Annotated in this window: 55 protein-coding genes (1 of these 55 running past the window's edge); 35 read left to right on the top strand and 20 right to left on the bottom strand. The window is 46.9% G+C overall.

Annotated features, from left to right (window positions below):
* From ADIS_RS20470 to ADIS_RS20440, 7 genes are all read left to right on the top strand, one after another.
* A protein-coding gene (locus tag ADIS_RS20470; protein WP_010856635.1) for a sensor histidine kinase crosses the window boundary here: on the top strand, positions 1-852 show its 3' end. 2,778 nt of this gene lie to the left of the window's left edge; the window shows 852 of its 3,630 coding nt (coding positions 2,779-3,630); its start codon lies beyond the left edge, outside the window; its stop codon occupies positions 850-852.
* A 55-nt stretch (positions 853-907) separates the two neighbouring features.
* Positions 908-4,384 (top strand): hypothetical protein, encoded by a 3,477-nt coding sequence (locus tag ADIS_RS20465; protein WP_155907651.1) that lies wholly within the window; start codon positions 908-910, stop codon positions 4,382-4,384.
* A gap of 76 nt (positions 4,385-4,460) precedes the next feature.
* The gene (locus ADIS_RS20460; protein WP_010856633.1) at positions 4,461-5,165 is read left to right on the top strand and encodes an SDR family oxidoreductase; all 705 of its coding nucleotides are present in this window, start codon (positions 4,461-4,463) and stop codon (positions 5,163-5,165) included.
* Positions 5,166-5,167: 2 nt separating this feature from the next.
* On the top strand, positions 5,168-7,159 hold the full coding sequence (ispG, locus tag ADIS_RS20455) for a (E)-4-hydroxy-3-methylbut-2-enyl-diphosphate synthase (protein ID WP_010856632.1): 1,992 nt from the start codon (positions 5,168-5,170) through the stop codon (positions 7,157-7,159).
* A 23-nt stretch (positions 7,160-7,182) separates the two neighbouring features.
* Positions 7,183-7,374 carry a DUF6728 family protein gene (locus tag ADIS_RS20450; RefSeq protein ID WP_010856631.1) on the top strand — a complete coding sequence of 64 codons (192 nt, stop codon included), beginning with the start codon at positions 7,183-7,185 and terminating at the stop codon, positions 7,372-7,374.
* 12 nt (positions 7,375-7,386) lie between these two features.
* Entirely contained in the window at positions 7,387-7,737 is a 351-nt protein-coding gene (locus tag ADIS_RS20445; protein ID WP_010856630.1) for an MmcQ/YjbR family DNA-binding protein, read from the top strand.
* Entirely contained in the window at positions 7,734-8,699 is a 966-nt protein-coding gene (locus ADIS_RS20440) for an ABC transporter ATP-binding protein (protein WP_010856629.1), read from the top strand. Before ADIS_RS20445 ends, ADIS_RS20440 begins: the two co-directional genes overlap by 4 nt.
* Positions 8,700-8,704: 5 nt before the next feature.
* Here the strand turns inward: ADIS_RS20440 and ADIS_RS20435 are convergent, their stop codons facing one another.
* Positions 8,705-9,208, bottom strand: a complete 504-nt coding sequence (locus tag ADIS_RS20435) for an FKBP-type peptidyl-prolyl cis-trans isomerase (protein ID WP_035807173.1) — start codon at positions 9,206-9,208, stop codon at positions 8,705-8,707.
* A 444-nt stretch (positions 9,209-9,652) separates the two neighbouring features.
* Here ADIS_RS20435 and ADIS_RS20430 point away from each other — a divergent pair, with 444 nt between their 5' ends.
* The gene (locus ADIS_RS20430; protein ID WP_155907649.1) at positions 9,653-11,056 is read left to right on the top strand and encodes a PKD domain-containing protein; all 1,404 of its coding nucleotides are present in this window, start codon (positions 9,653-9,655) and stop codon (positions 11,054-11,056) included.
* Between the two features lie 3 nt (positions 11,057-11,059).
* On the opposite strand, the gene ADIS_RS20425 is transcribed toward ADIS_RS20430, so the two are convergent.
* From ADIS_RS20425 to ADIS_RS20410, 4 genes are all read right to left on the bottom strand, one after another.
* Positions 11,060-11,368, bottom strand: coding sequence for a hypothetical protein (locus tag ADIS_RS20425; RefSeq protein WP_010856625.1), 309 nt, complete (start codon positions 11,366-11,368; stop codon positions 11,060-11,062).
* Positions 11,369-11,415: 47 nt separating this feature from the next.
* Entirely contained in the window at positions 11,416-14,190 is a 2,775-nt protein-coding gene (gene leuS / locus ADIS_RS20420) for a leucine--tRNA ligase (RefSeq protein ID WP_010856624.1), read from the bottom strand.
* A gap of 125 nt (positions 14,191-14,315) precedes the next feature.
* Positions 14,316-15,269, bottom strand: a complete 954-nt coding sequence (locus ADIS_RS20415) for a DUF6089 family protein (RefSeq protein ID WP_010856623.1) — start codon at positions 15,267-15,269, stop codon at positions 14,316-14,318.
* A 42-nt stretch (positions 15,270-15,311) separates the two neighbouring features.
* Positions 15,312-16,220, bottom strand: coding sequence for a mechanosensitive ion channel family protein (locus tag ADIS_RS20410; RefSeq protein WP_010856622.1), 909 nt, complete (start codon positions 16,218-16,220; stop codon positions 15,312-15,314).
* A gap of 211 nt (positions 16,221-16,431) precedes the next feature.
* Between ADIS_RS20410 and ADIS_RS20405 the strand changes: the two genes are divergently transcribed.
* From ADIS_RS20405 to ADIS_RS20385, 5 genes are all read left to right on the top strand, one after another.
* Positions 16,432-17,907, top strand: a complete 1,476-nt coding sequence (locus ADIS_RS20405; RefSeq protein ID WP_010856621.1) for a potassium/proton antiporter — start codon at positions 16,432-16,434, stop codon at positions 17,905-17,907.
* Between the two features lie 136 nt (positions 17,908-18,043).
* On the top strand, positions 18,044-19,585 hold the full coding sequence (locus tag ADIS_RS20400; protein WP_010856620.1) for a carbon-nitrogen hydrolase family protein: 1,542 nt from the start codon (positions 18,044-18,046) through the stop codon (positions 19,583-19,585).
* Position 19,586: 1 nt separating this feature from the next.
* Entirely contained in the window at positions 19,587-20,135 is a 549-nt protein-coding gene (locus ADIS_RS20395; RefSeq protein WP_010856619.1) for a KdsC family phosphatase, read from the top strand.
* A 90-nt stretch (positions 20,136-20,225) separates the two neighbouring features.
* Entirely contained in the window at positions 20,226-21,071 is an 846-nt protein-coding gene (kdsA, locus tag ADIS_RS20390; RefSeq protein ID WP_035807158.1) for a 3-deoxy-8-phosphooctulonate synthase, read from the top strand.
* A gap of 11 nt (positions 21,072-21,082) precedes the next feature.
* Complete coding sequence (locus ADIS_RS20385; RefSeq protein ID WP_155907646.1) at positions 21,083-22,777, top strand: L,D-transpeptidase family protein; 1,695 nt, start codon at positions 21,083-21,085, stop codon at positions 22,775-22,777.
* Between the two features lie 51 nt (positions 22,778-22,828).
* Here ADIS_RS20385 and ADIS_RS20380 read toward each other — a convergent pair whose 3' ends face one another.
* Positions 22,829-23,533, bottom strand: coding sequence for a murein L,D-transpeptidase catalytic domain family protein (locus tag ADIS_RS20380; RefSeq protein ID WP_010856616.1), 705 nt, complete (start codon positions 23,531-23,533; stop codon positions 22,829-22,831).
* Between the two features lie 252 nt (positions 23,534-23,785).
* On the opposite strand from ADIS_RS20380, the gene ADIS_RS20375 reads away from it, so the two are divergent.
* The 10 genes from ADIS_RS20375 to hemL all read left to right on the top strand — a co-directional run bounded on the left by ADIS_RS20375 (position 23,786) and on the right by hemL (position 33,009).
* Positions 23,786-24,196: a 6-pyruvoyl trahydropterin synthase family protein gene (locus ADIS_RS20375; protein ID WP_010856615.1), complete on the top strand. Its 411-nt coding sequence runs from the start codon at positions 23,786-23,788 to the stop codon at positions 24,194-24,196.
* Positions 24,156-24,857: a GTP cyclohydrolase I FolE gene (gene folE, locus ADIS_RS20370; protein WP_035807157.1), complete on the top strand. Its 702-nt coding sequence runs from the start codon at positions 24,156-24,158 to the stop codon at positions 24,855-24,857. The genes ADIS_RS20375 and folE overlap by 41 nt, the downstream gene beginning before the upstream one ends.
* A gap of 152 nt (positions 24,858-25,009) precedes the next feature.
* On the top strand, positions 25,010-25,690 hold the full coding sequence (locus ADIS_RS20365) for an SDR family NAD(P)-dependent oxidoreductase (protein WP_010856613.1): 681 nt from the start codon (positions 25,010-25,012) through the stop codon (positions 25,688-25,690).
* Positions 25,691-25,773: 83 nt separating this feature from the next.
* On the top strand, positions 25,774-26,037 hold the full coding sequence (locus tag ADIS_RS20360; protein ID WP_010856612.1) for a hypothetical protein: 264 nt from the start codon (positions 25,774-25,776) through the stop codon (positions 26,035-26,037).
* Between the two features lie 67 nt (positions 26,038-26,104).
* Positions 26,105-26,548, top strand: coding sequence for a hypothetical protein (locus ADIS_RS20355; protein ID WP_035807156.1), 444 nt, complete (start codon positions 26,105-26,107; stop codon positions 26,546-26,548).
* Positions 26,549-26,666: 118 nt separating this feature from the next.
* Complete coding sequence (locus ADIS_RS20350; RefSeq protein WP_010856610.1) at positions 26,667-27,293, top strand: flavin reductase family protein; 627 nt, start codon at positions 26,667-26,669, stop codon at positions 27,291-27,293.
* 1 nt (position 27,294) lies between these two features.
* Complete coding sequence (locus ADIS_RS20345) at positions 27,295-28,296, top strand: ligase-associated DNA damage response exonuclease (protein ID WP_010856609.1); 1,002 nt, start codon at positions 27,295-27,297, stop codon at positions 28,294-28,296.
* A gap of 108 nt (positions 28,297-28,404) precedes the next feature.
* Positions 28,405-29,934 (top strand): glutamine-hydrolyzing GMP synthase, encoded by a 1,530-nt coding sequence (gene guaA / locus ADIS_RS20340; protein ID WP_010856608.1) that lies wholly within the window; start codon positions 28,405-28,407, stop codon positions 29,932-29,934.
* Between the two features lie 127 nt (positions 29,935-30,061).
* Complete coding sequence (locus tag ADIS_RS20335) at positions 30,062-31,714, top strand: ABC transporter substrate-binding protein (protein WP_010856607.1); 1,653 nt, start codon at positions 30,062-30,064, stop codon at positions 31,712-31,714.
* 8 nt (positions 31,715-31,722) lie between these two features.
* Positions 31,723-33,009 (top strand): glutamate-1-semialdehyde 2,1-aminomutase, encoded by a 1,287-nt coding sequence (gene hemL, locus ADIS_RS20330; protein ID WP_010856606.1) that lies wholly within the window; start codon positions 31,723-31,725, stop codon positions 33,007-33,009.
* A 31-nt stretch (positions 33,010-33,040) separates the two neighbouring features.
* On the opposite strand, the gene ADIS_RS20325 is transcribed toward hemL, so the two are convergent.
* Positions 33,041-33,532 (bottom strand): DUF4168 domain-containing protein, encoded by a 492-nt coding sequence (locus ADIS_RS20325; protein ID WP_035807155.1) that lies wholly within the window; start codon positions 33,530-33,532, stop codon positions 33,041-33,043.
* A gap of 102 nt (positions 33,533-33,634) precedes the next feature.
* On the opposite strand from ADIS_RS20325, the gene ADIS_RS20320 reads away from it, so the two are divergent.
* Positions 33,635-33,994: a Spx/MgsR family RNA polymerase-binding regulatory protein gene (locus ADIS_RS20320; RefSeq protein WP_010856604.1), complete on the top strand. Its 360-nt coding sequence runs from the start codon at positions 33,635-33,637 to the stop codon at positions 33,992-33,994.
* Positions 33,995-34,026: 32 nt separating this feature from the next.
* Here ADIS_RS20320 and ADIS_RS20315 read toward each other — a convergent pair whose 3' ends face one another.
* From ADIS_RS20315 to ADIS_RS20305, 3 genes are read right to left on the bottom strand one after another with little or no spacing between them, the layout of a single operon-like run.
* Positions 34,027-34,974 carry a sugar phosphate isomerase/epimerase family protein gene (locus ADIS_RS20315; protein ID WP_035807154.1) on the bottom strand — a complete coding sequence of 316 codons (948 nt, stop codon included), beginning with the start codon at positions 34,972-34,974 and terminating at the stop codon, positions 34,027-34,029.
* A gap of 12 nt (positions 34,975-34,986) precedes the next feature.
* Complete coding sequence (locus ADIS_RS20310; RefSeq protein WP_035807171.1) at positions 34,987-35,463, bottom strand: copper resistance protein NlpE N-terminal domain-containing protein; 477 nt, start codon at positions 35,461-35,463, stop codon at positions 34,987-34,989.
* Between the two features lie 4 nt (positions 35,464-35,467).
* Entirely contained in the window at positions 35,468-36,418 is a 951-nt protein-coding gene (locus tag ADIS_RS20305; RefSeq protein ID WP_010856600.1) for an NAD-dependent epimerase/dehydratase family protein, read from the bottom strand.
* Positions 36,419-36,554: 136 nt separating this feature from the next.
* On the opposite strand from ADIS_RS20305, the gene kbl reads away from it, so the two are divergent.
* Positions 36,555-37,751 (top strand): glycine C-acetyltransferase, encoded by a 1,197-nt coding sequence (gene kbl, locus ADIS_RS20300; protein ID WP_010856599.1) that lies wholly within the window; start codon positions 36,555-36,557, stop codon positions 37,749-37,751.
* 23 nt (positions 37,752-37,774) lie between these two features.
* Here the strand turns inward: kbl and cdaA are convergent, their stop codons facing one another.
* Both cdaA and folP read right to left on the bottom strand, forming a co-directional pair.
* Entirely contained in the window at positions 37,775-38,641 is an 867-nt protein-coding gene (cdaA, locus tag ADIS_RS20295) for a diadenylate cyclase CdaA (RefSeq protein ID WP_010856598.1), read from the bottom strand.
* Positions 38,638-39,522 carry a dihydropteroate synthase gene (gene folP / locus ADIS_RS20290; protein ID WP_010856597.1) on the bottom strand — a complete coding sequence of 295 codons (885 nt, stop codon included), beginning with the start codon at positions 39,520-39,522 and terminating at the stop codon, positions 38,638-38,640. The genes cdaA and folP overlap by 4 nt, the downstream gene beginning before the upstream one ends.
* A gap of 15 nt (positions 39,523-39,537) precedes the next feature.
* Between folP and ADIS_RS20285 the strand changes: the two genes are divergently transcribed.
* Genes ADIS_RS20285 through ADIS_RS20275 form a run of 3 tightly spaced genes read left to right on the top strand, consistent with a single transcriptional unit; the run spans position 39,538 to position 41,712 of the window.
* A complete protein-coding gene (locus ADIS_RS20285) occupies positions 39,538-40,086 on the top strand; it encodes a DUF1599 domain-containing protein (RefSeq protein ID WP_010856596.1) in 549 nt (182 codons plus the stop codon).
* Positions 40,079-41,179, top strand: coding sequence for a BT_3928 family protein (locus tag ADIS_RS20280; RefSeq protein ID WP_010856595.1), 1,101 nt, complete (start codon positions 40,079-40,081; stop codon positions 41,177-41,179). Before ADIS_RS20285 ends, ADIS_RS20280 begins: the two co-directional genes overlap by 8 nt.
* The gene (locus ADIS_RS20275) at positions 41,176-41,712 is read left to right on the top strand and encodes a shikimate kinase (protein ID WP_010856594.1); all 537 of its coding nucleotides are present in this window, start codon (positions 41,176-41,178) and stop codon (positions 41,710-41,712) included. Before ADIS_RS20280 ends, ADIS_RS20275 begins: the two co-directional genes overlap by 4 nt.
* On the opposite strand, the gene ADIS_RS20270 is transcribed toward ADIS_RS20275, so the two are convergent.
* Together ADIS_RS20270 and ADIS_RS20265 are read right to left on the bottom strand one after the other, a co-directional pair.
* On the bottom strand, positions 41,695-43,167 hold the full coding sequence (locus ADIS_RS20270) for an OmpP1/FadL family transporter (RefSeq protein WP_010856593.1): 1,473 nt from the start codon (positions 43,165-43,167) through the stop codon (positions 41,695-41,697). The genes ADIS_RS20275 and ADIS_RS20270 overlap by 18 nt on opposite strands.
* Positions 43,168-43,481: 314 nt before the next feature.
* Positions 43,482-44,885: a hypothetical protein gene (locus ADIS_RS20265; protein ID WP_010856592.1), complete on the bottom strand. Its 1,404-nt coding sequence runs from the start codon at positions 44,883-44,885 to the stop codon at positions 43,482-43,484.
* Between the two features lie 130 nt (positions 44,886-45,015).
* Between ADIS_RS20265 and proS the strand changes: the two genes are divergently transcribed.
* The 3 genes from proS (at position 45,016) to floA (ending at position 48,117) form a co-directional block, all read left to right on the top strand.
* Positions 45,016-46,497 (top strand): proline--tRNA ligase, encoded by a 1,482-nt coding sequence (gene proS / locus ADIS_RS20260; RefSeq protein WP_010856591.1) that lies wholly within the window; start codon positions 45,016-45,018, stop codon positions 46,495-46,497.
* A gap of 144 nt (positions 46,498-46,641) precedes the next feature.
* Positions 46,642-47,103 (top strand): NfeD family protein, encoded by a 462-nt coding sequence (locus ADIS_RS20255; protein ID WP_035807152.1) that lies wholly within the window; start codon positions 46,642-46,644, stop codon positions 47,101-47,103.
* Between the two features lie 3 nt (positions 47,104-47,106).
* Positions 47,107-48,117: a flotillin-like protein FloA gene (gene floA, locus ADIS_RS20250; protein WP_010856589.1), complete on the top strand. Its 1,011-nt coding sequence runs from the start codon at positions 47,107-47,109 to the stop codon at positions 48,115-48,117.
* 176 nt (positions 48,118-48,293) lie between these two features.
* On the opposite strand, the gene ADIS_RS20245 is transcribed toward floA, so the two are convergent.
* A complete protein-coding gene (locus tag ADIS_RS20245; RefSeq protein WP_010856588.1) occupies positions 48,294-48,905 on the bottom strand; it encodes a DUF2911 domain-containing protein in 612 nt (203 codons plus the stop codon).
* Positions 48,906-49,081: 176 nt separating this feature from the next.
* On the opposite strand from ADIS_RS20245, the gene ADIS_RS20240 reads away from it, so the two are divergent.
* Complete coding sequence (locus ADIS_RS20240; RefSeq protein ID WP_010856587.1) at positions 49,082-49,231, top strand: hypothetical protein; 150 nt, start codon at positions 49,082-49,084, stop codon at positions 49,229-49,231.
* A gap of 13 nt (positions 49,232-49,244) precedes the next feature.
* Here the strand turns inward: ADIS_RS20240 and chrA are convergent, their stop codons facing one another.
* Together chrA and ADIS_RS20230 are read right to left on the bottom strand one after the other, a co-directional pair.
* Positions 49,245-50,450, bottom strand: coding sequence for a chromate efflux transporter (gene chrA, locus ADIS_RS20235; RefSeq protein ID WP_010856586.1), 1,206 nt, complete (start codon positions 50,448-50,450; stop codon positions 49,245-49,247).
* 39 nt (positions 50,451-50,489) lie between these two features.
* Positions 50,490-51,470 (bottom strand): isopenicillin N synthase family dioxygenase, encoded by a 981-nt coding sequence (locus ADIS_RS20230; protein ID WP_010856585.1) that lies wholly within the window; start codon positions 51,468-51,470, stop codon positions 50,490-50,492.
* 81 nt (positions 51,471-51,551) lie between these two features.
* Between ADIS_RS20230 and ADIS_RS20225 the strand changes: the two genes are divergently transcribed.
* The gene (locus ADIS_RS20225; RefSeq protein ID WP_010856584.1) at positions 51,552-52,301 is read left to right on the top strand and encodes a phosphopeptide-binding protein; all 750 of its coding nucleotides are present in this window, start codon (positions 51,552-51,554) and stop codon (positions 52,299-52,301) included.
* 7 nt (positions 52,302-52,308) lie between these two features.
* Here the strand turns inward: ADIS_RS20225 and recO are convergent, their stop codons facing one another.
* The 3 genes from recO to ADIS_RS20210 are packed head-to-tail and all read right to left on the bottom strand — an operon-like array spanning position 52,309 to position 55,710.
* Complete coding sequence (gene recO / locus ADIS_RS20220; RefSeq protein ID WP_010856583.1) at positions 52,309-52,992, bottom strand: DNA repair protein RecO; 684 nt, start codon at positions 52,990-52,992, stop codon at positions 52,309-52,311.
* The gene (locus ADIS_RS20215; RefSeq protein WP_035807150.1) at positions 52,992-55,169 is read right to left on the bottom strand and encodes a PorZ beta-propeller-like domain-containing protein; all 2,178 of its coding nucleotides are present in this window, start codon (positions 55,167-55,169) and stop codon (positions 52,992-52,994) included. Before ADIS_RS20215 ends, recO begins: the two co-directional genes overlap by 1 nt.
* Positions 55,126-55,710: a thymidine kinase gene (locus tag ADIS_RS20210; RefSeq protein WP_010856581.1), complete on the bottom strand. Its 585-nt coding sequence runs from the start codon at positions 55,708-55,710 to the stop codon at positions 55,126-55,128. Before ADIS_RS20210 ends, ADIS_RS20215 begins: the two co-directional genes overlap by 44 nt.
* A gap of 150 nt (positions 55,711-55,860) precedes the next feature.
* Here ADIS_RS20210 and ADIS_RS20205 point away from each other — a divergent pair, with 150 nt between their 5' ends.
* Positions 55,861-56,922: a hypothetical protein gene (locus ADIS_RS20205; RefSeq protein WP_035807169.1), complete on the top strand. Its 1,062-nt coding sequence runs from the start codon at positions 55,861-55,863 to the stop codon at positions 56,920-56,922.
* Positions 56,923-56,926: 4 nt separating this feature from the next.
* The gene (locus ADIS_RS20200; protein WP_010856579.1) at positions 56,927-57,622 is read left to right on the top strand and encodes a 2'-5' RNA ligase family protein; all 696 of its coding nucleotides are present in this window, start codon (positions 56,927-56,929) and stop codon (positions 57,620-57,622) included.
* Positions 57,623-57,671 lie beyond the last annotated feature (49 nt).

The following is a 57,671-nucleotide window of genomic DNA, read 5'->3' as shown; positions in this document are numbered from 1 at the left end:
AAACATCTGACTTATCCGTTCAAGCTGTTGACCCAAAAGCTGAAGGCTACCAACTTGGAAGGCAATGAATACATGAGATGGCCTTCCCAAGATGAGATCGGATTATTGGTGGATGAATACAATAACATGTTGTCCAAACTGGAAGCAAGTAAGAAGGTCCTAGCTTCCAACGAAAAGGAGTCTGCGTGGAGGGAGATGGCCAAGCAAGTCGCCCATGAGATCAAAAATCCTCTTACACCTATGAAGCTGACCCTGCAGCATCTCCTTAGGCTTCAGGCAGAGGGGCGGATCGATGATCCAGACAAGTTGAAGCGCCCTTTAGGTACGCTTATCCATCAGGTGGATGTACTGAGCGATATAGCTACCTCATTTTCTACGTTTGCGAAAATGCCTCTGCCGGAAAATGAGGTGATTGATTTTCGTTTGGTTGTCAGTGAGGCGATCGAGTTGTTTTCCAACCGGGAGGATATTTCTTTTTCCTTTAGTGACGAGGTTCCGGTTGATCGACCCTTATTCATTATGGGAGATCCCAAATTATTTGGCAGGGTGATTTCCAACCTAATTATCAATGGAATACAGGCAGTGGAAAAACCCATAACGCCTGAAATCAAGGTAGTGCTTAGCTATAGAGATGAGCGGGTGCTTCTGGAGATCAGGGATAACGGAAAGGGTATTCCAGACGACCTGCGGGATAAGATTTTCATACCCAATTTCAGCACCAAATCAGAAGGCTCTGGACTGGGACTGGCGATTGCGAAGCGGGGGGTGGAGACTGCCGGGGGGAATATCTGGTTTGAAACCAGCGTGGACAAAGGTTCGTCTTTTTTTCTGTCCTTTCCGGTACTGGCTTAATGTCAGGTTAATCCGGTAGATTTTGTTACATTAGCCCTCGGTAATTCTCTTGATCATGCGGTGGGGTTGGCTCATTTTTTTTATTGGTGTGCACCTTTTGGGAATCAGAGTTGACGTTTTCGGTCAGGATGCGTCCTGCAGGTGGCTATATTCGGTCAGTTCGGGCCAACAGCTGTCATTGGATTCGCTCTCTGTTTTTGAACAATCCATCTCTGTCACTGATGCAGCAGGCTCCAAGTATGAATTCAGCTATGACCTAAGTACCGGCAACATAGCTGTCCTTCTGGAGGAAGGAGTTGTCATGGATTCCCTGTTGCTTTGTTATCAGACCTTTCCCTTTGCCCTAAACCATACCTTTCGAAATAGAAGTTTAGCTGAGGAGTACGACTCCATGGCCTATTTCAGGGACAATCGAGTGAAAGCATCACCGGCATTTGATTTTAGAGAGGAGGTGTTTTCCTCCGATAAGCTTACCCAGTCAGGGAGCCTGATGCGAGGGATTTCTTTTGGCAACGCACAAAATGTGTTTGTAAACAGCTCACTTAACCTGCAAATGGACGGGGAGCTAGCAGAGAATCTCAATATCAGGGCAAGTATCACCGACCAGAACGTACCTTTTCAGCCAGAGGGAAATAGCCAGCAGATCCAAGATTTTGACAACGTGTTAATTGAACTATACAATGACAGGTTCAACCTGTCAGGTGGTGATGTCGTTCTGCAACAGCGAAAATCGCAGTTCTTACGGTACTACAAGAACGTGCAAGGGTTGCAGTTTACTACCGATTATCTACCAAATGAGAAATGGAAAGCATCTTCCCAAGTTGGGATGGCCATTGCCAAAGGTAAGTTTGCATCGGTGGAATTGGAGATTAGAGAGGGTGTCATGGGGCCCTATCGGATACGGGGGGCGGGTAATGAGCGATTCGTGATTGTGATGGCAAACTCTGAGCGGGTTTTTTTGGATGGTAAACAGCTACGACGAGGTTTCAATCAGGATTATATCATCGACTATAACCAAGGGGAGATCACCTTTACCCCGCAGGTGGTCATTACCCAGTACAGTAGGGTTCGAATTGATTTTGAATATGCAGAAAGAAACTTTTCTCGATCCATCCTAACGGCAAATCACATTCAGGAGTCCGAAAGAGCGACTGTCTATATCAATTACTACCGCGAAAAGGATGACCGAAACCGTCCTTTGTTTTTTGAGCTTTCTGATGCAGATAAACGTCTGCTGTCCTCGGTGGGCGACAATCTTGGGTTGGCGGTCACTCCGCGAATAGACAGTATCCCTTTTGATCCCAACCGGATTCTATATAGGAAAGTGCTGGAATATTCCCCTGAGGGAGAATTACGGACTTTTTTTGAGCATTCTACCGATCCGGAAAACGCGTTTTTTGCAGTAGGTTTCCTAGAGGTAGGACCCAATCAGGGGGACTATCGGCGTAGACAGCAGTTGGCCAACGGAGTAGTCTACGAGTATGTGCCACCTGTGAATGGAATGCCACAGGGGAATTTCACCATTCAATCGCCCCTTCCAGTACCGAATAAGCGACAGATGATCACTGCTGGGGCAGAAATAAAACTGGGAACGCATGAACGGCTGTATACCGAAATCGCATTTTCTGATACCGATGACAATCTCTTCTCAGCGTTGGACAACGAAAACAACAAGGGCTTTGCTGTCAAGTCTGGATTGGTTTCCGAGAGGCGCCCGCTTGGCTGGATGAAGGGGTACAACCTGGATTCAAAGGTAGAATTGGAATACAACAGTGTTAATTTTGCCTTTATCGATCGGCTAAGGTATATCGAGTTTGATAGGGATTGGGGGCTTACTCCTGACAAGCTGGAAACGGCGCATTACGAGCGCATTGGTGTATTGGAAACGAAGATGGAGAAAAACAGGGATGAGCAGCTGGCGTATTCTCTGTCTGTTCGCCAACGGGGAGATCTGTTGTCGGGAATGCAACAGACGGCATTGCTAAATCAACGGTTAGGGTCCCGGGTTTTTTTCCGAAATGAGGGGTTCTCTTTGGCCAGTAGAGTGGGAGAATTGAACAACGAGTGGTATCGGTATCAAGGTGAACTAAGCTACCGTTCAGCTGTGTTGGTGCCTGGTTACAAGCTGCATGTAGATCGCAATACCGTTTCCAATGCCGAACGGGATTCGGTACTCAGTACCGCCATGAATTTTTTAGAGCACCAGTTTTTTGTTCGGTCTAATGATACCCTCAACTATTCGTTTTTTGCACAGGCATCTTGGAGGGAAGACCAGTTTCCCGTAGCGGGTGAGCTGGTGCCCGATACCCGGGCCTTTACCAATCAGTATGGATTTCAAAAACGAATGGGTACCCACGATCTCCGATCCACGTTTACGTACCGTCGCCTCGAACACCTGATGCGTACGTTGCCCACCGAATACACAGTTATGGGTAAACTTGATTATTTGGCCAGCTTTTTTAAAAATAATCTACGAAATGAGATAGGCTATGCCCTGGGAAACGGGAGAGAGCTTAGACGGGAGTTTGTTTTTTTGCCAGTACCCACAGGCGAAGGAACCCATACCTGGCGCGATGATAACGGAGATGGCATTCAGCAACTAAACGAGTTCTACCTCGCGGTAAATCCGGAAGAGAAGAATTTCATCAAGATTTTCGTACCCACAGACGATTACATCCAAGCTTACACTACTTTGTATAATCACCGGGTAAACGCCAAATTCCCTGACTCTTGGCGCGCGGCAAATGGCTGGAAGGCATTTTTTTATAAATTTTCCAATACCACCAATTGGACCATTGAAAAAAAGATTACCTCATCAGATCTCACAAGCAGGATTAGCCCCTTTTTGGGGAGGGTGGTTACCGAGGAGTTGGTATCTGCAAGGGAAAATTTCCGCTCCTCTTTTTTCTACAATCGCTCATCTGCAAAGTTTGGTGCTGATTTCTCCGTATTTAATAGCCTACACAAGCAGCTCCTATCCGGGGGATACGAGGAGCTCCAGCATCAGGACAACCGACTCAATACCCGGTATACCTTCAATAAGCAACTTAATCTCATGGTTTTGGTCAGCAGGGGATCTAGGCAGGCAGCTTCGGATTTTTTGGACAACAGGAATTACCGTATTCAGCAGCGTACGATTGGCCCTGAATTGGCCGTTCAGCCATCAAGCATTTTTCGATCTTCCATCAAGTACAGTCATACAGGAAAGGTTAATTCCGCCAATACGGAAATCAACGAAGAGGCAACACTCCATCAACTGGCACTGACCATGCGCTATGCCAAAGCGATAAAGACCACGTTGAACTCCCAGCTGAGCTATACCCACATCAAATACAATGGGATACCTAATTCGCCCACGGGATACGAAATGATGCAGGCCCTGACGGTAGGAGGAAATTATGTATGGAACATCAACTGGCTTCAGAAAATAGGTGAGGGCCTCCAACTCACGGTGGTGTACGAAGGCAGAAATTCGGAAGGGCTGACGCGGGTAATCCATACGGGGAGAATGCAGGTCACGGCCCTTTTTTGATGCGAAATAAACCAATAAATCCTGTAACTTTGTTTTTTATAATTAGTTGTCATACTAATAATTGAACTACAAACAAATGGCAAAAAGTATATTGGTTACAGGCGGAACGAAGGGCATCGGAAAGGCCATTTTGTTTCGTTTTGCTGCCGAGGGCTTTGACGTTTATACCTGTGCAAGAAAGGCTGATCAGCTGGAGCAGCTCACTAAGGAGCTGAATGAAGTGTTTCCAACAATAAGGGTCTTAGCCCGGCAGGCTGACCTTTCGTTGAAATCCGACGCGGTGCGATTTGCCGAAGAGGTAAAAGATTTGGTGATTCCTGATGTGGTGGTGAACAATACAGGAATTTTCTTGCCAGGCGCTCTGCATAACGAGCCGGAAGGAAATTTTGAGACGACCTTGCAAACGAACCTCTTTTCTGCCTATTACATTACACGGGCTTTTACCCCTGACTTTATCCACCGAAAATCTGGACATATATTTTCGATCGGCTCGATCGCCGGGTTGACAGCCTATCCAAATGGAGGGAGTTACGCGGTGTCGAAATGGGCGATGTTGGGTTTCACCAAATGCCTGCGCCAAGAGCTAATGCCTTACGGTATCCGGGTGACCTCCGTTTTGCCCGGAGCTACCCTTACCGCGAGCTGGGAAGGGGTTGACCTACCGCCCGACCGATTCATGAAGGCGTCCGATGTGGCCGATGCCGTTTGGGGAGCTTATAACCTTTCGCCCCAGTCTGTTGTTGAAGAAATTGTAATCCGTCCCCAGTTGGGAGATATTTGACTATGGAAATCAAAGCACTCAAGGAAAAAATCAACTATTGCAATAGCCTAACCACCTACTCAAGACGGAAAACCATTCCTGTCCGCATTGGTGATGTGTGGGTAGGAGGAGACCATCCGATCGTGGTGCAATCCATGACGACGGTGGATACGATGGACACCCAAGGCTCCGTGGATCAGTCGATACGTATGATAGAAAGCGGCTGTCAACTTGTGCGTATTACAGCTCCGAGTATAAAGGAAGCCGAAAACCTACGAGCCATTAAGGAGGGATTGCGTAAAAGAGGCTATTCTACCCCCTTGGTGGCGGATATCCATTTCACCCCCAATGCTGCGGAAGTCGCTGCGGGCATCGTTGAGAAAGTCCGTATCAATCCTGGAAATTATGCCGATAAAAAGAAGTTTGAGGTAATAGAATATACAGACGCTTCCTACCAAGCAGAGCTGGAGCGAATTCGGGAGCGATTTCTTCCGTTGGTGAAGATCTGTAAGGAGAACGGGACGGCCATGCGGATAGGAACCAATCATGGTTCTTTGTCTGACCGAATCATGAGTAGATATGGTGATACACCTATCGGAATGGTGGAATCAGCACTGGAGTTTCTTCGGATTTGCGAGGATGAAAATTACCACGATATCGTAATCTCCATGAAGTCCTCCAACACACAAGTCATGGTGCAGGCATATCGCTTGCTGGTTCAAAAGTTGGATGAAGGGGGATTTAAACCCTATCCATTGCACTTGGGTGTAACGGAAGCAGGAGAGGCAGAGGACGGACGGATCAAATCGGCAGTCGGAATTGGAACCCTACTAGAGGATGGTCTGGGAGACACCGTTCGGGTGTCCCTCACAGAAGACCCAGAGTTCGAAGCACCGGTTGTTAAGAAGCTGATTGCACGGTACGAGAACAGGAGCTCCCATGAACCCATTGAGCCAATCTTGGACTACCCGTTGGACCCCTTTGCTTACAGCAGAAGGGAAACCATTGAAGTGGCCAATTTTGGAGGGAGCAATGTGCCTCGGGTAATTACCGATCTTTCAGGCTTAGAGAATATCACGGAAAAGGAGCTAAAGCACGTGGGGCACTTCTACCTGCCTGAGCTTGATAAGTGGAAGATGAACGACCAAGGCGCCGATTATGTATTCACCGGATGCAATCCAATCCCCTTTATGTTGCCAAATGGGCTAAAGGAAATTCAGTCCATTGAAACGTGGCTGCACCAACCTGATAAGATCAACAAATTCCCGGCCTTCACGCTGGCTGATTTTTCGCAGGCATCTATGTGGCACGATTCGCTGAATTTTTTGTTGTTGAAAGATAATGAAGTAGTTAAGGCAATACCGATGTTGAAGGGACGTAGAGATGTCGTATTGATACTTAGCACCGAAAACCGGCATCAGATGGCTGCCTTGCGAAAGGGCTTCGTGAGTCTGATTCAGGCCAACATTGACCTTCCCGTGGTGGTATCGGTAACGTATGGACACTTGGAGGAGGATGAACTGATGCTTTTCCCAGCGACGGACGTAGGAGGTCTCTTGATTGATGGCTTGGGTGACGGTATTCTAATGGGGCTGGGAAGCCACTTGGATAAGCAAGCCCGTGAGTACTGCTTAGCACAGGTTAAATCCCATAATGCCATAAGTTTTGGTGTGTTGCAGGCTGCGCGAACCCGGATGTCAAAAACAGAATACATCAGTTGCCCATCCTGCGGACGTACCCTGTTTGATTTGCAGGAAACCACGGCGATGATACGTAAGCGAACGGATCACCTCAAAGGTGTAAAGATCGGTATTATGGGCTGTATCGTAAACGGCCCGGGAGAAATGGCCGATGCCGACTATGGATATGTGGGATCCGGAAAAGGGAAGATCACCCTGTATAAAGGGAAGGAAGTCGTGAAACGATCCGTCCCATCCGAACGGGCCGTAGACGAGCTCATTGAAATCATCCGGAAAGATGGGCAATGGATCGAGCCTGAACCTGTAGAATCCTGATTTGTACCAAACATTTAATCGATATGTCAACCAAGCGAATAAAGGAGTTTTTTCAGTTAGGTGAAGTGGGCAACTATTTTTTTCGTGTATTCCGTAAACCGGATCCCGACACCAAACCAAACTTCAACCTTCGGATGATGCACGGCATCAACAAGATTTCCATATTGATGTTCTTGGCCGCACTGATCGTATGGATCGTGAAGCGGATAGCCTAGAGGGTCTTGGCCATGGATATACAATTCTTTCGATCGTACTGTCTGGCAAAGCCGGGGGCTACCGAGGACACTCCCTTTGACGAGGATACGCTTTGTTTTAGGGTTGGGGGAAAAATCTTTGCCATTATCGATATCGAAAAATTTGAAAGTGTGAATTTAAAATGCTTGCCTGAATTGGCTGAGGAAATCAGGGCTGAAAATCCAACAGTCACGCCTGGTTATCATATGAATAAGAAACATTGGAACACCGTTCCCTTCGACGGATCGGTAAAAGATCCGGACATATTGGCGTGGGTAGACCACTCCTATAGCCTCGTATTCGATTCATTGCCCAAGAAGGTGCAAGCGTCCCTTCTCCCATGAGTTTTTTCAACCTTCAGAACATCCAAAAAAGGTATAAGGATCACACTCCGGTATTGGATGATGTTACCTTGAGCCTCGGTAAGGGGGAGTTGTTGGGGCTAATCGGTGAAAGCGGATCCGGAAAGAGTACCTTGTTGCGCATAGCCGCAGGGCTGGAAACCCAAGATCAAGGGGAGGTTACATTGGGCAGTCTAAAGGTGCTTAGCCCCGCACAAAAGCTAGTGGCAGGCTACGACCAAATCCAATTGGTACATCAACAGTTCAAGTTGTATCCGCACTCAACGGTCGAAGAAAACATCAAGCGTCCGCTCCTTCTCTACGATCGAGCCTATGCTACGGAACGAGCCGATCATCTGCTAGCCCTTTTTGGGTTGGCAGAGCTAAAGAATCGGTTACCTAGAGAGCTTTCAGGGGGGCAGCAACAGAAAGTGGCCATTGCGAGAGCACTTAGCCTGGAACCGGACGTACTTCTGTTTGACGAACCGTTTAGCCATTTGGATCCGCCTCAGAAGCGACTATTGTTGGAGGAAATCCAGGAAGCTTTGCGCCAACTTGAGGTTACCGGTATTTGGGTTACCCACGATCTTTCAGATGCCCTGATGCTTACCTCTTCGCTGGCAGTGCTACATCATGGAAAAATTATACAGCGCGGTAGTGCCGAGGGGCTTTTTCATAGCCCGGTGAATCGGCAGGTGGCGGAGCTTTTTAGTTCACTGAACCCCCTTCCCGATTCCCCCAATCGGTATGTTAGACCTTCTTCCATTCAGGTGCTGCCTACAGAAGGAGGAATAACAGGATACGTTAAACAGGTACGCTTCCTTCCAGAGTACAACCTATTAACGGTGGCAATAGCTGGAACGGATATCGTCTGGAGCGTACCAGACACATCAAGAAGCATTCAGGCAAATCGATCTGTATCGCTTCAAATTGATCAACGGGCCGTCTTGAGATTGCCCGATTAAGAAGTTCAATTTACCTCTATGTAGCCTTTTTCCGTTTCTTCTTTGGTAGCCTTCCTGACTTTGTAGACTTCTCCATCAAAGTGGAGGTTCATGCCTACCAGGGGATGGTTAAAATCCAGTAGAAGTTCTTCTCCAAGGTCTTTGATTACCTTTGCCTGCATGGGGTAGCCGTCTTCATCAATCAACGGCAGAAAATTCCCTTCTTCAAGCATTTCCGGCTCGAAGCCTTTTTCTCCCGTGAACTGTTTCTTCGGAACTGTGAGGATTAACTCCTCATCTGCATGGCCATAGGCTTCTTCGATGCTAAGGGTAAAGTTGAAGGTATTTCCTGCTACTTTGTTTTCCAGCAGTCGTTCAAATTTTTCCGGTAATCCGCTATTTCCGAATACAAAATAAAAGGGGTCTTCTTCGTCCCGCACTTCTACGGAAAACGGGATAGAATCCTCTTCGTTATTGGTGACTTTCAGTTCGTAGGTCAGTCCTACCACCGTATTTTCTGAGATCTCCATAAATACCAATTGGCTTTGAAACCTCAAAGGTAATGGGATTTGGTATAGAATAAAAATGGCAGAACAGGGTGGCCAGTGAATCTTGTCCGCTCCTTTGATGACGAAGTTTACGAGCCTTTTATAGGTTTACTTTCTTTAGTAACTATTTTGGAAAACGGAATTATATTTTTATATTTGGTATAAATCGGGTTAAAAAACAAATATTTTATTATTGTAAATAATTTTATTCCGATAAAAATGTGTCGTGTAGCCAAAATATTGCTGTTTGTAACACTGGTAACTCTGATCGGTATGGAAGCTTTTTCCCAGAATCAGCCGCACCTGCTTGATATTAGGACTTGTGATAAGAGCTGTTCGTCGAGTAATTACACCATTGAAGCGGTATTTTTAAGTGATATAAATGGAACGCCCATTACGAATTCCTTATTAACCTGTGAACCAGGAGTGGAACAAGTAACGTACATTACCTTCAGGTACAGAACCAGTTCCAATAGTGACGTTAGCAATTCCCGGATTTTTGCTGATTTGACCATAGGGGAAGAGACGTCCTACTTGAATTACTTTTTCGGCGTTATTCCTGCCGCAAGTACTACCTCAAGACTAATTACGCTTGCCAGTTTTCCTCTGGTCTGGACATGCGGTGTCGTAGTCAGCCTCTCAAACCCAATGATGGTCTGGACAACGAGTGGGGCTGCGGATCGTTCTACATCTTATGCGTGCAATAGTTACCCGAGCGCTCAGTGTCAGTTTCAATCGGCCATCGTGGTCGATGCTCCACTTGCAGTACAGTTTGAATATGGGTTTGATTGTCCTATTGACGGTGCCGCTACGGTTAGCTTTTCCAGTACTGCAAATGGGGGAAGGGAACCATTCACCTACAATTGGACATTTACAAACGCTCGTACTGTTGTTTCAAATCAACCCAATCCGGTGGTCGAGTTTTTGGAAAGAGGTACTGCGGAATTGATTTTGCAAGATGCCAACGGTACCACCAATGCCTATACGGTTGACCTTCATATCCCAGAAACCTTGGTTGTTTCGGAGCAAACGATGGTATTTAATTCAACAAATGACGAAATACCCGATGGAGCTATAGAATTTGTGATTGAAAACAGTGGGGATTTTACTTACTCCTGGACTGGTCCGGATGATTTTCATTCAGAAGAACCGGCAATCTATGGGCTGAAGGATGGAATATATACCGTTACGGTGACGGATGAATTTGGCTGCCATTCTATATATGAGTTTCAGCTGCCTGCCTTTGTAACTTTGCCCTTATCCGTTGATTTCAGCAGGTGGAAATACGATCAGTCGGTCGGAGGTGTAGAGCTGGGATGGCGGGTGTTGGATGCCAATCGGGAGTATGTTTTTTACATTCAGCGATCCAAAGATGGGGTAGAGCACTTCGAAGACATTGGAACCGTGAAGGGCGGAACAGGTGGCAGCACCGTTGATGTTTTTCGTTTCGTAGACCATCTTACCGATGGGGTTGGGGGAAGGTATTATTACCGAATAGTGGTTAGGGGAGTCAATGACCAAAAAAATGCGCTGTTCAGCGAGATTCGAATGGTTCAGGTTCCGCGAACCACGGAATCAGGCTCATGGAAGTTGTTTCCAAACCCGGTGGTGGGCAATGCATTGCTTTTGCAGTATACCGGAAGCCGTTTCGCGGGGGACCACCTCATACATGTAAAGGTGTTTTCCCCAACTTCTGGTACCGTCTGGGTTTGGGAAGGGAACTTGGGCAGGGTCGATCTCAGCGATTCCTTGAGCAAGCTACCAAAGGGGTTGTTTTTTGTAGAGTTGTACTACGCAGGTCAACGTGAGGTCTTTAAAGTGGTCCATTGAGGACTAGGCGGCACCCGTCCAAAGACGTATCCAAATCAATAGCAGACAGGTTACCAGAGCTAGAAATACGGATTTACGATGGCCTTTCCAAGCAAAGAAAATGGCCAAAACCGTTAACACTAAAAAGGCAATGCCGAAGGAAAGGGTCAAACCAGGTGTAAGTACCTGTTCTGAAGATTGAATATGCGCCATGCCCTGGGGAAGGGTTTCCACGTTGCCACTGAGGGTATCTAGATAGACCCGTAAATGGGCATACGCAAGTACCAGGTTGGTTGCAATGGCAGCGAATGTAAGAAATAAGCGATTTATCATGGTTGGTAAATAGCGAAGGCTTGGCGCACGGTCCAAGCCTTCGGTGATTAGAGCACGATATTGACGATTTTGCCCGGGACAACGATGACCTTTTTGGGAACTTTCCCTTCCAGCCATTTCTGGAGAGCATCGCTTTCCAAGGCCTGTTTTTCGATCTCCTCTTTGGCAAGCCCCAAAGGCAGGTTGATTTTCACCCTCATCTTGCCGTTGATGGACACCGGGTACTCGTGGGTATCCTCCGCCAAGTACTCTTCCTTAGCTTCCGGGTAACTGGCATGTATGATTGACTTTTCGTGTCCCATCATTTGCCAAAGCTCCTCTGCAATATGTGGTGCATAAGGAGAAAGAATCACCGCCAAAGGTTCCAATATAGCCCTTTTGGAGCATTTCAATGCAGATAATTCGTTTACACAAATCATAAAGGTAGAGACGGACGTATTGAACGAATAGCGATCAATGTCTTCCTCCACTTTTTTGATTGCTTTGTGAAGGGCTTTGAGTTCCTCTTTGCTGGGAGCTTCGTCAGAAATGGCTACGTTTCCGCTGGTATCGACGTAGAGTTTCCAGAGTTTTCGCAAGAATTTAAATACTCCGTCTATCCCGTTGGTGTTCCATGGTTTAAACTGCTCCAAAGGACCCAAAAACATTTCATACAAGCGAAGCGTGTCAGCACCATATCGCTCGATCACGTCGTCAGGATTGACCACGTTGTACTTTGATTTGGACATTTTTTCCACCTCTGCGGTACAGAAGTATTTTCCGTCCTCGAGGACAAAGGAAGCATCGGCGAGGTCAGGGCGCCAGTTTTTGAAGGCCTCCAGATCCAGTTGATCATTGTATACGATGTTTACGTCCACGTGCATTGGCACGGTCTCGTGTTCATCTCGCAGGCCGGCACTAATGAAGGTGTTGGTTCCTTTTTTTCTGAAGACGAAATTGGATCTTCCTTGGATCATGCCTTGGTTGATCATCTTGCTGAATGGCTCTTCGATACTGACAAAACCCCTGTCAAAAAGGAATTTGGTCCAAAACCGTGAATAGAGTAGGTGCCCCGTGGCATGTTCTGCACCACCAATGTACAAATCTACCGAACCCCAATACTTCTCGGCTTCTTTTGATACAAACTGATGCTCGTTTTTGGGATCCATATACCGGAAAAAATACCAACTGGATCCTGCCCAACCGGGCATCGTGCTCATCTCCAATGGGTAGTCCCCACCATCAACGTGATAGGTCCAATTCTTTGCTCTCCCTAAGGGAGGTTCTCCTTCTTCCGTAGGCAAAAACTTGTCTACATCAGGAAGTATCAAGGGCAGATCTTTTTCGGAAACAAGATAGGGCAGGCCATCTTTGAAGTATACCGGCAGCGGTTCCCCCCAATATCTCTGACGGGTAAATATGGCATCCCGCATTCTGTATTGGATTTTCCCCTTGCCGATTTTTTTGTTTTCTAAAAAAGCAATGGCTTTGTCCATGGCATCCTGCATTTCCAGCCCGTCCAAGAATCCTGAGTTCATGATGGTTCCGCCCTTTCCAGGGAAGCTGCCATTTTCCATACTTCCCTCTATGACCTGACGGATTTCCAGGTTGAAATGCCTCGCAAAGTTATAGTCTCGTTCATCGTGCGCCGGTACAGCCATCACGGCCCCTGTACCGTACCCGGCGAGTACATAGTCGGCAATCCAGATCTGAATCCGTTCCCCGTTAAATGGATTAATCGCATAGCTCCCCGTAAATGCGCCGGAAATCGTCTTGACATCACTCATCCGATCCCGTTCAGAACGATTTTTCGCCGTTGCGACATAGGCATCTACGGTTTCCCGCTCTCTTTCGGTTGTCAACTCAGGTACATACTCGTGTTCGGGAGCCAATGCTAAGTAGGTGACCCCATAGATCGTATCTATTCGAGTCGTAAATACCTTGATCTGTAGGTCGTGCCCTTCTACCTGAAAAACCATTTCCGCACCGGTAGACCTACCGATCCAGTTGCGCTGCATTTCTTTGACAGGTTCTGGCCAGTCCACTTTTTCGAGATCCCGAAGCAAGCGGTCTGCATAAGCTGTGATGCGCATGCTCCATTGCATCATTTTTTTTCGCTCTACCGGATGTCCGCCCCGTTCTGAAAAGCCGTCTTTGACTTCGTCGTTGGACAATACAGTGCCTAGGGCTGCACACCAGTTTACGGTAGTCTCCGCCAAAAACGTGAGGCGGTATTTCAACAGGATCTGCTGTTGCCTAGTTTGGTCAAATGCTTTCCATTCTTCGGCGGAAAACACGTCCACGTCCTCATCGCACACGGCTTTTACGTCCCGATTCCCGTCTTTTTCAAAAGTAGCGGTAAGGGTCTGTATAGGCATTGCCCGGTCGGCTTCCAGGTCGTAATAACTTTCAAACAGCTGCATAAAAATCCACTGTGTCCAGCGATAATACGCGGGATCGGAGGTACGAACTTCCCGGCTCCAGTCAAATGCAAAGCCTATTCTCTTGAGCTGTTCGGTATACCTTTTTATGTTTTCCTCGGTGGTAATGGCGGGATGCTGTCCGGTTTGAATGGCGTACTGTTCGGCAGGCAGCCCAAAGGAGTCATAGCCCATGGGGTGAAGCACATTGAATCCCTTCAAACGCTTATAACGGGTTACGATATCTGAGGCGATATATCCCAAGGGGTGGCCCACGTGCAGTCCTGCTCCGGACGGATAGGGGAACATATCCAGCGAATAAAACTTCGGTTTGGTAGAGTCTACCTGTGCTTCAAATTGCCCGATGGCCTCCCAGTAGGATTGCCACTTCTGTTCTACCTCTCGAAAATTATAGTCTGCCATTTTTTATTTTGGTAAGTATATCTGGGAAATGGTTCCAAAATTAAAAAAAATAATCCGTATTCATTTCTAAAATGGCAATGTATGTGGCAAAGGCCAGCCTCGTCTACTTGCCAATATACGGTCGATTACCAGAATCTCCAGCCTTTCCCTTTGTGCCTGAAAATCCAGTTTTCCCAAATATCTTGGGCGAAATAGATTTCCACCCCAAAATTCAGCGAGAAATAGCCATCGTATCGGGCATTTGGTTCATTTAGGCGGGGATCACCGCTGCCCCTTCGGGGCCTACCTCCCGTAGACCGGATGAGTGCCACATTTGGCTCTCCATTTTCCAAAAGGTATCTCGCTTGGAGCACCGAGAGACGTAGGCGTTGGGGATTTTCCCCGGAAACATAGTCTTCGATCAGGTCTTCGTAAAACCCCGACATATTGAATGAGCTGATATCATCCAAGTAGTCGGTTAGGGTGAATCGATAATTGCCCTCGATAAAGAAGTCCATGTACACATTGACTTTATATTTCAGGCCCAACCCCATAGGAAACACCATTACAACACCTGGATAGGCTTCGTTTTCCGTTTGTAGTGGCCTGAGCGGAATCCAATTGCCCCGGTAATTGGCATAAGGATCGTTGGTCGAAACACCCACCCCTGCGAAAATGTATGGGTTCAGGAACTCACGCGTAATGTTATAGACCTTCACCGGTTTATAGTAGTATTCGAACAGTACGGCCGCTTCGTAGTTTCGGGCACGGAAGTTCAAATCACGGGGTATGCGTCCGCTTCTAGGATCGGCTTTGGTGTCCTCACCTGAGATTTGGTAGTAGGTAAGATCTACCCTGGCCTTCACGTTTTTGCCAAAGGTGTACCTTCCGGTCAGGGCAAAGTTATAATCCGGCTGAATTCCCTCGTAGTATTTCCATAGCGAGTAGAGGTCTCCAAAATACTGGGTCGGACCCAAGTGGGCGGCAACGGACCAGGGTTCCTCGAAGCGAAAGCGATAGAAGGCCTGCGCATGTGCCAGTTGGCTTGTCGCACAAAAAAGCACATAGGCAAAAATTACCCATTGTATCCCCCGCTTCATTCTTCTGTTCTTTTCGGTCAAGATAGGTTAATCCGTTGGTTTTTAGGTTGGATTGCCCGGATTTTTCCAACCAGACCGAATATGCAGGTCATGTTGTGGAAAGGGTATTTCGACACCTGCCTCCCTAAATCGTCTGAATATATCGTAATAAAGCTGACTTTTCAGTACTTGGGGCCTATTGATATATTCAGAGGTCCAGATACGTAAAATAAAATCAATACTGCTGTCTCCGTATCCCTGAAAAAGCACATCCGGTGACGGAGAATCCAATACCCCGGGATTTTCCTCCGCTGCCTTCAGCAATATCTTCCTGATATTTTCCGGGTCTTCCTTGTATGCAACGCCAACCGGGATATTGAAGCGAATATTTCGGTCGTTATGGGACCAATTGATGACAGAACTGTCTATGAATTGACTGTTTGGTACGATGATGGTAATGTTGTCGTTGGTTACGACCATCGTTGACCTGGCGGAGATTTTGATAACATCGCCGTTCACTCCGTTAACTTCAATTCGGTCACCTTCTTTTATAGGGCGCTCGAAGAGAATAATCAGGCCGCTTATAAAGTTGTTGGTGATGTTTTGCAATCCAAACCCAATGCCCACCCCAACTGCACCGGCAAGTATCCCAAGCGCGCTGAGATCAACGTTGGAGTTTTGTAAAATGGTGAAAAACCCAATGGTGATTAGTGCGTACTTGACAATGGTGCCAATGGCCTTGCGGGTTCCGAGATCCAACGTATAACGGGACAACAGTCTATTAACGGTAAATTTCCGAACAAATTCCGCCAACAACAAAATGACGGATACGGAAATTATGAGCCATAACAGAAGCCCGATAGTAAGTTTGGAATCTCCTAAGCCAATGAGGCTAATTTGTAAAAATTGGTCGAGGTGCTCGAAAAAACCTCCGAGATTACCTTCCTTTAAGTCCTGATAAAGTTCATCCATTGATGCCTAAAATCACAATGTTCGCAGAAAAATACTAACGAATTGCCACAATCCAAAGAAAGCATGGGAATTAGGCAATGGTCAACAAGCCATCGAGTGGATTTTGGCAAAAAAATGACAGGTTGGAACGGGGCGTGGAAACGTAATGTTCCTAGGGTAGTTTTTGTATATATTGGCCGATGAACCAGTAATTTTCCGTTGATTAGACTTTATGAACCTAACTATTGAGAATATTTTGCTGATTGGGTCAGCTTTGTTGATTCTGAGCATAATAGCCGGCAAGACATCGTATAAATTTGGTGTGCCTACCCTTGTCCTCTTTTTGGGCATTGGCATGTTGGCGGGATCAGACGGGTTTGGGGGCATTCACTTTGACGATCCCAAAATCGCGCAGTTCATTGGGGTAGTTTCTCTCAACTTTATTCTTTTTTCCGGTGGGTTGGACACCAATTGGCAGACCGTAAGACCTGTTTTTTGGCAGGGCTTTTCCCTCTCTACACTGGGGGTGTTCTTTACGGCTGTTCTTCTAGGGTTGTTCGTTTGGCTCGTGACCGACTTTACCCTATACGAGGGATTGTTGTTGGGTGCTATCGTGTCTTCCACTGATGCGGCGGCCGTTTTTTCGATTCTCAGGGCAAAAAATCTGGCATTGAAAACGAACCTACGGCCTACCTTGGAAATGGAGAGCGGTAGTAACGACCCGATGGCTTACGTGCTCACCATTGCTTTTTTGGGACTTGTAGTCAATCAGGATCAGGCACTATGGACGGTATTGCCGTTGTTTTTCACACAGATGATCCTGGGAGGGATCATGGGCTATATTTTCGGTTTGATCAGTAAATTGGCGATCAATCGTATCAGGTTGGATTTTGAGGGATTGTATCCTGTTTTAGTGATTGGATTGATGTTTGGTACTTTTTCGGCTACCGATTTTCTGGGAGGAAATGGCTTTTTGGCCATCTACATTTGTGCTGTTTACTTGGGGAATCAGGAGCTGATACACAAGAAGGCCATCATGAAGATGTTTGACGGGCTGGCCTGGTTAATGCAGATAGTCCTTTTCCTGACTCTTGGGCTCTTGGTCTATCCCTCCGAAGTGGTACCCTTTATTGGCATCGGGTTGCTGATTTCCGGATTTTTGATCCTCGTAGCCCGCCCTATAGGGGTGCTGATCAGTTTGGGTTTTTTTAAGATGAAAATCAGGCGCCGGCTGTATATTTCCTGGGTAGGCCTACGCGGTGCAGTTCCCATCGTATTCGCCACCTATCCCCTTCTTGCAGGTATCGAAAAAGCCGATATGATTTTTAATATTGTGTTCTTCATTTCGCTCACCTCCATTCTAATTCAAGGTACCACGCTGTCGGCTGTAGCGAAATGGCTGCATGTCGCACTGCCCGAGAAAGCAAAACCCAAGAATCCGACGGATGCCTTGATGGAGGAATACCCCCGAACGGTCATGAAAGAGATCAAAATCGAGGATGGTGCGGAAAAGGCCGGCAAACGTATTGTGGATTTGAATTTTCCCAAGTCGGCTATTATCGCCATGATCCAACGGGGGGATAAGTTTATTACGCCAAGTGGTTCAACGGTGATTGAATCAGGGGATAAACTGGTCGTACTCTCGGATAGTGAGGAGGGACTAAGGGATGTGTATCGCATGTTTGGGATATCTGATTTGCTTGAATAGCCCAAAAAGCTACCCTCTTATGAGAGAATAGATTTTGCCAAGAACTTTTATCACAGTTGCAGATGTCCGTTTTGGTACGATTATCGTGACCATCATCCGAACCTTGGAATGTATTTAAATTGCGTATTTTTGTGCTATGAGTAAGCAGAAAGAAGAATTAGAGCACCGTTTAAAACTACGAAACGTCCGTCTTTCGGACTACGGGGATATCCGTAAAATCATGGTCAGCATTTACAAGGACCAAGCGATGGCTTGGACCAAGGAGGAATTCCAGAACCAGGTAAAGGCGTTTCCAGCGGGTCAGATTTGTTTGGAGGACAATGGAACCGTAGTAGCGGTAGCCATGAGTTTGATCGTCGACTATTCCAAATACGGTGATAACCATACCTATGATCAAATTACCGGTTTTGGGAAATTTGATACCCATGATGAAAACGGAGACACGCTCTACGGTACGGATGTTTTTGTGGATAAAGAGTACAGAGGGCTTAGATTGGGACGAAGGCTTTACGATGCACGGAAGGAACTCTGCGAAAATCTAAACCTGCGGTCGATAATTGCCGGCGGCAGGATACCGGGATATAGCAAGTACGCGGATCAAATGACGCCACGCAAGTACATCGAAATGGTCAAAAACAAGGAGATCTTTGATCCGGTGCTTTCTTTTCAGCTGGCCAATGAGTTTCATGTCAGAAAGGTAATCACCAAGTACCTGCCCGAGGATACCGATTCAAGGGCCTACGCCACTCTGCTTGAGTGGATTAACATCTACTACGAAAAGGAAGAAAAGCTAATCGGAAACAAAAAGACCATTGTTCGGCTGGGTCTGGTTCAATGGAAAATGAGGCGTTTTGCGAACGTAGATGACCTTATGCAGCAGGTGGAGTTTTTTGTGGATACCATCTCCAACTATAAATCCGATTTTTGCTTGTTCCCGGAGTTTTTTAATGCGCCGTTATTGGCAGGATTCAACAACATGGAGGCGTCTGAGGCTATCAGGAATCTAGCCGAATACACGGAGGAGATTCTCGATAGGATGCGGGACCTGGCCCTCTCCTACAATGTTAATATTATCGCGGGAAGTATGCCGGAGTACGACGGGAAAAAGCTCCGCAACGTAAGCTACCTATGCCGCAGGGACGGGACGATGGATAGGCAGTACAAGCTGCACATTACTCCTGACGAGCAGGCGTATTGGGGCCTACAGGGAGGAAACGGTATTCGCGTATTTGATACGGATGCAGGGCGTATAGGCATACTGATCTGCTATGACGTGGAGTTTCCTGAATTGGGTCGGATTTTGGCTGAAAAGGAGATGGATATACTCTTTGTTCCGTTTTGGACGGACACTAAGAATGCCTATCTAAGGGTGAGCACTTGCGCCAAGGCGCGAGCCATTGAAAATGAGTGCTACGTAGCAATCACCGGATCGGTAGGGAACCTGCCCAAAGTCGAGAATATGGATATTCAGCATTCGCAGGCGGCAATATACTCTCCCTCTGATTTTTCGTTCCCGCACGATGCTACTATTGCAGAAGCATCCCTGAATACGGAGACCACTATTGTTGCCGATGTTGACCTCGACTTGCTTACCAAGTTACGTAAGGCAGGAAGTGTGAGAAATCTGGAGCAGCGCCGCCTGGATCTGTATTCCATCCAGTGGAAAAGAAAACGCTGATATGTATAGACTGCAGGAAATTCCCCCACGTTTACGGGAGAAGATGAAGGAAATAAAGGTGCTGATCACCGATGTGGACGGCGTTTTGACGGATGGGGGAATCATACTTGACGATTCCGGCGTGGAATATAAGCGATTTCAGGTAAAGGATGGACAGATTATCCCTTTCCTGAAAAAATTTGGGTTACTTGTGGGTGCTGTGAGTGGCAGAGATGTGGATGTCGTAAAGCGCAGATGCGAACAGATGAGGTTGGATTTTCATTTTCATGGTGTAAAAAACAAACTTGGATTGATCGCGGACTTATTAGAGGAGCGTGGCTTAACCCTTGCAGAATGTGCTTACATTGGGGATGATATCATAGATTTGGACGTGCTATTGAACGTGGGCGTGTCAGCGGCACCAAGAGACGCATTGCCTTATGTTTGTGACAAGGTGGATTTTGTTTGTTCTTTGCCTGGTGGGGCAGGGGCATTTAGGGAGTTGGCAGATACGCTTTTGCATGTCAGGGGTAATTTGGACGAGGCACTGCGATCGTTGGATATTGCCTAGTCTGGCGGGGCATGATGGTAATGGCAGGTTAAGGTCTTGGTGCCGACTGGAAGAAAGAGTAGATGGTAGCAGTTATAAAATGAAAACACGATGCAGCGTAGTGGATATACGATGAGAATACAGGACGGCATGTACTTGGGGGGAGAGATCCCCGTCTTGTTTGCCGGGCCGTGCGCGGTCGAAAGCCTGGATACTTGCCTAGAGATAGGAGAGGCGTTGAAAATTTTGGCAGCCGATCTAGGGTTTTTGTATGTTTTTAAGGCGTCCTTTGACAAGGCCAACCGAACATCCTCTTCCTCGTTTCGTGGGTTGGGTATGGATAGGGCACTAAGTATTTTGTCCGAGGTTGGGAAGAGGCTGCAGGTGCCATTGCTCACGGATATCCATGAGAGCTATCAGGCGGATCCAGTAGCCCAAGTGGTGGATGTGCTTCAGATTCCGGCCTACCTGTGCCGACAAACCGATCTTTTGCTTGCCGCGGCGGAAACAGGGAAGGCGGTAAAGGTGAAGCGTGGGCAGTTTATGGCACCCGAAGATATGCGGTACGCAGTGGAAAAAATCCGAGGAACAGGTAATGATGAAGTTTGCCTGACCGAGAGGGGTTTTGCGCTGGGATATCATAATCTGGTGGTAGACATGAGGGCACTTCCCGTAATGCGGGCCTTCGCGCCAGTGGTATTCGACGTAACTCACAGTGTTCAGCAGCCGGGAGGCCTTGGAGGAAGTAGCGGTGGTCAACGACATTTTGCACCTTATCTCGCCAGGGCGGCGGCGGCCGTAGGCGTCGATGGGTTTTTTATTGAAACCCATCCCAAGCCGGACATGGCGATGAGTGATGGGCCAAACATGGTGCCTTTGCATCAAATGGAATCATTTTTGCGTATGCTAAAGGAGACCTGGGAGATAGGGAGGAAGTTCGAAGAAATTCAAGTTTAAGTAGCACAGGTATGGACAGTTTGTTTGGTAGGAAATGCACACTTTTAGCTGTTGTATTGTACATTATTTGGAGCTCTTTGCCTGCCCAGACACATGTGATCGATTCGGGGGTTTCCTTTGAAATCAGGCATTTGTTTGAGTTTCGTCTGGAAGACCCCGGCTCCAGTCCCGTTGGAGGAGATCTTTATAATCCGGATCAGCTGTTTCAGTTCTATTCCAGTAGGAAATTTAAAGAAGCGTGGTTCTCCGAGGATCGCCTGACCTGCAATGCGTACGAAATGAGGTACTTGATTCAGCAAAGCAGATTTGATGGGCTAATTCCAGATCAATATCACCTCAACCGCATCAATGCATTCTTTCAGGTGATGGAACAGGCATTAAAGGGGGGGGCGGTGGTGTCACCGATCGAAATTGCTAAAATGGACGTAGTGCTATCGGATGCTTTTTTGGAATTAGGTTCACACCTTTATTTGGGAAAAGTAGACCCGGGACATCGTGAGTTTGGGTGGGAACTAAAGCGAAAGGAACCAAGGAAGGAGGTGCTTAATAAACTGCAACTTGCGGTAGATGGGTGTGAAGTACGGAAGAGCCTGGAGGCACTTTACCCTGACTTTCCCATGTACAAGCGGATGAGGGTCAGTATGATGGGTTTTTATGAGAAGGCCCGGTCCACGCCCTCTTCGTGGGAAAGGCTTACGGTCAGCAAGTCAATCAAACCCTACGAACGTCATCAGCTAATTCCCAAGGTGAGGGAGCGGTTGGATTTTTGGGAGGGAAGCCAATCAGAAGCTTCTCAGGAGTCAGAATGGTACGATACGCTGCTGGTCCGGCGTATAGAGCAGTATCAGAAGCATTTGGGACTGAACCCCGATGGCGTCATCGGAAACGCCACATTACGTGCGCTCAACAAGCGACCCGAGGATCTTATCAAACAGGGGGCGGTGAATTTGGAGCGCATGCGCTGGCTACCGGATACCGTGTTGAACGAGCTGATATTGGTTAATATTGCCAATTTTTCGATGGATTATATCAAGGAAAGAGATACGCTGCTGCATAGCAACGCGATCGTGGGTAGAGCCTATCGGAAAACGCCGGTATTCAATGCCCCCATGACCTATTTGGTCTTCAGTCCTACTTGGACCGTGCCACCCACCATTTTAAGAAATGACGTAATCCCGGCGGTAAAGAAGGACATAGGTTACCTAAGGAGCAAAAACATGCGCATTCTTACCTTTGGAGGAAAGGAGGTGGATCCGCATTCGATCGATTGGAGTAAAGTTACGGCAAGCAATTTCCCCTACATGGTTAGACAGGATCCCGGGGTCGCCAATTCGCTCGGCTTGGTCAAGTTCATGTTTCCGAACCAGCATAATGTCTACATTCATGACACCCCCTCCAGGGAGTTGTTCTCCAGAGATGATCGGGCACTGAGTTCGGGGTGTATCCGAATCGAGCGTCCGGTGGAATTGGCCAGGTTGTTATTGGCAGATCAACCGCTCTGGACAGAGGATCGAATCCTAGCAGCTATGCGCGGAGGACGGGAGCAAACGGTTATGTTGAGAAGGCAAATCCCTGTTGTCATTTTGTACCTAACCTTTTGGACAGATTCCGCAGGAACCCCGCAGATCCGTCATGATCTGTATGACCGTGATGAAGCTTTGTTCAAAGCACTAAACGAATCCGTTGTCGTGGGTCGTGGAGCCTGATATTCAGAAATAAAGGTGGTTACCACTTGTCTAGTTCTACCGGCTGTTTATCTATAGATTTGCGGCGAAATTTGGAACTTCCAAGATTTCAGAAGTGTGGAGGTATTCAGGATCATTGCCATATATAAACAATAGCGAACCTCCCTTTATTAGATTGATCGCCTCGTCAGTAAGCTCAGTTGGTAAGGCGGGACATCCCAAACTTCTTCCAAGCCGACCAGCACTTTTGACAAACGATTCATTTGCATATTCGGCTCCGTGAATTACAATGGCCCGGTTTCTGGCTTGATCGTTGATTCCCTGCTCCAACCCGTCCAAACGAAGGGAATAACCATGTTTTCCTTGGTAAGTTTCTCCGGTTCTATAAAACCCAAGACTACTTTGATAGGATTCGGGGCGATTGGAAAATTTATAGGCCATCAGATCACCGGAATTCCGCCCATGGGCTACCAAGCTGTGAAGCAAAACTTCTCCGTTTATGGGGTCTATTATCCACATCCGTTTTTCGGTAGAAGGAAGCGTGAAGTCGATAATGGTAATCACGTCGTAGGAGAGCGTGTCCTGAAGCTTGGACCATCCCAGTATAGCCAATTCGAAAATGTCTTCCGAAGGTACGGATGGGTTTAAGCTGCTGAGCAGCTCGTACGTGGAAGCGGGTGATGGTTGTATGCTTTCAGTGGCTTCAGATAGGTGGTTCAATGTGCCAAAATTCAAAAGCCAGATGACTGGCCAAAGGTAGTGGTTTGATGAAATCATAGGTAGATGACGTATTGTCTCAAATAGATCAAATGGATTTTAGCTAAATGTACAAAAAACAAGTTTATCAAGTAAACATTCTACCAAACCGAAGGTTTATCGATGGTGTTAGAAAGTAGATACCATATGGTTTTTGCCCAATGGAACCTTTCTGAAACGTAAACCATTGATTGGTAAATCAGGAATATAAGCTGGCTAGGAATAGATGACAAATTTCAAACAAAAAAATAATAATTACTGTTCCATAGATTCATGAAAGCTTCGGTATATAGAAAAGAACACTTCAACGCCGCGCACCGATTGAATAATCCCAATTGGCCGGCGGAAAAGAATCAGGAAGTTTTTGGTAAGTGTAACCTTCCCAATTATCACGGCCACAATTATGACCTGATTGTTCAGTTGTATGGCCCCATAGATCCTGATACGGGGTATGTGTATGACATGAAATTGTTGAAAGACCTTATCAAAGCTCAGGTGCTGGATAGGTTTGACCATAAAAACCTAAATTTAGACACTGATGAATTCAAACACCTCAACCCAACTGCGGAAAACATTGCTGTGGTTATTTGGAATATTTTAAGGCAACTTATTGACACAAAATTTGAATTAACGATTCGACTCTATGAAACAGAAAGGAATTTTGTTGAATACAAAGGATATTGATCTCGTGAACGCGTTTGATGAGATGGGGGATTCACATGCGGCCTCCTCACACGATACACCGCTTAGGGAAGATGCTTTCGAGATGGATGATGAGCTGAAAATGGAGCTGATCGAAAAGCATTTTCGGGAAATCATGCATATACTCGGGTTGGACCTGACAGATGATAGCCTAAGGGGAACACCAAAACGTGTGGCCAAAATGTTTGTGCAAGAGGTTTTCAGTGGGTTGGATCCGAAAAACAAACCAGTAGGTAAGCTATTCGAAAACAAGTACCATTACAACGAAATGCTGGTGGAGAAGGATATCACCTTCTACTCGCACTGCGAGCACCATTTTGTTCCGATTTATGGCAAAGCCCATGTGGCCTATATCTCAAATGGAAAGGTGATAGGGCTTTCAAAAATCAACCGAATCGTGCAATACTACTCCAAGCGTCCGCAGGTGCAGGAGCGCCTCACCATGCAAATCGGCAATGAGTTGAAAGAGATGCTCGGGACAGAGGACGTAGCAGTGGTGATGGATGCCTATCACATGTGCGTTTCTTCCCGCGGTGTTAAGGACGTAAACAGCAGTACAATTACTTCTTTTTACAGTGGTAAGTTCAAGGAGGACGAAAAGCGTAGGACAGAGTTTTTAAAATACCTGACATTGAAAAAGTAATTGATTGATGCTGATGGTAAACCATCGATCCAAATAGGATTACAAAGGTCAAAATGTGAGAAAAACCGAAGGCTACCTTCGGTTTTTTTGTGTTCTATTTCAAAACAATTTGCCCTCAGATATATTAGTAGTAAAGAATAAGAGTAGTAAAGATGAAGGGAAAAAACATCGTAGTAATTGGAGGAAATAGTGGGATTGGCGGTTGCTTGGTGACTCAGCTAAGGGATGCAGGAGCTAATGTGCTCGTTTTTTCGAGACGTGAAAGCGGGTCGGGACATTTGGATGTGACGGATCTAGACCAGAATTTAAAGGACGTTCCGGAGGTGGTGCACGGGTTCGTATATTGCCCGGGCAGCATCACGTTGAAACCATTCCAACGGTTGACCAGGGAAGATTTTTTGACTGATTACGAGATAAATGTGTTGGGTGCAGTGCGTACCATACAGGCTTGCTTCAAAAGCCTAAAGCAGGCACAGGGAGCGTCTGTAGTATTATTCAGTACGGTTGCAGTACAGACAGGCTTGGGATTTCATGCTTCTATTGCGGCGGCAAAAGGGGCAGTGGAAGGATTGACGCGATCGCTGGCGGCGGAGTGGTCTTCCCAGAAAATTCGGGTAAATGCAGTGGCTCCCTCCCTTACAGATACACCGTTGGCCGGACAGTTGCTTAGTACACCCGACAAAAAGGAGGCGGCCGGCAAGCGGCATCCACTTGGAAGACATGGGTCGGTAGAAGATTCTGCTCATGCGGCATTTTTTCTTCTTTCCGATCAGTCCACTTGGATCACAGGTCAGGTAATGCAGGTAGATGGTGGAATGTCCGCTATTCGCTAGGGAAGTTCCTGTTTTGTCATTTTCCAGCGGTAAGTTCAGATGTGAAATGAACCCTGCTGGTTTCATTTAATGAAGATTAGAGTATGAAAACTCCCCCAGAGGCATATTTGATATTCCGGGCTGAGCTTAAAAAGGCTCAGCTGGAAAAGGAAAAATTACGAAAATTGTATGAGGAAAAGCTCGCGGAAATGAACCGTGAATTTTGTCGACTAAAGGAACAGATCGCAGCTCAACAAGAGCTAATGAAAACCACCATCGACTATGCTTCCCGTTTGGAAGTGGACTTGGATAGGCTTAGAGAAGAAGTAGAAAAAAACAAAAAAACTCCCAAAAGTACCTTTCATTGAGTACATTGAAATGTTTCTTTTTTAGTACCCACTGAATCTTTCACTACACCCAAATCGTATAATCCAGATGAAAGAAGCGTTAAATAAGTCGATAATGGAGAATTTCGACCTCGCCTTTGAAGAAAGATATGCCAGCGTGCTTGTCAATCGTGAAGACGGTATCATCATCTGTACGTTATTGACAGATTATGTTCCTATAGAAGACTTTAAAATTACGTTTGAAAAAATCTCCGAGATCGTAAAGAAGGGGGATTTCTCGAAATTCATTTTTGACAAGCGAGCGTTACGGGCATTTCACCAGCCCAGTATGGAATGGTATTTCCTGACCTGGAAAAAGGAAATGTACGATTATGGCCTTTCGGTTCACCGGAAAATACTGCCTGCTGAGAAATGGTTTGAGAAAATGGTGATGATAGCCAAAAAGCAGATCATGGAGAATAATCCCGAAAATATCATCGATAAGCTCGATATCAAGTATTGTGATACGGTAGAGCAAGCCATCGTGAGTTAATGGAACCTTGCACAAAGGGATGCTTTTATTAACAGGCAGAAGGCAGACAGCCTTTTTTGTTTCTCGTTTTTCACTGGCTGAGCCATAAATTTTGATACAGGAATCAACCAAACATGTGATGATACATTATAGCCGGGCAGCTATTCTAGCAGCTGACAAGTCGTTTAGAAGAGATTTTGTAAACACGCTGACTGGTTACAAATCGTTGAATTTAATTGGAACCAAATCGGTGGAAGGCACTTCGAATCTAGCTCCATTTTCCCAGGTGATCCACGTCGGCGCCAGTCCACCGCTTATCGGCATTTTGTTTCGTCCCCATACCGTAGAGCGTCACACATTGGAAAATATTCTGTCCACCGCCTGTTTTACGTTAAACCACGTAACGGCTGATTTTTATAAGCAAGCCCATCATTGCAGTGCACGTTGGGACCGTTCGGAATTTGAAGGGGTGGGGCTCGAGGAGGAGTATTTGGCAGATTTCAGTGCTCCTTTTGTCAAAATAAGTCCACTTAAGGTTGCCTGTCAGTTAGAGGAGGTACAGAAAATTGCCTGCAATGACACCGAGTTGGTGATCGGTTCGGTACAGCACGTATTTGTGCAAGAAAACGCCGTAGGTATTGACGGAGCCATCAGTTTAGCTACCTTAGGTACCGTTGCGGTGTCTGGCTTGGATGATTACTATACGGGGGTCCGGTTGGCAAGGCTTCAGTATGCAAAGGCCGATCAGCCTGTGAAGGAACAATAAGGTGGAACTGATCCGGCCAACAGATAGCGGGCTTTTTTGCGAGCAGGGAGATTTTTTCATAGACCCTTGGAGGCCCGTGAAATCAGCTCTTATAACCCATGCCCATTCGGATCATTCCCGTTGGGGAATGCAGCGATACCTTGCCCACAAGCAATCTGGAGAAGTGATGAAGTTACGTTTGGGAGCGGATATCGCTCTTCAAACCATCGAGTATGGAGAGCCTATATCTATCCATGGCGTAAGGGTTTCTTTTCACCCGGCAGGTCATATCCCGGGATCCGCTCAGATTCGCCTGGAATACAAGGGTAGGGTGGAGGTGGTCAGCGGTGACTATAAAGTCGAAAATGACGGGCTTTCCACTCCTTTTGAATCGGTCAAATGCCACGGTTTGGTTTCCGAATGTACGTTTGGGTTACCAATCTATCAGTGGGAGGATCAGAAATCGGTTTTCAATCAAATCAACACTTGGTGGAATGAAAATGCATCCAATGGGATATGTTCCATTCTCTTTGCCTATTCGTTGGGCAAGGCGCAGCGGATCTCTGTTCATTTAGACCCTTCCATCGGGCCTGTTTGGCTGCATACTGCAGTTTGGAATACCAATCAGGCATTGAAACTCAACGGGGTAGCTTTGCCCGATTTTGATAAAGTAGCCGATTCTGTGGATAAACTTTCATTTAGAAATGCGTTGATTATTGCACCTCCTTCGGCCATAGGGACGCCGTGGTTGAAGAAGTTTATGCCTTTCCGCACTGCGATATGTTCGGGATGGATGAATATTCGGGGAAGTAGACGACGAAGGGCCGTGGATACAGGGTTTGTATTATCAGACCATGCCGATTGGCCGGGTCTGAACGCCGCCATAGCCGCTTCAGAGGCCGAGCAGGTGTGGTTGACCCATGGGTTTACAGATTCGTTTTCAAGGTATTTGCTCGAAAAAGGGGTGAATGCTTCGGTGCTTAAAACCCATTTTCAAGGGGAAGCGGCAGACGCTGCGGAGTAATTTCACAGGTTTTGATTGGAGCTTGATCCATGGCGGGTCTCCAGTTGCTAGGGTCAAGGAATGTGGTTGTTTTTTTTTAGATTTGAAGAGGGCTGCTTACCTTTGCGCATGGCAGAACAAATACTGATTCTAGATTTTGGATCCCAATACACGCAGTTGATTGCTCGCAGGGTTCGGGAGTTGAACGTTTATTGCGAAATTCACCCCTTTAATAAAATTCCGCCTATCACCCCCGACATAAAAGGAATTATTTTGTCTGGTAGTCCCTGTTCGGTAAGGGATGAGGGTTCGCCCGACTTGGATTTGGATCAGTATAGGGGCAAGCTGCCAATCTTGGGCGTTTGTTATGGAGCGCAGCTCATGGCGCAGAAATACGGTGGCAACGTCGCTCCTTCCGAAATCCGCGAATATGGACGTGCTAACCTCAGTCACCTTGATATGCATTCAGCCTTGTTTAAGGAATTGACGCATGGTTCCCAGGTTTGGATGTCACATGGGGACACCATCAAGGAGTTGCCGGTAGGATTCGACATCATAGCGAGCACGCCATCTGTTCGTATTGCCGCCTACAAAGTGGAGGGTGAGGATACCTTTGGCATTCAGTTTCATCCGGAGGTCACCCATTCCCTGGAAGGCAAAAATCTGCTCAGGAATTTTGTGGTTCAGATATGTGATTGCAGCCAAGATTGGACCTCTGATGTTTTTATTGATATCACTATTGATGAATTGAAGCAAACACTGGGAGATGACAAGGTGGTAATGGGCTTGTCGGGTGGAGTTGACTCCTCTGTTGCTGCCACCCTGATCCATAGAGCTATAGGTGAGAACCTAACCTGTGTGTTTGTTGACAACGGCCTCCTGCGCAAGAGCGAATTCGAGGAGGTACTTGAGTCTTACAAAGGGCTCGGCCTCAACGTGATCGGCGTCGATGCCAAGGCTAAGTTTTACGCGGCATTGGCAGGTATCTCCGATCCGGAAGGAAAAAGGAAGGCGATAGGCAGAACCTTTATCGAAGTATTTGATGAAGAGGCATCCAAAATCACCGGCGTAAAATGGCTGGGACAGGGAACCATCTATCCCGACGTCATTGAGTCGGTATCGGTAAACGGCCCCTCGGCAACGATCAAAAGCCACCATAACGTGGGAGGTCTGCCAGATTTTATGAAGTTGAAAGTCGTAGAGCCTCTTAAGACACTTTTCAAAGATGGCGTGCGCGAAGTTGGAAGAGCTTTGGAGATTCCCGAAAACATTATTGGCAGGCATCCCTTCCCAGGTCCTGGGTTGGCGATAAGGATACTTGGGGATATTACACCCGAAAAAGTACAAACACTTCAAGAAGTTGATGCCATTTTTATACAGGGACTGAGAGATCATGGACTGTACGATGAAGTATGGCAGGCGGGTGCCATTCTACTTCCGGTCCAATCGGTGGGCGTGATGGGGGATGAACGTACCTACGAACGGGTGGTGGCCCTACGTGCGGTTTCCTCCGTCGATGGTATGACCGCTGACTGGGTGCATCTTCCATACGAGTTCCTCGGAAAAGTGTCGAACGATATCATTAACAAAGTGAAGGGTGTAAATAGGGTGGTATACGACATCAGTTCGAAGCCGCCTGCTACCATTGAGTGGGAATAGCCACCGTGAGCCTGATGAAGATATCAGGCTTTTTTATGTATTCTTGCCTGAAAATCACGTAAATTCGCAGGTTAATCTCAGTTGACGTGTTAAATTAGTCATCCTACGAACCAACCCAATACCATAGATGAAGACCATTTTTGTTTTTCTCTTATTCGCATGGGGTTTCTCCATCTCAGTGATTTCACAGCAGCTTCCGGACGACTACCGGGAGGGTAGGTTGCTTCTGGGATCCGGTGATTATCAAGGGGCAATGGATAGGTTCCGCAAACTGATGGATTTTCAGCAATACGGGAAGCTTGCCTATTATGCCCGTTACCATTTTGCGAAGGCAGCTTTCGAAAATGGGCAGTATGAGCTTGCTAAATCTACGTTAGGGCCACTTTTGGAGTCGGCGTCGTTTGTAGATGCCGATAATGCCAATTACCTACTGGCTTTGGCCAATTTTCGACAAAACAAGTTTTCGGAGGCTCTTACGGCTGTTTCGGGAATCAGGGATGAAGAGGTTAAGGCAGAGGCTTTTCGTGCCTCTTATTATTTTCTTAAGCAAGTACCGGTCAGTGTGTTGATGTTGCAAGTTCCTACCTATGAAGAAAATCTGGGATTGGTCTATGCGCTTAGGGAAAAATTGATCGCGCAGCCTTCACTATCCAGTCAAGAAGGAGAAGTGCTCGATAGAATCCGACACGTGCGCCTTCCCGGAGAGGGAGACGTGTCGATGGTTCCCGCTGCCCGAGAGGTCAATCAGGTTTTGGAAATTGCTGTGGTATTGCCGTTTAATTTTAATGGAGGTTCCGGTGTCCGAAATCTAGGAGCCAACAATTTTGTGTTTGAGCTGTATCGAGGGATCATGTTTGGGGTAGAGGAAGCGAGGAGTCAGGGGCATAGGATCGAGATAAAGACATTTGACACGGAGCGAAACCCAGAAAGGCTGCGGGAGATTTTGTCAGACCCATTTTTTCTACGTGCAGATGTTATTATAGGACCGATCTATCCGGAAGAAACGCAGGTGATGGGAGAGGTGGCGGCCCAACTCGGCGTACCCTTTGTGAATCCGCTTTCCAATATACAAGAGTCGTTGCGTGATGTGGGCGAAGCTTTTTTGTTTCGGCCCTCCGCCGATGCAATCGCCAAGAGCTTGGTAAGTTACATCAATCGGTTTCAGCGCAAGCGAGTGGCCGTGGCCTTTGCGGGCACCAATAGAGATGAGCTCTTGGCCCGGCGCTTTACCGAGGCTGCTGCTTCTTCGGGTGTGCAAGTGTCTATGAGTCAGCGGGTGACCTCCAGGGACATGAGGAATTACCTGGACAGGGTCTTTCAAGGAGGCGCGGATTTACTGGTTGTTTTTTCGGATGATCCCAATATCGCTGCCCCTACCTTCTCTCTGGTAGAATCTCAGACGGCAAGCATTCCGGTACTGGTCATGGATAGCTGGCTTTATTTTAATTTCGCTAGTTACGAAATGATGGAATCGCAGGATTTTCACTTCATTGGTAACAACACAGTGAATTTGAGCTCACCCAACACAGAGGCCATGAGGAATTCGTTCTTTGAGAGCCATAAGGTTTTTCCCGGGTTAAATACCTATTTGGGATATGAGCTTATCCACTGGTTAACCTCGGTCTTAAATGCCCAGCGTGGATTTGGATTTCAAGACAACCTAGTATCGGGAAAGTTTTTGCCAGGCAAAGTGACTTTTGGGTTTGATTTTTCCCGTACCTCCCACAATGCCTATGTGCCTATATTGCGGTTAGAGTCAGGTGAATTAATAATCGAATGATGTTAGCAATGGAAAGTAAACGAAGTGCCGCGTTATTCAACGAGGCTAAGAAATTTATACCGGGAGGTGTAAACTCTCCCGTACGAGCATTTAAAGCCGTTGGCGGTAATCCTGTATTTATTCGACGGGCCGATGGTCCGTATCTTATCGATGAAGATGGCAATTCCTACATAGAGCTTATCAATAGTTGGGGTCCCATGATTTTGGGACATAACCATCCGATGATTAGGGAAGCGGTAATTAAGGCAATGGAGGATGGCACCTCTTTTGGGGCGCCTACAGAACGGGAGATCCGGATTGCCGAACTCATAACCCACATGGTACCCTGCGTGGATAAGGTGCGGATGGTGAACAGTGGTACCGAGGCCACCATGTCAGCTATCAGGGTTGCAAGAGGGTATACCGGTCGAGACAAGTTTATCAAATTCGAGGGCAATTACCACGGGCATGGCGATTCGTTTTTGATTTCCGCGGGATCTGGAGCAATTACCATGGGTAACCCAGATTCCCCAGGCGTGACGGTCGGAACGGCCAAGGACACCCTACTGGCTCCGTATAATGATCTGGAAGCCGTTTCCAGACTGGTTGAAGCCAATAAGGATGAGATCGCGGCGATAATTTTGGAACCCGTGGCCGGAAACATGGGATGTGTATTGCCTGAACCTGGGTTTTTGCAAGGACTGCGAGAGATTTGTGATGACGAGGGCATTGTGCTGATCTTCGACGAGGTGATGACAGGGTTTAGGCTTTCAAAAGGCGGTGCTCAGGAACTGTTTGGGATAAAGCCGGACATGTGTACTCTCGGTAAAATCATTGGGGGAGGAATGCCCGTAGGTGCTTACGGCGGCAGAAAGGAAATAATGGAATACGTCTCACCGGAGGGCCCCGTATATCAAGCTGGCACGCTATCGGGCAATCCGATTGCGATGGCTGCGGGACTAGCGATGTTGGAATACCTGAACAGCCATCCCGAAGTGTATGTGGAGCTTGAACAGATCGGAACCACGTTGGTAGCTGGAATAAAGGAAAGCCTTACTTCCCTCGGGCTGCCCTATACAATCAACCATTTAAACAGCATGTATAGCCTGTTTTTTACAGACCAAAACGTGGTCGATTTTGAATCTGCAAAAACCTGCGATACGGGACGCTTTGGTAGGTACTTTCAGGGGATGCTCCAAAAGGGTATTTATTTGGCACCATCCCAGTTTGAAAGCCTGTTTTTGTCCACGGCCCTCAAAAGTGAACACATTGATCGGATTCTAGATGCCAATGAGGCAGTGTTAAAAAGTCTATAAACCAAAAGAGGCGGTATCCCCGCCTCTTTTGTTATTCCATTTTTTCTAGGATTTGATCGACCTTGGCCTTCACTACCGGACTCTGCTGATAGGCCGTTGATATTTCCTGAAATGTTTGAACCTGCATATCTGCATCGAGGATCATCTGTTGGATTTCTTGATTGGCCTCCTCTTGAACCTTCATTATTTGTTGCCCTGCCTCGTTGAATTTGGCGATTTCCTGAGGATCCTCGGATGCATCGGTGATGTTTCCTAGCTGTTGTGCTTGAAACAGCTGTTGAAATCGTTCGATTTCAAGGCCGGCCGATTCGATTGCATCGATCATTTTTGCTTCGGCGGCCTGTTGGATGGGCATCATGTCCATGTTTATGGCCACGAATTGCTCGATTTCAGCATCTGAAAAATCTTCCTTTACAGGCTGGTCTTGCTGTCCCGGAATCTGCTGAGCACTTAACGCCACAGGCATCAACAAGGTAATTAGCAAGGATAATGAAAAAACATGTGTTACTTTTGAGTAATTCATCTGTAAATTGGATTTGTGTTAGACTTGATTATTCGGTTTAAAATTGCAAAAAGTGTTCCACTAATAATAAATTAACTCGTTAAAGTAAGTTAAAATAGCATTATGACGATAGAAGTATATGGAATAAAGAATTGTGATACGATGAAAAAGACATTTCAATTCTTAGACGAAAAGGACTTGGCGTACACGTTTGTGGATTATAAAAAATATGCACCCAGTGAAGCATTGATCCGGAAGTTCCTGGAGAAAATACCGCTGGATGAATTGGTTAATAGAAGGGGTACTACCTACAGAAAACTTTCGGATGAAGAAAAGGCACTGACCCAGCAGGTTGAAACTGCCGTTGCGGTTTTATCTGAAAGGAGCAGCATGATCAAACGGCCCATTATCGTTTTTCCGGATGGCGAAATTGTCGCTGGGTTTGATTCAGCTGCAATAGTTGCCAAGGCTTCAGCTGGATAGGGGTACATAGGGAGCCCCCATTTGGTTTTTCCCTATGCGGTTACCAGTTTGACGGTGCGCCACATAGCTTTTGAGGTAGCAGCCAAGGCTTCCTCTTTTTCCATGGCATTCAGCTTGGCGTTAAAAGGTTCTGCCCGTACGGCACCATCGTAGCCGATTTTGAGCAGGGCGCCCATAAAGCCAGCTAGGTCGATGAGTCCACTATCCCCCGGCAGCTCCCTTTCTCCGTCCACCTGTTCTTCAATGCTTCTACCTGCTCTCGCGTCGTTGAGATCACAAGTGATCACTTGCTCGTTTTTTAGTGCTTCTAGGTCTGCCACAGACTCGGTGGAGGTATACCAATGGTAGGCGTCAAGCTGCAATCCCAAACCGGGCGTGCCGATCGCATCAATCAGCTCGAGCATTTCCTTCATGGTACCTGCAAATGGATACCGGTTTATGGTTTTGAGACGCTTGGTGCCGACATATTCCAGTCCTAGACGAATGCCTTGGTCATACAGCATGTCTGCTATTTTCTTTAAACGGTCCCGGTGCTGCTTGAAATTTTGGGAGTAGGTCAGCTCGTTGTGTGAAGGCATGATCCAGGTACTCATTCGGGTTACCCCAGCTGCTTGGCAAGCTTTTGCGGTCTTTTCAAGTCCAGCTAGTCCAGTATGGAAGGTATCGTGGTCTTTTCGGAAATCAACCTGCAGACTTGCTGCATCCCAGGTCAGCCTATTGGCTTTCATTTTTGCCAAAAAATCATTCAATTGATTCGACGACATGGCGGCTAGTTGATCCGGGAAGGGGGAAATCGCCTCAAATTGATGGCGTACAGCGCATTCAATCAATTCGAGCTGAGTGCAACTTACACCGATGGCCCCAGGATTCAGACTGACCTTGAATTTTCGTTCGGTAACCTTAGGGGCGGCTATGGAGGGTGACAATCCCAGGACTGAGGCTGCAATACCTACTTGTTTGATAAATTTTCGTCGTTGCATTCGGTTAATGGGTTATTTTTTATCGAGAATGTAGTTTTGGTCGGTAGGATTGCGCTTGCTATCCCCGGTCAGCAAGCTCAATTTTCCATTCGCTTCCTGAATAAACCGATGGGAAGGTTTCAGATTCTCATTTAGTAAATTGATCACAAATACGTTTGGTTCACCTGTGATTCCGTAGCTGATTTCTATCTGCCCGGATTGCAGAAATTTTCTGTCGCCATCTGCTGTTCCCAAGTAGGTTTCACTGAGCTCGTAGCTTTGTGTTGTTTTGTCCGGATTGTTTTCCAGTTTAAGCTCCATTTTGATTCCGTCACAATCTGCACAGGGGATTACGCCTTCGTAGGACAGCCAATAGGAGGTTTCTGAATGGAGAATTATTTCCTTCTCTGTGCTTGCAACACTTTCTTCCTCGTACATGGTCTCCTCTGTGTCGTCATCACAGCCAAAAAGCAGTGTCAATAGAAGTAACGCAAGCAAGTTGTATTTCATAGGGCTAGCCATGCAGGTGATTTTGGAGATTACGTAACATATCTTGCGTCATTTTATCCAAGTTGAACTCGGCTTTCCACCCCCAATCCAATGCAGCTTGGGTGTCATCGATGCTTTGAGGCCATCCTTCGGCTATCTCCTGTCGGAAGTCGGGTTGATAGTCGATACTGAAGGTAGGACAATGTACTAATATACTGTTAAATATTTCTTCCGGAGCAAAACTCAGGGCCGAAATATTGTAGCTGGACCGGATGCTGATACGATCTTTGGGCGCATTCATTATTTCTATCGTTGCTCGAATCGCATCGGGCATGTACATCATGGGCAGTGTGGTGTCCTTTTTTAAAAAGCATGTGTAGGGTTTTTCCGTAACTGCATGGTGGTAGATGTCCACCGCATAGTCGGTTGTTCCCCCACCCGGGAGGGATTTATATCCGATCAGTCCCGGATACCTCAGGCTTCGGACATCGACTCCGTGTTTTTGGAAGTAATAGTTGCACCACTGTTCACCAGCCTGCTTCGAAATACCATAAACTGTTTGGGGTTCTTGAATGGTTCGCTGAGGAGTATGTTGCTTCGGTGAACTGGGGCCAAAAACAGCAATGGAAGACGGCCAATAAATTTTATCCAATTGCTTCTCTTTTGCCAGTTCCAGCACAGACAAGAGGCTGTCCATATTCACTTTCCACGCCAAAGCCGGGTTTTTTTCTCCCGTGGCAGACAAAATAGCTGCCAGATGGTAAATCTGGGTGATGGTATGTTTTTTGGTGATTGCCAGTAGCTGAGAACGATCAGTAACGTCAAGTTTTTCAAATGGTATTTCCGGAAATAGACTCCCAGCGTTTTCATTGATGTCTGTGGCAACGATAGATTCTTTTCCAAAAAAAGAGGCCAGGGCATGTGTCAGTTCTGACCCAAGTTGTCCTCCTGCACCAGTTATTAGGATTTTGGTCATAAAGACGTTTTTTTATATGGTTTGGTAGTCGGTTTGGTCTAGGTTTAATTAGTATATTTGGTTTTGATATAAGGCAAATGTAACGAAAGAATTTCGTTGAAAATATTGCATATCGATAATCTAACTCAAAAATGCTATGTACGATCGTCTCAAGCCCAGCTTGATAAGTGAGCTGGAGGATATTCAGTCCGCAGGGCTGTTTAAGCGTGAAAGAATTATCCTATCTCCCCAAGGCGCAGAGATTCTAGTGGAGGGAGGGAAGACCGTCCTTAATTTCTGCGCAAATAACTACTTAGGCCTTTCCAGTCATCCGGCCGTCATTGAGGCGGCCAAGCAGGCCATTGATTCGCACGGATTTGGCATGTCCTCGGTCCGGTTTATTTGTGGAACGCAGGATATTCATAAAGTATTGGAACAGAAGATTTCCGATTTCTTGGGAACGGAGGACACCATTCTATATGCAGCTGCTTTTGATGCCAACGGTGGTGTCTTTGAGCCTCTTTTTGGGCCGGAGGATGCCATTATCTCCGATACGCTGAATCACGCATCCATTATCGATGGGGTTCGCTTGTGCAAGGCGATGCGGTTTAGGTACGCCCACAACGATATGGCTGACTTGGAGAGGCAGCTTCAAGAGGCAGTGGCAAAGGGAGCAAAGCAACGCATCATAGTTACCGACGGCGTTTTTTCGATGGATGGGACCATCGCGCAGCTGGATAAAATCGTGGCGCTGGCTGAAAAATACGAAGCCCTCGTGATGTCTGATGAGTGCCATTCCACCGGATTTGTAGGCAAGACCGGAAGAGGAGTACATGAGTTGACCGGCGTAATGGGTAAGCTGGATATCATCACCGGTACCCTGGGCAAAGCACTAGGCGGTGCGTCGGGCGGATTTACTTCAGGTAGAAAGGAGATCATAGAGTTGTTGAGGCAGCGGTCTAGGCCCTATTTATTTTCAAACACCTTGGCCCCTGCAATTGTGGGAGCTTCCAATGCGGTTTTTGATCTGCTTGCCGCTTCTACCGATTTACGGGATAAACTGGAGCAAAATACATTGTATTTTCGAGAGCAGATGACGGCAGCCGGCTTCGACATCAAACCGGGGATACATCCCATCGTTCCGATCATGTTGTATGATGCGGCGTTATCCCAGCGAATGGCCGAAAAACTTTTGGAGAAGGGAGTATATGTAATAGGATTTTATTACCCGGTTGTGCCCAAAGGCCAGGCTCGTATCAGAGTACAGCTTTCTGCCGCACATGAGAAAGCGCATTTGGACAAGGCGATCCTGGCTTTTACGGAAGTGGGAAGAGAACTTGGGGTTATATCCTAAAGACATCAAAAGAAGAAAATCACCTATAGTTCGGTGATTTTCTTCTTTTCCTTTACTTTTTCAAATGCCACAACCTCAACAAAGCGCTCCTCGATGCTCTCGCCGGTCAGGTAGGCATTTATCATCTCCCGCACCTCTTGGAAGGAGAGATTATGCAGGATTTTGCCGCTTTTCGCCAAAGAGACCTGACCAGTCTCTTCAGAAACGACCAATACCAGGGAATCGGTAGCCTCTGACATACCTATCGCGGCCCGGTGCCGTAGCCCAAACTGTGCAGGCACATCCCGTTCGGTAACCGGTAAAATACAACGGGCAGCTTTTACCCGACCATTGTAGATGATTACGCCCCCATCGTGGAGCGGACTGTATTTATTGAAAATGGATATCAATAGTCGTTTCGACACGATCGCGTCGATTAGATCTCCGCTTTCTGCATAGAATTTAAGTTCAGAGTTGCTGGAAAGCACAATCAGAGCACCTGTACTGCTGCCCGAAAGGGACTTGCAAGCCTCGATAATAGGGGTGACATTAAAAGCACTGCTTTCGCGTTTCCTCCAGAAGAAAAGCTCCTGCAATACGTTTTCATTTGAAAAGATGGAGGACTTACCCACGATAAGCAGGAATTTCCGGATTTCTTGTTGGAACAGAATGATCGCAGCCAACACACCGACGCCCATAAATTGCCCAAGAATAATGGTCAGCAACTCCATTTTTGCTGCGTTGACTACCAAATACATGAGGTAAATCGATAGAAAACCCAAAAAGATCTTAATCGCTACCGATCCACGCATCAGTTTATAGACTTGGTAGATAAGCACGCTGACCAAGGCAATATCGATGAGATTGACGATAGATACGTCCAAAAAGCCGATTTTAAAGAGCAGGATCAAATGTAAAGCTGTTTATATATTTTTATAGTTTCTATTGCCTCTTTTACGTCATGCACTCTAAGTAATTGGGCCCCTTCCATCAGCAGGGCCATATTAAGTGCAGTGGTTCCGTTCAACGCCTCCTCTGGGCTACATTCCAAAAGTTTATAGACCATCGACTTTCGCGAGATGCCAGCCAATAGTAAGCAGGGTAGGGTACTGAAATAGTCCAATGAGCGCACCAACCGGTAATTTTGCTCCATTGTCTTGGCAAACCCAAAGCCCAAGTCTAATATAACATCTTTTATGCCAGCTTTTTTACAATCTTCCAACTTCTTGGAAAAATATCCCATTATTTCGGTCTCAATATCCTCGTATTCGGTCAGATGCTGCATGGTGTTAGGATTCCCACGCATATGCATGCAAATGTAGGGTACACCAAGCGTTCCTACGGTTTCAATCATCTCCCCGTCCAGCTCGCCACCTGAGATGTCATTGACCAAATCGGCACCCGCAGATACCGCTTCTTTGGCCACCTGATGCCTGAATGTATCCACTGAGATCAGGACCTCGGGAAGTTCATGCCTGATAATTTCAATAACGGAAACCACTCGATTAAGTTCTTCTTCTTCGGAGATGTAATCCGCATTTGGTCTGCTGCTGTAACCCCCAATATCAATGATTCGGGCACCCTGCTTGGCCATCTGTACAGCTTTTTCCAAAACCTCCCGATTGTTTCCGGAAACACGGCTTGATTTGTAAAAAGAATCTGGTGTACAGTTGATGACTCCCATCACCCAAGGTTCTTCAAGGCAATACAGTTTTCCTTTGGTTTGAAAGGTGTTTTTTAGAGGAAAAAAAGTATCTTCGTTCCTTGGTTTAAATCGATTTTGTCTTACCATTAACTGATTGGTGCTTTGAATACGCAAACGCTGAGCGAATATAGAGAAGTCATTGAACTTTGTAAAGAACTTTTTAAGAACAAGACGATTGATTACGGAACAGCTTGGAGAATACTAAGGTTGCCATCTATCACCGACCAGATTTTTATAAAAGCACAGCGTATACGATCCATTCAGGAGAAGGGCATCCAACGGGTGAGTGACCCCATCCAGGATGAGTTTATAGGGATTATCAATTATTGCCTGATAGCACTGATTCAATCCGAGATGGCCGAAAGCGAAGCCTTGGAAATCCCTTACGAGGTATTGGAACCCCTCTATGAAAAATGGGTGGAGGATACCCGAAGATTACTCGAAAACAAGAATCACGATTATGGCGAGGCCTGGCGAATGATGCGGGTGTCGTCTATCACGGATATCATATTGATGAAGTTGTATAGAATCAAGCAGATCGAGGATAATCAAGGGCAGACGTTGGTATCGGAAGGTGTCCTAGCCAACTACCAGGACATTATCAATTATTCGGTGTTTTGTATGATCAAATTGAAAGGGACAAATGGTTAAACAGGTATTGTTGGGTGTAGTCCGCGCCATCGTAGGAGGATTGTTTATTTTTTCCGGGTTGATTAAAATAAATGATCCGGTGGGAACAGCAATCAAACTGGAAGAATATTTCGATGTCTTCTCCTATGACATTGCGCCTATTTTCGAATTGTTGAAGGGGATTGCATTGCCCCTTTCTGTTTTTTTGGTGGTGACAGAGGTCGTTCTTGGCGTGATGGTCATCGTTGGATGGCGCATTAAACTTGCTGTTTATTTATTGATGGGAATGATCGTCTTCTTCACCTTCTTGACTTTCTACTCAGCCTATTTTAATAAAGTCACGGATTGCGGTTGTTTTGGAGACGCCATCAAACTTACCCCTTGGGAGTCTTTCTTTAAGGACATATTTCTGTTGGTTTTGATAATGGTCCTTTTTTTGTTCCGAAGGGATTTGGTGCCAAACCAAACGGCATGGGGAATGGTATCAGTATTGGCAGCAATGTTTGCCGGCCTTTATCTGTCTGTGTATGCCATCAGGAACCTTCCTTATATTGACTTTAGGGCCTATAAAGTTGGCGTTAATATCCCTGCAGCGATGCAGCCATCAGCTCTATTAGAATACGCCTATGTGATGAAAAGGGGAGATGAAGTGGTCGTTTTTGATCAATATCCGTCAGGAGATGAATACGAATTTGTAGAAATGAACCTCAAAAACCCGAATGCCCTGCCGAAAATAACGGACTTTGCCGTTTGGAATGAAGCGGGAGATTTTACGGACGAGGTTCTGGAAGGACAAAGGCTCCTGATCTTTGTGAGTAATCTAACCAAAATGTCGATGGTCAATCTCGATGATATCTCTAAGTTGATTACGGAGTCAGGTCAAATTGGGTTGGATGTAAAGCTGGTTTGTGCGTCGTCGGAAGAGGAGGTTCAACAGGTGTTGCGAGATTTTCAATGGGATATTGGGTATTATTTGGCGGATGCTACGGTTGTCAAGACCATAATACGTGCCAATCCCGGGTTGGTGTTGTTGGATAACGGAACGGTTGTCGGTAAATTTCACCATCATAACACTCCCTCTATCGAAGAAGTTAAGAGCTTGTTGCGAAGATGAGGCAATATAACAAAATGGTATTGGTGGGCATGCCAGGCAGCGGAAAATCGACCCTAGGAAAGCGAGTTGCGCGCCTCTTGAACGTTCCATTTTTTGATTTGGATCATGAAATAGAAAACCGGGACGGAACGAAAATCCCTGAGATTTTTGCCGCTCATGGAGAGGATTATTTCCGTGAGCTAGAGACGAAAACATTGGTTGAATTGCTTCACAGGGATGAATCCTTTGTACTGTCTACCGGAGGAGGAGCTCCCTGCTTTAACGGCAATATGGATCTCATTAACCAATTGGCCGTTTCGGTTTATTTGGATGTGCCCATGTCAGAGCTACTTTTTCGGCTGATAAAGGGGCAGGCAGGAAAGAGGCCGCTATTTGCCCAGATGAACGAAGAGGAAGTGCGGCTAAAACTTTTGGATATGTACCAGCAAAGGAGCGTCTTTTACAGGATGGCCAGAATAACGCTCAGCGGAAAAGATATTTCCGCTGAGCAACTGGCCGTTGAATGGTTAGGGTTTTCAAAAATTGAACCCTAGTGATAACATGCCCATCAGGCGTTGATTGTCTATGGTAGCTACGGGCGAGCCAGGGTAGGAAGCGTGAAAGGTATTAAAATGACTGCTGGTTATGCCGAGGTCTATGCTGATTTTCGGCATACGAACGCCTAGTCCACCCGACAACTGCGTCATACTTCGGTCGTTTCCGCCCGGATTTTGAAAGGGATCTCCGTAGTACGCGTATCCTGCTCGAATTCGAAGGATATCGATCCTAGCCTCGCCTCCTACCCGGAAGTTGATGGTTTGGCCATAAATCTGTCGTATATCCCGGTTATCCTCGCCTGTGTTGAACGCGTTGGATCGGAGGTTGGCCATGCTGTAATCTAGGTAGTCGACGTCTGCGGAAAGGAACCCTTTTTTACCAAAGAAATAGGTAAGACCAGAACCCAGGCGAAGGGGAGTACGAAGGCCAAAGTTTCCGATGAAAAGCTGCGTTTCGGCATCAGATTCGGCGATCAGACCAAATTCCGGATCATTATAAGGGGGGTTGAAATCCGCAAATATGTCCGCTCCGTATTCTTCATTGATATTACTCCACGTCGGGGATTGGAAATTTAAACCTATATTCAGTTCGTCCATTGGCTTATAGATTACCCCGACTCCCAGGTTGATCCCTGCACCTTCCTGCACCAGGGTCTGTTGTAGCGAACTGAAGAGCGTACTCCGGTTAGAACCATCCAAAAAGTCTTCATTATAGGTTTGCACCCTTCTGAAGTTCATGGAAAGGATTCCAAGGTTTGCGCCTAGAAAGAGTTTGTTCTTGTAATTGCCGCCATAGGCGAGGCTAATATGGTTTAGATTCCCTTCACTTTCCACAAAATCCGATTTCACCAAGCTGGTGGTGGCGTTTGGCGAAAAGTCGTACTGATTCCCCCCGACAGGGTTGATCAGAAAAGCATCAAAAAACAACCCGCCAAGACCTCCTGGATTGCCACTGGTATTATACACGTCCAGATAATAGTCCAGTATGGATTCTTGGTCCAGTCGGTTGGAAGTGTACCCATAGTTTGTTCGGAAGTTGGACTGTCGATTGTAGCTAAAACCAAAAGAGCCTCCTCGCCAATCACCTGCTTCAAGCGGAGCCTTCGCACGGCTGAAGACTATTCCGATATTGGGGAGCATAAAGTTTGTGGCGCTTTGGTTAGTGGATTGCCCTTCAAATAGTGACTCCGCATTCCAGTCCATGTACCCAAGCGATAGATTGAATTCTGAACGCTGAAAGAACCCTAAACCGGCAGGATTTCCGTGGATATTGCTTATATCCCCTCCCAGTGAGTTTTGCGTTCCTCCCAGCGCAGAAATTCTGGCAGTTCCGGTAGCATTGTGGATACTATACCGTAAAGCGTCTTCAACATAGCCACTTTGAGCCTGCGTCCAAATTGGCAGCAAAAGAGCCACCGCAAAAAAAAGCCATACGTTTTTATTGTCGCTCATATGATTATAATTGTGTTAAAAGACCATACAAAACTGGTAGCCTTCCTTAAACATTCTAGTATTTGATACCCTCTCCATGCTCGACTTCGTTTGTATGTGTTGTTTTCTTATTCGATCGTAACTTTCTCTATTGGAGCAGGCAGGGCAACTAGCTAGTTCCCATCGGAATAACGGAGCGTATGCGTTCGCTCGAATCGACACCCTGTCACTTCAATATTCACTTTGGAAGTAAGTGGCAAATAGCATGCCTAATAAAAAGGTCGGGAAGGTATTTGATGATTAAATAAAAGTAAGTAAGAAAAAAAAAGAGGGAATTAATTCCCTCTTCTTCCTCCTCCTACGCTGACACCACCGCCTCTGGAGACACCTCCACCTCCACTACTAGGGGCGCTAAAGGACGACGACCTAGAGGGGGATGAAAAACTGCTACTTGGCGCTGTGGAGCGCTGTTGGTTGTAACTTGGTGCAGTGCTTCTGCTATTAAATCCGGGTGCAGAAGTACTTCTATTGCTTGGTGCCGCACTACGATTGTAGGATGGCGATGCAGATCGTGTTGGAGCAGTGTACCCCGAACGGGTATTGCCTTGGTTCACACTTCTATTGTTGAAGTTATTTGGAGCTGCCGAAGTTCGTGGAGAGCTGCTGTTCATTCTCGCATTAGGTGCAGAATACGCTCCACTTCTAGTGGCTGTTGCAGAAGTGGGACGTGTCACTACTGGAGAGCTGACATTTCTACGAGCAGGCGTCGCTGATGCAGATGGATTTCTGTACATATCATTCTGTGACCTACTAAAGCTGTTACGGTTAGCAGTGGAAGTTGCCTGACGCGCATTCGGCCCAGCTCCAATAGATTCTCTTCGAGCATTGGCTCTAGAAGATCCCGGCTCCACAGCACCACGGCTACGTGGGGTTGCATTGGCCAGGGATGATCCCATTGAAGGTCTGGCTCCGCGAACAATCTGACGGCCACCCGCCTCTCCACCTGGCATTATAATGATTGGGTTGAAGAACCCAGGCCGGTAAAATCCGCGCATCATCCATGGATCATAGAAGCCGAAGCCTGGACCCATCATCCAAGGATTTCCAAATACCAAACTGGTTCTCATCCATGGATTTCCAAATCCTACGCCAAAGCCAACATTAAAACCAGGTCGGAATCCAAAACCGGGACCCCAAAATGGATCAATAAATCCAGGTCCCCAAAATGGATCATAGAAACCACCCATAGGCCACATGCCCATTGGTCTCATCCCCATTCCCATGGGCCACATACCCATTCCCATAGGCCACATGCCCATTCCGAAAGTCGGTCCGCCAAAGAAATTATTGGTCACGTTTCCTGAACCGCCACGGAAATTGTCATAAGCGTCAATGTTACCGCCTTGGGGAGCAAAACTTTGTGTCTGGGAGTCGTCAAAATACACCGACCCCTCCTCAACGGGTTGAGTAGAGCGCTGGTATCTGGCGATATATTCGGGATTGACATTTCTGCTTGAAAAATTCTCCAGCTCCAAATCAGAAGATGGGGATTGTTCCAAGTTTCTAAAGTTATCCGCTGTGTTGTTTCTAACCGCAAATTCAGTGGCGATTCTTGCGTCTGACGCCATGAAATACAGGTTGTCGGCTTCACCCTGCATGGCACGCTGACCTGTGCTACAGGAGGCCAAACCGAGAAGGGCCACAACGCCCACGTACCGAATTGGATTTAAGTTGTTCATAGGAATGCAATTTATTACTCTCGTTTCTATATACGGCTGTATACCGGGAGGGTTATCATTTTTTGAATTATATTTGCCCGAATTCTAACTTCGAATATAAAGAGTTTTTTTAAATACAACAAAAATAAAAATGAGCAAAGGATTACCAAAAAGAAGCGAAGACTATTCGCTCTGGTACAATGAATTAGTTAAGCGTGCCGATTTAGCCGAAAATTCTGCCGTGAGGGGCTGTATGGTCATAAAACCGTATGGATATTCTATATGGGAAAAAATGCAGGCGGAGCTCGACCGAATGTTCAAGATGACCGGCCACACGAATGCCTACTTTCCTTTGTTCATCCCAAAATCCTTTCTATCCAAAGAGGCAAGCCACGTAGAGGGTTTTGCGAAGGAGTGTGCGGTGGTTACCCATTACAGGCTTAAGGGGGATGAAAGTGGCAAAGGCGTCGTAGTTGATCCGGAGGCCAAATTGGAAGAAGAACTGATTGTGAGGCCAACTTCTGAAACCGTGATTTGGAGCACTTACCGAAATTGGATTCAATCGTATCGTGACCTCCCGCTATTGGTCAATCAATGGGCCAATGTCGTTCGATGGGAGATGAGGACCCGTTTGTTTCTTCGAACCGCCGAGTTTTTGTGGCAGGAAGGGCACACGGCCCATGAAACCAGGGAGCAAGCCGTGGAGGAAACCAAGCAAATGCTGGGTGTCTATGCAGATTTTGTGGAGCAATTCATGGCCTTGCCGGTAGTACGCGGGAAAAAGACCGAAAGTGAGAAGTTTGCCGGGGCCGAGGATACATACTGCATAGAAGCGATGATGCAGGATGGAAAGGCACTGCAGGCAGGAACTTCCCATTTTCTGGGACAGAACTTTGCTAAGGCATTTGATGTGAAATTTGCAACGAGAAGTGGTGGTTTGGAATACGTGTGGGGAACCTCCTGGGGTGTTAGCACCCGTCTGATGGGTGCTTTGATTATGGCCCATTCCGACGATCAAGGGCTGGTTTTGCCCCCGAGGCTGGCACCTATTCAGGTGGTCATTATACCTATTTTCAAAAGCCAGGAGGAATTGGAGGCTATCTCTGTAAAAGCCAATGAAATCGCAAAAGGGCTTCGATCCAAAGGCATTTCTGTGAAGTTCGACGATCGAGATACCTATAAACCGGGTTGGAAGTTTGCTGAATATGAGCTAAAAGGTGTCCCCCTTCGTATAGGGATAGGCCCCAGAGATCTCCAGCACAATACACTCGAACTTGCCCGAAGGGATACGCTATCCAAGGAATCGGTTAATCTTGGAGAAGTGGATATCGCCCACAAGGTAGCTTCCCTCCTGGATGAAATCCAGCAATCGATTTACGATAAAGCGATGGCCTTTCAAAACGAAAAGACCACCTCGGTGGATAGATGGGATGAATTTGTCCAGGTTCTTGAGGAAAAGGGTGGCTTCGTATCGGCACATTGGGATGGTACGCCTGAGACGGAGGAAAAAATCAAGGAGCTTACCAAAGCGACGATCCGTTGCATACCTTTGGAACAGAAAAATGAATCGGGGCTTTGCATTTATTCCCAAAAACCCTCCCAGGGAAGGGTTTTATTCGCAAAATCCTACTAATGAACTGCCAGCCTGATCTTAGTATTGGGCTGGCTTTCTTTATATGTCCTCTCGGATACGATGGGATGCATGGTAATTCCTTTGGGAATGTTTTTGAATGCCGATTAAAAGGCCTATTTTCAGCCTGAAATCGTAGGAAGCCCCATGACCATATTGATAATTTCTTGCTTGGTTTTCTTCGGAGCACTTCTGGTTCTCACAGAAATCATTTTTATACCGGGTACTACCCTAATCGGTTTGCTGGGCCTTCTTTTTACCGCTTTGGGGGTTTATTATGCCTATCAGGTTTTGGAAGCAGGTACTGCCCATTGGGTCTTTGGAGGAACCGTGGTTGTCAATGGGATCCTGTTGGTAATAGGATTTAAGTCCGGGATATGGAACCGCTTTTCGTTGAAGGAAACGAATTCCGGAGGAACGTTCGACAATCGCCTTGACGGACTTGAAGTAGGTCAGGAGGGGGTGACCCGATCAGATTGTAAGCCCTTCGGCAAAGCCCTTTTTGGTGAAAATATTTACGAAGTTAAGTCAGAGGATGGCTTTATTCCCACGAACACCCGTATAAGGATCAATAGGATCGAAAACAATAAAATAATCATAAAACAATAAGCTATGGATTTATCGAACTCCACTTTTATTTTGCTGTCCGTGTTCGCGGGGCTCATCGTGCTGTTTATCTTCCTTTATTTTGTGCCGGTCAATCTTTGGATTACGGCCATATTCTCCAATGTAAAGGTAGGTCTGCTTGAATTGGTTGGAATGCGAATTCGAAAAGTCCCACCCAGTGTGGTGGTAAATTCCCTGATCACAGCTACCAAGGCAGGATTAAACTTGACGACCAATGATTTGGAAACGCATTACCTCGCGGGAGGTAATGTGCCCAACGTCATACGGGCGTTGATTTCAGCCGATAAAGCCAATATCAGCTTGTCTTTTAAACAGGCTACCGCCATCGATTTGGCAGGAAGGGACGTGTTCGAAGCTGTACAGATTTCGGTAAATCCCAAGGTGATCAATACGCCTAATGTAGCCGCCGTAGCCGCTGATGGTATCCAGTTGATCGCAAAAGCCCGAGTAACCGTACGTGCAAATATTGCGCAGTTGGTCGGAGGTGCAGGAGAGGAAACAATCCTGGCTAGGGTAGGCGAAGGCATCGTGACGTCCATCGGATCTGCCAAAAACCATAAACATGTGCTCGAAAACCCGGATAATATTTCCAAATTGGTGTTGGAAAGGGGATTGGATGCAGGTACAGCTTTTGAAATACTATCTATTGACATAGCGGATATTGATGTAGGCACAAACATAGGGGCGAAGCTGCAAATCGACCAGGCCTCCGCAGACCTTAAGGTGGCCGAAGCGAGAGCTGAGGAACGAAGGGCCATGGCAGTAGCGTTGGAGCAGGAGATGCGCGCCAAAAATGTGGAAATGCGCGCCAAGGTAACCGAGGCGGAGGCAGAAATCCCCAAAGCAATCTCTGAGGCGTTTAAGTCCGGAAACTTGGGCATTATGGATTATTACCGTATGGAGAATGTCAAATCCGATACCAGCATGCGGGATTCAATTGCGAACTCCGATGCAGAAAAAGGATCTGATCGGTCCAAAGGTGGCGAGAAAAAGTAGGATAGGAGATGGGCTTTAAAACGTTTGTACACGCCTAGTCGTACATTCCTAATAGGAACTAGTAACTCAAGTATTCTGTCAAAAGATAAAGGCCCGACAACATTTTAGGTGTCGGGCCTTTTTAACGTATAGGGCGTGACGGGTACTTCCAATCAGCCTTAGCGTTTAGTCATGTTTCAGGGCGTGAAAATCCCCTTGAATCCGTCCATTTTTTGATTGACTTGGGTATCCACGTTGAAGGAAAGTTGGACATTTTCCCACGCCATGGTGATTTTCGCCACTTTATTGTCTTCTGCTGAAATCGTGTAAATCAGACGCTCCTGTTTGCTACTGGTAGTAGTGGGAGTGGACTTGATGGCTACGATGTCGTCTTTGGCCAATGCTTCCTCGTTGATTTTATTATCTGTCATGTAGGCATAGATGGCATTCCCCTTGCCGTTGATATGAATAGTCCAAGCACCTGAACTCTGTGGAGTGATAAAAACAGTATACTTACCTGCAGGAATGTTTTTGCCTTCAATGCTGACAGGAGTACTGAACTCAATGGTTGTCGGGGCATTAGCTCCTGCTCTCCAAGATTCTCCGTATTTCTGCAGATCGCCAAAGATTTTTCTACCTTTGACTGCCGGGGAGGAGTAATCCATGCTGATCTTAGTGAAGCCCACCGTCTGGGTAACCTGTGCCGCAGGGCTTGCCGCCGGGGTCTGCAATTGGGCCAAGGCCAATTGGGGGACGCTTCCCAAAAGGAAGATGAAAAGGCTAAGAATGATTACGCGTTGATTTCTCATTTTTTTTAGGTTTTTGTTTCTGTGACGTTAAATTACGAAATGGTTTTGAATTTTCATGCCAGTTGGGAAGTATCCACCGCCGATGAAATTTCGTTTACCCTATGGTTAGTGAAGCGGGCTATTACATAAACTTGTGTCTTGGTAAGTTCATGATAGAAATTAAGCAACTCAGAATTATGGTCGCCATAATAGGATTATTGGCAGCCATGGTGTACGTCCTCTACCTATTCGGGGTTTGGGATTCCACTACGGTTTCGTGGGTATCAGCCATTGTGTTGATATCCAGTTACCTGCTGGGCCTTTATTTGCAGCGCATAGATACCTGACAGATGGCTTGTCTTACAAGGAATTCATCACCCAATTGTAGATGATTCCTGCGGCCACTCCGATCACCACGATCAGCGGCGAGGGGATTTTACTAAACTGAAGCAACACATAGGTGCCGATAATGGCCGCAATATTAAAAAGGTTGTTTTCCAACGGTTCGAAAAGCAAGTAAGCGGCGGCCATCAGCATGCCACAACTTACGGCATTGATGCCTTCCAGTGCGGCCCTCACCGGACGATACTTTTTTAAGGCATCCCAGAAACGGACTACAAAGAATATCAGGAAAGTCCCTGGAAGGAAAATACCGGCTGCTGCGATAAACCCTCCAATTAGTAGCCCCGCAAGGCCCCATTCCCGCATTGAAAGTGCCCCGATATACGAGCTGATGCTGAAAGTGGGGCCTGGTATGCTCTGCGAAATGGCATATCCGGTAAGAAACTCCTCTGAGCTTAAGTACTGTTTGAATTCTACAAATTCGGTGTATAGGTAGGGAACCAGCACTTGCCCTCCACCGAAAATCAGGCTGCCGTTTCGGTAAAAATTTTCAAAAAGACGGACCGGAAGCATACCCGTGTAGTGCCCCAACAAAGCGGCGCCTACCAGTACGCCTCCCCATAGCAGGAAATTACCCCATTCGATTTTGATCTTGGGATCCTCTTCGATAAACGGTTGCTTCTTGTAGTTGTGCGTTGTAATCAGCCCACCAATCAAAAGCATGGCGGGGAAGATGAATGGAGAGTTGTAGAAAAAAGCGATAAAAGCAGCTATCATCATCAGTATGGCCGCTTCGATGGTATGGATCATTTTTCGGATCGTTATCTGCGCGGCATAGATAATGTAACCGATAGCCATCGGCTGAATAAACTTTGCAAAGTTTAGTGAACCGGGGGTGTTTTCCTGCAAGTGGTCAATAAGCACGGCTGTCCCGATCATCAATAGAGTAGCCGGCATCACCCATACAGTCAAGGAAGCATAGGCGAGGAAGGGGCCGCCAATCCGGTATCCAATAGCGGAAATGGTCTGCGTGGAGGTGGGTCCCGGCAGTACCTGGCAGAGTGCGTTCAATTCAAGTAGCTCCTTTTCCGATAGGTATCGTCGACGACGCACCATGGTCTCTATGACCATAGCCAAAAATACCTGTGGGCCACCAAAAGCAGTTAAAGAAAGTATCAATACATCTTTGAGATAGATATAGTAGCGTACTTTCTTTATCTCCATGGTGCTTGTGGTTAGGTTGGGCGTATGATCAAGGGTAGCTTACTTTTTGAGTCCTAACTCCCTAAGACGCTCTTCGAGAAACTCTCCGGCAGTCATGTCCGAAAATGCTTTTGGATGCTGTGAGTCCACACAGCTAGCAAGGCAGGTCAGGTCCATTTCTGACCGGGGATGCATGAAGAATGGAATGGAGTAGCGGCTGCTGTTCATTTTGTCCCGGGGGGGATTCACTACCCGGTGAATGGTAGATTTGAGCTTTTTATTGGTAAGCCGCTCCAACATATCTCCCACATTGACGACAAGCTGATCGGGAAGCGCAGTTATTGGGATCCATTTCCCGTCCCTGCGAAGCACTTCCAGTCCATCCGCACTGGCACCCATCAGCAGCGTGATTAGGTTGATATCCCCATGCTCGGCAGCACGCACCGCATCCTCAGGTACCTCCTCCGGGTTGGTTATGGGAAAATAATGGATACACCGGAGGATGGAGTTGCCAAATCGGACTTTGTCCTCAAAATAATCTTCTGGCAACATCAGATGAAGTGCAATGGCCCTAAGCATGTGTTTGCCGGCATGCTCGATCGCGTTGAATACTTCCAAGGCTGTTTCTTTAAATTCGGATATTTCAGTAGGCCAGACGTTTGCAGGGTATTCCTGCTTGATAGGATCAGCATCGGGGATGGATTCCAAATCCTGACCTACATGATAAAACTCCTTTAAGTCCCCCGTATTCCGGCCCTTTGCGTGCTCTTTACCTTTTCCGGTATAGCCGCGTTGATAGCCTATTTCAGGATGCTCGTACGCTGATTTTTGATCGTCCGGCAAAGCGAAAAACCGCTGGATCACCTCGTAAAGTTTGGCTTGCAGCGATTCGGTCAATCCATGGTTTTTTATGGCTACAAAGCCAATATTTTGATAGGCATCCCCAAGGTTTTTTACAAAAGCAGCTTTCTGATCCAGATCACCGCTAACGAAATCGGCCAAATCCAGCGAGGGGATTTCTTTATATAATATTTCGGTCATGTCGTTTTACCATTTGTGGCGCAAGGTAAATTTTTTTACCCTAATTTTAAATACCTTTGGCCTGCAATACCAACCCATGCAATGAATAGAAGCATTTTCCCCCTTTTTATCGGCATCCTTTTTGCCTTTTGCGCCTGTTCTGGACGCGTGTCTGAAGATCGTGGAGTTTACATGGAAACAGAGGAGGCCGCAGCAGGATATCATGAGGGTTTGGAGGTGGTCCTTCAGCCAACTTCCTCCTTTCCAGATGCGATGATCGAAATGTATCGTCCGCTGGGCAATGAGGTGTTTCCAGAGGGAAAGGTGGAGTTTGAGTTCAATATCAAGAATTACCCCTTTGGATCGAAGCGTCCGTTCATGTTGGCAATCAACGGGACGGATGGGGAGGAGATATCGTATGCAGTATTTTCAAAAAACTTAGGAAAGGGAACCTACCGTGCGGTTGCGTACCTTACAGATGAACAAGGTCTTCTATTAAAGGAATTTGGAAATTACGTAGACCGCGATTTCAGGGTGGGGGATTCCCGTGCGTTTCCTGCGGCGGATGAACCCTACTTGTTGCTCAATCGCCCAAGGGACGGTGAGCGAATACCAGTTGGAGAGGGATTGGTGGTTGACTTTTTGGTAGTGTGGGGGGATTTAAAAGCCGATGGTCTAGAAGCGAAGCTATCGGTAGGGGATTTTGAATATCGTACCCAAGATCAGCAGGTTATTAGGCTTACCAACCTTGCCAAAGGGGAACATGTCGTGCGCTTGGATCTCCTACGAAAAGATGGTAAGGAGCTTTCCAATCCTTTTTCGTCGGTGTCCCGAAGGGTATTGGTTGAGTAATCAGCAGCTACATCAGGTTTCGTAACACGGGCAGGGATTTTATTTCCCCGAAATTTTCAAGGTGCAAGCGGTAAAAAACCAGAAGATCGTCCATTAGCTCTCTTTTGACAGCGCTGGGGAATGGCTTTACCACCTGTTCTCCGTTTTTGAGCAAGGCAGCCAACAATTCATGTTTGTGGACGTGGCCGGCGCTGGATTTGTTTATGGGGAGTTGCTCGTAAAATTCGCTGGCATGCTCTGGCTTAAATCCGAGGTATTCGGTCATTTCTATTAGAAATCGCAACGGGAATAACGCCAGATGTGCTTTTTCGTGATCGAGGAGCCGAATCGAACGGTGTAGAAAATCGAACAGTTGGTCATTTTGATAGTGCTCAGGGATAGACCGCCGTAGGGCTTCTACTACAAACAAGGCGGTAGTGGTGCGATGAAAATCGAAGGGTATCCTTGTAAATGCCATTTCAAGTTGCGCTTCGGAGATACGATGGATGTTACGGTTTTCCTTATCATAAACCACGAGCTCCAACAACGTCAACGGCTGGTAAAGGGCCATTTTCTGTGTTGCCTTAGCGGATCTCGCTCCATTTACAATGTATGATTTCATACCCATCTCACGGGTAAAGACATGCACGATGATGGATGTCTCCCTGTATTTCACATACCCTATGACGATTCCTTTGGTTTTTTTTAACATCACATGATCAGAAATTTTCCCGCTGCCCGCTCATTTCCTCCCTCATCCAGCACATAGACAATATACACACCTGGGCTAAGCCGCTTACCCTCATCGGTACGCATGTCCCATGTGATTTTTCCGCCTGCCACACGCGTAGTATATACCACGCGTCCGGAACTGTGTGAAATTTTAAGTGCCGCAAAATCCGTCAAGCCTTCTATGCTGAGCACACCGCTAAAGCCTGCATGGACGGGGTTGGGATAAATTTTGAGGTTTTCGAGTTTTTCCGAAGCTTGTACGGAGCTGGCCCTAAATGATAAAGCTCCCCTATCCGTACTTATAAACAACTCTCCTGTACGTTTATTTAAAGACAGCGAGTGGACGGATTGGCTTGGCAAAGGACTGTTGGCGGGGGTAAAATGATGAAGCACCCCTTCAAATCCTTCCGAAAATTGCCAGAGGCCCTGACTGGCAGTACCTGCCCAAACGCTTCTGTCTGGCGCGACAATCAATTGGGTAACCGAAGTATTGGCAAGCACTTGACGGTTTTGGAAGATTGGTAAAAGTGCATTTAAAGACGCAGTTTGGGTAAGCAGCCGGGTATTGAAAAAATACCCCAGCCCCTGTGTGGTGGCTATCCAAAGGTTTTGCTCCGAATCCAAGAAAATGTCCTGCACAGTATTGGAGGGTAGGCCGCCTTGTCCCAAGGTGTTGCCGATCGTTCGGTCCAAACCGGAAGATGGATTGACTACCCGGAGATTTCGGGCACCGCCCCTAGGGAGCTCCATCAGCCAGCTATTTCCGCTTCCATCCACCACTATTTTTTCTACCCTTCCCATTCCGGAAATGCCAAGGATCCTAAAGGCTCCGCTGCCCTCAAGGAGCCCTAGCTGTGGAGTTGCTCCTTCGGCAACCAAGTAAAGGTTACCTTGGCTGTCGCTCGCCATCGCCTGAACGCCACTATTGGGAGGAAGTGGAGAAAGGTTCACTTCTTCAAATTCATTCCCAACGAAGCGAAAAAGCCCGTTTTGAGCCCCTAAATAAAGGACTCCTTGTGCCTGTGCGACCGAAGTGATTCCTTCCGGGGTTTGATAGGTCTGCCATTTTCCTTGGTTAAAGTGGTCAAGAACCCGTTCCCACCGATCAAATGCATATAGATTATCTCCGGCACTGTAGAAAGTGGGTGATATTGAGCCTATCCCGTTTGGCGTCAGGGAAACCGAGTCGGGAAGCCTCCATAATCCAATGCCCGGAACAGCCAAATACATGGATTCGTCAGCAAGGTGAAAGTCAATCCAAGGTAGCGTGGTTGAGAAGGGAATAGGTTGAATATTTCCTAATCCGTTGATTTCATAGAATTGGTTTTCCATTTGGAAAATCAACCGACCATCCATCGTTTTGGCATTGGCTACACCAAAAGTGCCGGCCACCCACTCCAGTTTTTCGTTCTTCCATTGGTAAATCTGTTGGTCATTTCCGACTAAGTAAAGCGTCTCCCCAAGGGCATGTATCTCTTTGAACCCGGTCGAAGCGGATAGAGTTAATCGTCTCCAGTGATTGAAATCGTTCAGATTGGCATGGTGGTCACCGAATTGCAGGCCCTGTTCACTTAAGGCATAGATGCCCCTGTCCGTGATTGCCAGCCCTGTGATGGACAGGGCCGATCCGTTGGCGCCGATATTTAAGAAGGATCGTTTTACAAAACCATCCGATAGCGAAAGGGCGGCAATGCCAAACTCCGCCGCCAGCCAAGCAGTATCGCCAAACAAAACGATCTGTTTGATGCGTTTCCCGATGATCAACGCATTGTTTTTTAGGTCGTTTATACGTCGGACGCGTGTTTCATCGATCATCTCCAGGGTGCCGTCCTCATAGGCTAAGACCAGTGTCCTGGTGGGCGAGTGGTATGCCATCCGGCTTTTTGCCTGCCCATACAATCCGTCTTGATAACCCAACGGAGTTGGCGTTGGGCTGGCCTCAGAGATAAAAAAAAGGCTGTTTTCTCCCAGGGTGAATACGGTTTTTCCGGCACCGGAGAGTTGAAGTGGCTGAGTGTAATTACCGTGGGGCCTCCACGTTCCCACCGGGATATCTCCTTGGCAAAATGCATTCTGCCGGCCTACTGCCGCAAGGAAGCACAACCATATGGCCTTAGTTAGATGACTCAAAAAAACACTTTCTGCACCTTGCCTCATAACTTTCCTTTTCGCCAAGCATTACTTTTCCCCTGTCCGGCGAAAGTCTATAGCTAAACGATGCCAAATCTCCACATTTCATACAGATCGCATGTACCTTGGTGACAAACTCAGCCACTGCCATCAAAGCAGGCATGGGATCAAAGGGCCGACCTTCAAAATCCATGTCAAGTCCTGCCAAGATTACCCGTTTCCCGGATCGGGCCAGTTTGTTTGCAACGGCTACTATTTGCGCATCAAAAAACTGGGCTTCGTCAATTCCGACTACATCACAGGTTCCGGCAAGTAGCAGGATATCCTCGGCAAAATTTACGGGTGTAGACCGGATTGCGTTGGCGTTGTGGGAGACTATATCTTCTGCATGATATCGCCTGTCCAAAGCCGGTTTAAAGATTTCAACCTTTTGCCTAGCAATCAGTGCGCGGTTCAATCGGCGTATCAGCTCCTCGGTTTTTCCGGAAAACATCGATCCACAGATCACCTCGATTTGTCCCTTCCCGTCTTGATGGGGCGACTTGCCGGGCGTTGGTTCTACGAACATGGCATAGCATTTATCCCTTTAACAGTTATCACTGGCGTTTGTGTCGATATAATTCAATAACTTTACCCAAATTCGGCACGTGATTAGCTAGCCCTTTTGTCGGGAGCAGTGGCTGATGAAATCAGAAAAGAATACGGACTATCTATCGATATGGCACAATCCATTGATCAAAGTTACTTAAAAGAATATTCGGGGCAATTCGCAGAACGGATTTGTTCGGGATTTTTTGCGGACAAGCAATACATTACCGGGAACGAAATCATTAGCCTTACCGCCTGTAGGCAGCTTAATCTGATGGTAATCAAATCGCTGTTTGGGGCATGGCAATCGGAGTTGGAAAAGCTTAAGAAAAATCCCTTTTTTGACTATGGGTCGGAGGAAGTAGCTGAAGCTCTCCGGGATTTCATGAACGTGCTTTCGCAATCAATAAAGGTTTCAAGGGTTAATTTTCAGCCATTGCTTCTGCAGGCGGTTGAGGATACGGTACTATTTGCGGTGGATCCCCGCATTTTTTTGGAGATTGAGCTTGCCTACAGCGCCGGCGCAAATTTGGAGGTATATTTCAAAGAAAATAAAAAGTACATCAAATGGCACACAGATTTATGGTCTGAATTAGTGCAGGCGACAGAGCGGTTTTCTCTACCCGAGTCCCTGTCGATGGCATTTGATGAGTTAGTTGATAAAAAACGGGACAGGCTGGCTGATCCGCAGGACCTGTTAAAGCCATTGAGCGACATCACTTGGTTGGATTTGGACAGGCTGACCGGTGCCAATCAGCCCGCACCTCCCTCAGGTCAGCAGGGCTATCAGCCGCTGCCGGAACTGAAGATTCCTTCCCAATCAAGTACACCGTCTGCTCAGCGCTATGACGAGGAACAGCCTTCCATTGCGTTGGGGCAGGAACGGATTGATCCCGCCTTGGCTTGGGCGCGGTTTGAACGGGAATCCTATGGCCTGATCAAGGGGTCGGTGAGGAAGCTGTCCGAGGATATCGGTATCAATCAGCGGTTTATGTTTACAAGAAAGCTGTTTTTCGGCAACCCTGAGAACCTTAATGCAGCCCTTTCCGATCTCGATGCCACAGAAAGTTTTTTTGACGCCGTAGAGTTGCTAAATGAAAAATACATTGCCCAGCTGGGATGGGACCTACAGTCAGAAGAGCTGATCGAATTGCTTTTCTTGATCTTTTTGAAGTTTGATGTAAAGAACTGATCGCGTGGATTTAGAGGCGCATTATGGATTCTTGGATATACAGGCCAGAAACCAGGTTCTGGAGGAGGGCTTTGGCTTTGATAGACTTATCGATGATCCGGGCGATAGTCGCCGGGGCCTTACGCTTCTGTTGCGGCCGGGACAGGAACTAGCGGAATCATTTGGCCGGTTTACGGATGCCGTCAAGCAGGTGGTTCCTGGTCACCATTTATACGGGCCATTGGATTTTCATGTAACGGTGATACCCATTATTTCCTGCTATTCGGGGTTTTCGTTGGAGGGTGTTTCCATAGGGGAGTACCTTCCGCTGATTGATGCATCAATCCAAGGAATAGGGCGGATTTCCATACGTTTTAGGGGTGTATTTATGTCGCCATCCTGTCTCATGATTAAAGGATATCCGGAGGATGGTGAGCTGGAAAAGCTGCGTGAGAGTCTTCGGAGGTCTTTTGCAGGCAGCAGCTTAGAGCAATCCCTTGACAAGCGGTACAAGTTGGTAACGGCACACAGTACGGTGGTGCGGTTTAAGCATGCCGTTGAAAATCAAGAAGCCGTTTTGGAGGTGTTGGATCGTTTTTCCGGGTATGAATTCGGGGTCCAGGCCTTTCACGAAGTTGAGTTTGTTTTTAACGATTGGTACCAACGGGCCGGGTTGGTCAAACTGCTAGCCTCATTTCCTCTTTTAGCAAACCCGTCCTGATCCAATCGATTTTTGGCGAGTAAAGGATGTAGACGCTGTACATGGCTTT

This window comes from Lunatimonas lonarensis, assembly GCF_000390185.1.
Taxonomy (GTDB): domain Bacteria; phylum Bacteroidota; class Bacteroidia; order Cytophagales; family Cyclobacteriaceae; genus Lunatimonas; species Lunatimonas lonarensis.
This window is presented reverse-complemented; position numbering and strand designations above follow the sequence as displayed.

Bases quoted from the DNA above. Each gene is read 5' to 3' on its own strand.
- ADIS_RS20465 (WP_155907651.1), top strand. From the start codon at position 908: ATGCGGTGGGGTTGGCTCATTTTTTTTATTGGTGTGCACCTTTTGGGA.
- ADIS_RS20460 (WP_010856633.1), top strand. From the start codon at position 4,461: ATGGCAAAAAGTATATTGGTTACAGGCGGAACGAAGGGCATCGGAAAG.
- ispG (WP_010856632.1), top strand. From the start codon at position 5,168: ATGGAAATCAAAGCACTCAAGGAAAAAATCAACTATTGCAATAGCCTA.
- ADIS_RS20450 (WP_010856631.1), top strand. From the start codon at position 7,183: ATGTCAACCAAGCGAATAAAGGAGTTTTTTCAGTTAGGTGAAGTGGGC.
- ADIS_RS20445 (WP_010856630.1), top strand. From the start codon at position 7,387: ATGGATATACAATTCTTTCGATCGTACTGTCTGGCAAAGCCGGGGGCT.
- ADIS_RS20440 (WP_010856629.1), top strand. From the start codon at position 7,734: ATGAGTTTTTTCAACCTTCAGAACATCCAAAAAAGGTATAAGGATCAC.
- ADIS_RS20435 (WP_035807173.1), bottom strand. From the start codon at position 9,208: ATGGAGATCTCAGAAAATACGGTGGTAGGACTGACCTACGAACTGAAA.
- ADIS_RS20425 (WP_010856625.1), bottom strand. From the start codon at position 11,368: ATGATAAATCGCTTATTTCTTACATTCGCTGCCATTGCAACCAACCTG.
- leuS (WP_010856624.1), bottom strand. From the start codon at position 14,190: ATGGCAGACTATAATTTTCGAGAGGTAGAACAGAAGTGGCAATCCTAC.
- ADIS_RS20415 (WP_010856623.1), bottom strand. From the start codon at position 15,269: ATGAAGCGGGGGATACAATGGGTAATTTTTGCCTATGTGCTTTTTTGT.
- ADIS_RS20410 (WP_010856622.1), bottom strand. From the start codon at position 16,220: ATGGATGAACTTTATCAGGACTTAAAGGAAGGTAATCTCGGAGGTTTT.
- ADIS_RS20405 (WP_010856621.1), top strand. From the start codon at position 16,432: ATGAACCTAACTATTGAGAATATTTTGCTGATTGGGTCAGCTTTGTTG.
- ADIS_RS20400 (WP_010856620.1), top strand. From the start codon at position 18,044: ATGAGTAAGCAGAAAGAAGAATTAGAGCACCGTTTAAAACTACGAAAC.
- ADIS_RS20395 (WP_010856619.1), top strand. From the start codon at position 19,587: ATGTATAGACTGCAGGAAATTCCCCCACGTTTACGGGAGAAGATGAAG.
- kdsA (WP_035807158.1), top strand. From the start codon at position 20,226: ATGCAGCGTAGTGGATATACGATGAGAATACAGGACGGCATGTACTTG.
- ADIS_RS20385 (WP_155907646.1), top strand. From the start codon at position 21,083: ATGGACAGTTTGTTTGGTAGGAAATGCACACTTTTAGCTGTTGTATTG.
- ADIS_RS20380 (WP_010856616.1), bottom strand. From the start codon at position 23,533: ATGATTTCATCAAACCACTACCTTTGGCCAGTCATCTGGCTTTTGAAT.
- ADIS_RS20375 (WP_010856615.1), top strand. From the start codon at position 23,786: ATGAAAGCTTCGGTATATAGAAAAGAACACTTCAACGCCGCGCACCGA.
- folE (WP_035807157.1), top strand. From the start codon at position 24,156: ATGAAACAGAAAGGAATTTTGTTGAATACAAAGGATATTGATCTCGTG.
- ADIS_RS20365 (WP_010856613.1), top strand. From the start codon at position 25,010: ATGAAGGGAAAAAACATCGTAGTAATTGGAGGAAATAGTGGGATTGGC.
- ADIS_RS20360 (WP_010856612.1), top strand. From the start codon at position 25,774: ATGAAAACTCCCCCAGAGGCATATTTGATATTCCGGGCTGAGCTTAAA.
- ADIS_RS20355 (WP_035807156.1), top strand. From the start codon at position 26,105: ATGAAAGAAGCGTTAAATAAGTCGATAATGGAGAATTTCGACCTCGCC.
- ADIS_RS20350 (WP_010856610.1), top strand. From the start codon at position 26,667: ATGATACATTATAGCCGGGCAGCTATTCTAGCAGCTGACAAGTCGTTT.
- guaA (WP_010856608.1), top strand. From the start codon at position 28,405: ATGGCAGAACAAATACTGATTCTAGATTTTGGATCCCAATACACGCAG.
- ADIS_RS20335 (WP_010856607.1), top strand. From the start codon at position 30,062: ATGAAGACCATTTTTGTTTTTCTCTTATTCGCATGGGGTTTCTCCATC.
- hemL (WP_010856606.1), top strand. From the start codon at position 31,723: ATGGAAAGTAAACGAAGTGCCGCGTTATTCAACGAGGCTAAGAAATTT.
- ADIS_RS20325 (WP_035807155.1), bottom strand. From the start codon at position 33,532: ATGAATTACTCAAAAGTAACACATGTTTTTTCATTATCCTTGCTAATT.
- ADIS_RS20320 (WP_010856604.1), top strand. From the start codon at position 33,635: ATGACGATAGAAGTATATGGAATAAAGAATTGTGATACGATGAAAAAG.
- ADIS_RS20315 (WP_035807154.1), bottom strand. From the start codon at position 34,974: ATGCAACGACGAAAATTTATCAAACAAGTAGGTATTGCAGCCTCAGTC.
- ADIS_RS20310 (WP_035807171.1), bottom strand. From the start codon at position 35,463: ATGAAATACAACTTGCTTGCGTTACTTCTATTGACACTGCTTTTTGGC.
- ADIS_RS20305 (WP_010856600.1), bottom strand. From the start codon at position 36,418: ATGACCAAAATCCTAATAACTGGTGCAGGAGGACAACTTGGGTCAGAA.
- kbl (WP_010856599.1), top strand. From the start codon at position 36,555: ATGTACGATCGTCTCAAGCCCAGCTTGATAAGTGAGCTGGAGGATATT.
- folP (WP_010856597.1), bottom strand. From the start codon at position 39,522: ATGGTAAGACAAAATCGATTTAAACCAAGGAACGAAGATACTTTTTTT.
- ADIS_RS20280 (WP_010856595.1), top strand. From the start codon at position 40,079: ATGGTTAAACAGGTATTGTTGGGTGTAGTCCGCGCCATCGTAGGAGGA.
- ADIS_RS20275 (WP_010856594.1), top strand. From the start codon at position 41,176: ATGAGGCAATATAACAAAATGGTATTGGTGGGCATGCCAGGCAGCGGA.
- ADIS_RS20270 (WP_010856593.1), bottom strand. From the start codon at position 43,167: ATGAGCGACAATAAAAACGTATGGCTTTTTTTTGCGGTGGCTCTTTTG.
- ADIS_RS20265 (WP_010856592.1), bottom strand. From the start codon at position 44,885: ATGAACAACTTAAATCCAATTCGGTACGTGGGCGTTGTGGCCCTTCTC.
- proS (WP_010856591.1), top strand. From the start codon at position 45,016: ATGAGCAAAGGATTACCAAAAAGAAGCGAAGACTATTCGCTCTGGTAC.
- ADIS_RS20255 (WP_035807152.1), top strand. From the start codon at position 46,642: ATGACCATATTGATAATTTCTTGCTTGGTTTTCTTCGGAGCACTTCTG.
- floA (WP_010856589.1), top strand. From the start codon at position 47,107: ATGGATTTATCGAACTCCACTTTTATTTTGCTGTCCGTGTTCGCGGGG.
- ADIS_RS20245 (WP_010856588.1), bottom strand. From the start codon at position 48,905: ATGAGAAATCAACGCGTAATCATTCTTAGCCTTTTCATCTTCCTTTTG.
- ADIS_RS20240 (WP_010856587.1), top strand. From the start codon at position 49,082: ATGGTCGCCATAATAGGATTATTGGCAGCCATGGTGTACGTCCTCTAC.
- chrA (WP_010856586.1), bottom strand. From the start codon at position 50,450: ATGGAGATAAAGAAAGTACGCTACTATATCTATCTCAAAGATGTATTG.
- ADIS_RS20230 (WP_010856585.1), bottom strand. From the start codon at position 51,470: ATGACCGAAATATTATATAAAGAAATCCCCTCGCTGGATTTGGCCGAT.
- ADIS_RS20225 (WP_010856584.1), top strand. From the start codon at position 51,552: ATGAATAGAAGCATTTTCCCCCTTTTTATCGGCATCCTTTTTGCCTTT.
- recO (WP_010856583.1), bottom strand. From the start codon at position 52,992: ATGTTAAAAAAAACCAAAGGAATCGTCATAGGGTATGTGAAATACAGG.
- ADIS_RS20215 (WP_035807150.1), bottom strand. From the start codon at position 55,169: ATGAGGCAAGGTGCAGAAAGTGTTTTTTTGAGTCATCTAACTAAGGCC.
- ADIS_RS20210 (WP_010856581.1), bottom strand. From the start codon at position 55,710: ATGTTCGTAGAACCAACGCCCGGCAAGTCGCCCCATCAAGACGGGAAG.
- ADIS_RS20205 (WP_035807169.1), top strand. From the start codon at position 55,861: ATGGCACAATCCATTGATCAAAGTTACTTAAAAGAATATTCGGGGCAA.